The 42,168-nt window shown below is 61.2% G+C and carries 32 protein-coding genes and 4 pseudogenes (1 of these 36 only partly in view); 10 read left to right on the top strand and 26 right to left on the bottom strand.

Going from position 1 to position 42,168, the window contains the following annotated elements; all coding sequences use genetic code 11:
- Positions 1-230 (top strand): hypothetical protein (locus BM144_RS23295; protein WP_217644315.1); only part of this gene is annotated, 230 nt, incomplete at its 5' end.
- 185 nt (positions 231-415) lie between these two features.
- On the opposite strand, the pseudogene BM144_RS02645 reads toward BM144_RS23295, so the two are convergent.
- Positions 416-1,209 (bottom strand): annotated as a pseudogene (locus BM144_RS02645) (IS5 family transposase).
- Positions 1,210-1,408: 199 nt separating this feature from the next.
- Positions 1,409-2,309 (bottom strand): annotated as a pseudogene (locus BM144_RS23760) (IS110 family transposase).
- A gap of 212 nt (positions 2,310-2,521) precedes the next feature.
- Here BM144_RS23760 and BM144_RS23350 point away from each other — a divergent pair.
- Positions 2,522-3,012: pseudogene (locus BM144_RS23350) on the top strand (transposase); the annotation flags it as partial.
- A 625-nt stretch (positions 3,013-3,637) separates the two neighbouring features.
- On the opposite strand, the gene BM144_RS02630 reads toward BM144_RS23350, so the two are convergent.
- Genes BM144_RS02630 through BM144_RS02620 form a run of 3 tightly spaced genes read right to left on the bottom strand, consistent with a single transcriptional unit; the run spans position 3,638 to position 6,744 of the window.
- The gene (locus BM144_RS02630; protein ID WP_092949476.1) at positions 3,638-4,162 is read right to left on the bottom strand and encodes a phosphoribosyltransferase; all 525 of its coding nucleotides are present in this window, start codon (positions 4,160-4,162) and stop codon (positions 3,638-3,640) included.
- Between the two features lie 37 nt (positions 4,163-4,199).
- Complete coding sequence (locus tag BM144_RS02625) at positions 4,200-5,576, bottom strand: adenylosuccinate synthase (protein ID WP_092949474.1); 1,377 nt, start codon at positions 5,574-5,576, stop codon at positions 4,200-4,202.
- Positions 5,577-5,595: 19 nt separating this feature from the next.
- On the bottom strand, positions 5,596-6,744 hold the full coding sequence (locus BM144_RS02620) for an ATP phosphoribosyltransferase regulatory subunit (protein ID WP_092949472.1): 1,149 nt from the start codon (positions 6,742-6,744) through the stop codon (positions 5,596-5,598).
- 262 nt (positions 6,745-7,006) lie between these two features.
- Between BM144_RS02620 and BM144_RS02615 the strand changes: the two are divergent.
- Positions 7,007-7,854: pseudogene (locus tag BM144_RS02615) on the top strand (DDE-type integrase/transposase/recombinase).
- Positions 7,855-8,145: 291 nt separating this feature from the next.
- Here the strand turns inward: BM144_RS02615 and hflC are convergent.
- The 19 genes from hflC to surE form a co-directional block, all read right to left on the bottom strand.
- A complete protein-coding gene (hflC, locus tag BM144_RS02610) occupies positions 8,146-9,042 on the bottom strand; it encodes a protease modulator HflC (protein WP_092949470.1) in 897 nt (298 codons plus the stop codon).
- Between the two features lie 13 nt (positions 9,043-9,055).
- The gene (gene hflK, locus BM144_RS02605; RefSeq protein WP_092949468.1) at positions 9,056-10,408 is read right to left on the bottom strand and encodes an FtsH protease activity modulator HflK; all 1,353 of its coding nucleotides are present in this window, start codon (positions 10,406-10,408) and stop codon (positions 9,056-9,058) included.
- Between the two features lie 49 nt (positions 10,409-10,457).
- On the bottom strand, positions 10,458-11,639 hold the full coding sequence (gene hflX / locus BM144_RS02600) for a GTPase HflX (protein WP_139225618.1): 1,182 nt from the start codon (positions 11,637-11,639) through the stop codon (positions 10,458-10,460).
- 50 nt (positions 11,640-11,689) lie between these two features.
- Positions 11,690-11,941, bottom strand: a complete 252-nt coding sequence (hfq, locus tag BM144_RS02595; protein WP_092949578.1) for an RNA chaperone Hfq — start codon at positions 11,939-11,941, stop codon at positions 11,690-11,692.
- Positions 11,942-12,036: 95 nt separating this feature from the next.
- On the bottom strand, positions 12,037-13,377 hold the full coding sequence (der, locus tag BM144_RS02590; protein WP_092949466.1) for a ribosome biogenesis GTPase Der: 1,341 nt from the start codon (positions 13,375-13,377) through the stop codon (positions 12,037-12,039).
- 31 nt (positions 13,378-13,408) lie between these two features.
- Positions 13,409-14,527 (bottom strand): outer membrane protein assembly factor BamB, encoded by a 1,119-nt coding sequence (gene bamB, locus BM144_RS02585; RefSeq protein WP_092949464.1) that lies wholly within the window; start codon positions 14,525-14,527, stop codon positions 13,409-13,411.
- 50 nt (positions 14,528-14,577) lie between these two features.
- The gene (locus BM144_RS02580; RefSeq protein WP_092949462.1) at positions 14,578-15,243 is read right to left on the bottom strand and encodes a YfgM family protein; all 666 of its coding nucleotides are present in this window, start codon (positions 15,241-15,243) and stop codon (positions 14,578-14,580) included.
- Between the two features lie 18 nt (positions 15,244-15,261).
- Positions 15,262-16,605: a histidine--tRNA ligase gene (gene hisS / locus BM144_RS02575; protein WP_092949460.1), complete on the bottom strand. Its 1,344-nt coding sequence runs from the start codon at positions 16,603-16,605 to the stop codon at positions 15,262-15,264.
- 80 nt (positions 16,606-16,685) lie between these two features.
- Positions 16,686-17,930 (bottom strand): flavodoxin-dependent (E)-4-hydroxy-3-methylbut-2-enyl-diphosphate synthase, encoded by a 1,245-nt coding sequence (gene ispG, locus BM144_RS02570; RefSeq protein ID WP_175525926.1) that lies wholly within the window; start codon positions 17,928-17,930, stop codon positions 16,686-16,688.
- Between the two features lie 38 nt (positions 17,931-17,968).
- Positions 17,969-18,877 (bottom strand): helix-turn-helix domain-containing protein, encoded by a 909-nt coding sequence (locus BM144_RS02565; protein ID WP_245783490.1) that lies wholly within the window; start codon positions 18,875-18,877, stop codon positions 17,969-17,971.
- A 25-nt stretch (positions 18,878-18,902) separates the two neighbouring features.
- Positions 18,903-19,742, bottom strand: a complete 840-nt coding sequence (gene pilW / locus BM144_RS02560) for a type IV pilus biogenesis/stability protein PilW (protein ID WP_092949454.1) — start codon at positions 19,740-19,742, stop codon at positions 18,903-18,905.
- A 21-nt stretch (positions 19,743-19,763) separates the two neighbouring features.
- A complete protein-coding gene (gene rlmN, locus BM144_RS02555) occupies positions 19,764-20,885 on the bottom strand; it encodes a dual-specificity RNA methyltransferase RlmN (protein WP_092949452.1) in 1,122 nt (373 codons plus the stop codon).
- Between the two features lie 69 nt (positions 20,886-20,954).
- Positions 20,955-21,380, bottom strand: a complete 426-nt coding sequence (ndk, locus tag BM144_RS02550; protein WP_092949450.1) for a nucleoside-diphosphate kinase — start codon at positions 21,378-21,380, stop codon at positions 20,955-20,957.
- A gap of 93 nt (positions 21,381-21,473) precedes the next feature.
- Positions 21,474-22,910 carry a pseudouridine synthase gene (locus BM144_RS02545; RefSeq protein WP_092949448.1) on the bottom strand — a complete coding sequence of 479 codons (1,437 nt, stop codon included), beginning with the start codon at positions 22,908-22,910 and terminating at the stop codon, positions 21,474-21,476.
- A gap of 64 nt (positions 22,911-22,974) precedes the next feature.
- Positions 22,975-23,652: an SMC-Scp complex subunit ScpB gene (scpB, locus tag BM144_RS02540; protein ID WP_245783489.1), complete on the bottom strand. Its 678-nt coding sequence runs from the start codon at positions 23,650-23,652 to the stop codon at positions 22,975-22,977.
- A 154-nt stretch (positions 23,653-23,806) separates the two neighbouring features.
- Positions 23,807-24,781 (bottom strand): RluA family pseudouridine synthase, encoded by a 975-nt coding sequence (locus tag BM144_RS02535; protein WP_092949446.1) that lies wholly within the window; start codon positions 24,779-24,781, stop codon positions 23,807-23,809.
- Between the two features lie 65 nt (positions 24,782-24,846).
- A complete protein-coding gene (locus BM144_RS02530) occupies positions 24,847-25,758 on the bottom strand; it encodes a peptidoglycan DD-metalloendopeptidase family protein (protein WP_092949444.1) in 912 nt (303 codons plus the stop codon).
- Between the two features lie 12 nt (positions 25,759-25,770).
- A complete protein-coding gene (locus BM144_RS02525) occupies positions 25,771-26,550 on the bottom strand; it encodes a protein-L-isoaspartate(D-aspartate) O-methyltransferase (protein WP_092949442.1) in 780 nt (259 codons plus the stop codon).
- The gene (surE, locus tag BM144_RS02520; protein WP_092949440.1) at positions 26,550-27,362 is read right to left on the bottom strand and encodes a 5'/3'-nucleotidase SurE; all 813 of its coding nucleotides are present in this window, start codon (positions 27,360-27,362) and stop codon (positions 26,550-26,552) included. Before surE ends, BM144_RS02525 begins: the two co-directional genes overlap by 1 nt.
- A 141-nt stretch (positions 27,363-27,503) precedes the next feature.
- On the opposite strand from surE, the gene BM144_RS02515 reads away from it, so the two are divergent.
- The 5 genes from BM144_RS02515 (at position 27,504) to BM144_RS02495 (ending at position 35,419) form a co-directional block, all read left to right on the top strand.
- Positions 27,504-28,478 carry an NADPH:quinone oxidoreductase family protein gene (locus BM144_RS02515; RefSeq protein WP_092949438.1) on the top strand — a complete coding sequence of 325 codons (975 nt, stop codon included), beginning with the start codon at positions 27,504-27,506 and terminating at the stop codon, positions 28,476-28,478.
- A gap of 470 nt (positions 28,479-28,948) precedes the next feature.
- A complete protein-coding gene (locus tag BM144_RS02510; protein ID WP_092949436.1) occupies positions 28,949-30,493 on the top strand; it encodes a GGDEF domain-containing protein in 1,545 nt (514 codons plus the stop codon).
- Positions 30,494-30,538: 45 nt separating this feature from the next.
- Positions 30,539-32,116 carry an alkaline phosphatase D family protein gene (locus BM144_RS02505; protein WP_092949434.1) on the top strand — a complete coding sequence of 526 codons (1,578 nt, stop codon included), beginning with the start codon at positions 30,539-30,541 and terminating at the stop codon, positions 32,114-32,116.
- 250 nt (positions 32,117-32,366) lie between these two features.
- Positions 32,367-34,202: a gamma-glutamyltransferase family protein gene (locus BM144_RS02500; RefSeq protein WP_092949432.1), complete on the top strand. Its 1,836-nt coding sequence runs from the start codon at positions 32,367-32,369 to the stop codon at positions 34,200-34,202.
- Positions 34,203-34,438: 236 nt separating this feature from the next.
- Positions 34,439-35,419 carry a TRAP transporter substrate-binding protein gene (locus tag BM144_RS02495; RefSeq protein WP_092949430.1) on the top strand — a complete coding sequence of 327 codons (981 nt, stop codon included), beginning with the start codon at positions 34,439-34,441 and terminating at the stop codon, positions 35,417-35,419.
- A 52-nt stretch (positions 35,420-35,471) separates the two neighbouring features.
- On the opposite strand, the gene BM144_RS02490 is transcribed toward BM144_RS02495, so the two are convergent.
- Together BM144_RS02490 and BM144_RS02485 are read right to left on the bottom strand one after the other, a co-directional pair.
- On the bottom strand, positions 35,472-36,287 hold the full coding sequence (locus BM144_RS02490; RefSeq protein ID WP_092949428.1) for an EAL domain-containing protein: 816 nt from the start codon (positions 36,285-36,287) through the stop codon (positions 35,472-35,474).
- Between the two features lie 303 nt (positions 36,288-36,590).
- The gene (locus tag BM144_RS02485) at positions 36,591-39,035 is read right to left on the bottom strand and encodes an Lcl C-terminal domain-containing protein (RefSeq protein ID WP_092949426.1); all 2,445 of its coding nucleotides are present in this window, start codon (positions 39,033-39,035) and stop codon (positions 36,591-36,593) included.
- A 328-nt stretch (positions 39,036-39,363) separates the two neighbouring features.
- On the opposite strand from BM144_RS02485, the gene BM144_RS02480 reads away from it, so the two are divergent.
- Both BM144_RS02480 and dnaG read left to right on the top strand, forming a co-directional pair.
- A complete protein-coding gene (locus BM144_RS02480) occupies positions 39,364-40,404 on the top strand; it encodes a helix-turn-helix domain-containing protein (protein ID WP_175525916.1) in 1,041 nt (346 codons plus the stop codon).
- 57 nt (positions 40,405-40,461) lie between these two features.
- Positions 40,462-42,168, top strand: the 5' portion of a protein-coding gene (gene dnaG / locus BM144_RS02475; RefSeq protein WP_092949576.1) for a DNA primase. Its footprint extends 279 nt past the window's final position; 1,707 of the gene's 1,986 nt are visible here — the first part of the coding sequence; its start codon is at positions 40,462-40,464; its stop codon lies beyond the right edge, outside the window.

Here is a 42,168-nt window from a genome sequence, read left to right as displayed (position 1 = left end):
AAAGCACTAGTTCCGAAGAACTTGGCACTCGCCATCAAACGCCCACGCTTATCGGCTGTATATTTTTAAAGATCCCGAAGATCAGATTTCTCTTTTCTTCTTACTCCGCAGCGATCAGCAGAGCCTTGAATTCTAGCAGGCTTTTTAAAAACCTGTCAAACTTTGTGGTTATTCGCTTTTCTCAACCATCGCAACTTTCGTCGCAACCGCCTCAACCAGCGAAGCCTTGAATCATACACTAGTTTTTACCACCAGCGCAACTCTCAGCAATCTTTCTTCAACCACCCCCACCACAGAGAACCACCGCGCCTTCGTCTCCTCCAGCACTCTCAGCAATTCCTCGTAGCGAAGCCCGCTAGTATACACACGAACCCATGACTGTCAGGAAATTTCTAGTTCTTTCCACTAAGAGTGGCTAACACGACCATTCGAAGAAACACGAGCAGATGACGGCGGCAACCAGCGTGAGCAGCGCCCGATGAACGTCGAGCCCGCGCTCAAAGCGTATGCGCAGCCTGCCTAAGCCGGCAAACCACGCATGCGTTCTCTCCACCACCCAGCGATGCTTGGCCCAAGCGCTTGCTGCTTTCGATCCTTAGCTGCTGGTAATGCCATGGCTGCATAGATGCGCCCGGCATCTCGCGCAGTCGTAGCCGTTGTCGGCATGCAGCGTCGATGACCAGCGGCGCGGCTTGCCGCTCAGTCTCCTGACCGCCGGGAGTGCATCGCTGCACTTCTCGAACATGATGGAGTCGTGCCGATAGGCTCCACTCGCCAGCACCACCAAGGGAATGACTTGGGCGTCTACGACAATATGCTGCTTGCTCCCGAGCTTTCCGTAGTCCGTGGGGCTGGGACATGTTTCTTGACCCCCTTGGGCTTGGCACTGATGAGCCATCAATGCTGGCTCGGCTCCAATCAATCTGGTCGCGCTCGCGTAGACGCACCAGCATGGCCTGATGCAGTTTGTCCCACACACACCTGCAGCATTCCAGTCCCGCAAGCGTCGCCAGCAGGTCATGCCTCAACCCAGCGATCGAGGGAGGTCTTCCCAAGCAATGCCCGTGTGCAGCACGAACAAGATGCCGTTGAGGGCTGCTTTATCGCTGACCTTGAGGCTGCGTGGACCACCTTTGGAAGAAGGGCGAAGATCGGGATCAGTGGCTGGAGCTGTCTCCACAGCTCTTTGCCAGCAGGGCGTCTGGACATAAACCATCAAGCCTACCCAATGGAATGGACGCCCCTGCTTTACCGGAGCACAGTGGTCGCTCTGCCGCGAAGGTGGCTCAGCCCTCGTGAACTAGCCCCCCTGAATCTGCGGACACGCCCCATCGCTTATCTTCGAGATAGGCGTAGGACTGTGCATATGACTAGGCATACAGAGACGATTGAGCAACCGTCTTGGTTGTCAAGCGCTATGCAAAGTCGAATCCCATATCGAGCCATGTTTGGCTATGGCGTTGAGCATCGTCAGCAGCTTGCGCATTCAGGCGACGAGGGCGACCTTCTTGCGCTTGCCGGTAGCCAGCAGGCGCTCGTAGCAGGCCTCGAGCGCCGGGTTGTAGCGGTGGCCATGTACAAGGTCCTGCGCACGTCGGAGCACCCTCCCCAGATGCAGCGCTGTCCACGCATCTGGCCGGAGTCGCGATTCAAGGGAGCCACGCCCACCAGCGCGGCGATGCGGCGCCGATCAAGCTTGCCCAGTTCGGGCAATTCGGCCAGCAACACGGCCACGCTGGCAGCTCCTATGCCTGGAACGCTGGTCAGCGCCTGGGCCAACTGGGCGTGACGGCGCTGCACATGCGCGGCCACCTCGGCCTCGCTGTCTCCGAGTTCCTGCTTGAGGAATTCGATGACCCGTTCGATGTTCGGGCGTGCGGCCACATGTGCCAAGCGCAAGCGCTGGTGTTCGGCCGTCAGCATCTGCACCAGTTGGCGTCGGCGCAGCACCAGAGCCTGGAGTTTCTGCAGCTCGGCGTGGGCCAGCGGCTTGACGAAGCGTTCGCGCTCAGGGGTGCGGGTGCAGCACACGGGCCAAAGCCGCCAGCATGCGCGCATCCAGCGCGTCGGTCTTGGCCAGAGCGCCCATCGCACGGGCAAAGTCGCGCGCCGTGCGAGGGTTGACCACGGCCACTGCCAGGCCCGCGGCCTGCAGCGCACAGGCTGCCTCGAACTCATAGCCGCCGGTGGCTTTCAAGACCTCCAGCGCAGGCGCCAAAGCCGATGCCTGGCTGGCCAGTTGTTCGATGCCCCCCCGCGTCGTTGGCAAGCTGCCAGGTCTTGGCATGCGCGCTGCTGGCAACCTCCAGCGTCTGACTGGAGACGTCAAATCGCTAAAAACAGAGTCGAACCCGTCCTCTCACTCCCGTCCTTGTCTATACGAACTTCAAGTTCCTACAACCGTTCGGGCTGCAGAGAAGGACGGTTCGGCTCAGGCGCCCAGTGCTCAGTTGCGGGCTTCAAACATCACAGAGGCCGCTCGGGCTACCCGAGCCGGTCCGAGGCTTAAAGATACAAGGCCATCACCCTAGACCAGCGCAGGCTGCGCTGGTCGTTTGCCGAAAAGGCAGCCTTGGTTCGCAAGACGTATGAGCCGGGCATGAGCGTCTCGCTTGTGGGCCGCTAGGAGCGCGTGTCGGCGAGCTTGATATTCACTTGGCGGCGACTGGATTGCGAAGGCGCGGTAGTAGCCATGAGCGCTGGCGAAGCGGTTGTGCCGGCTTCGGAGTTGGCCGCCGCTCGCGCCGAGATCGCCAAGCTGCACTGCGGCGCCATATTGCCGAGCTGCCCAGCCATGGCTAGCGCCGCGCCGGCGCGCTGCTCAATCGAGAACGACGTTCGCAAGGTCAACAGGTGCTGAACCATAAGCGCATCTACCGGGCTATGGCGCAGCATCGATTGCTGTTGCCCAAGCGATGGCATTCGAGCCGCATCCACGATGATTAGGTCAGTATGCCGATGAACAACATGCGCTGGTGCTCTGACGGCTTTGAGATCAAGTGTCAGACCGGGGTCAGGACAGTCCGATTAAAGTGTAGTACTTGGAGTGCGCTTAACCGAGGGGACCTTGGCCAGCGAATTCCATCAGAGACCGTGAAGGGGTGCTGCTGCAAAAGTCCGGATATACGCGTGCAATTTTGATCTTTATGGCATCACGAACTAAAGGCTTGGCAAACCGGGGCGTCCACCTATGCTCCAACCATGTTCTTGGCAAGTCGTGTTAGGCACTTTAAGAGCCAAAACATAGACTGCAGCATGAGCAAGCGCAGTGAATACTGAGACAACGTGGCCATGGAGAACTCGACGCAGAAGACCGAGCCCTGCGCTCGCACGGCCTACTTTAAAAGGATCAGGCCAAGGCAGATGTCTTTGATTACATCAAGTAATTCTATAACCCGTTTGGGGAACGCTCACTGAACTACTTGCCCAGCTCAATTATAGGAAAGACATCATCTAAAGGGGCTACGCGAGCCTGAAGGACGCCCTTTTTAGCGCTTAGGCGCACGCTGCCTCGCCTTATACGAGGTACTACCTGAACCCCATCGTCCAAGCAGCCTTAGTGGAATTTACGGAAATAAATTTTCAAATAAGATCAGTGCAGTATTGTGGATGAATTTATATTCATATGCAACCAGCATTACACCGTCCATTTTTCAAGAAGTTTTTTTGGACTTGTATGATCGTAGCCTTCGAACGGCTGATGAATCCAAGGATTAGTTGGAAGAAACTCAACAAAATAATCAGGCGAGAAGGCAGAAATCGCCTTAACCCATAGAACTGCGCTGCGCAGCTCTGTTATTGGGGGGTAATTGTTTCTAAGCAATGAAATTACCGCCTTCAAAGTGTGGCCCGAATCAGCCAGATCATCAACGAGCAAGACCCGACCAGCAATTTCCCCTTTCGGTGTAGTAATAAACCGCGCAATATCCAAATGCCCTTGCACCGTTCCTGCTTCAGCTCTATAAGAACTGGTGGACATAATTGCCAATGGCTTTCCAAAAATTCTACTCAAAATATCGCCAGGCCTTAAGCCACCCCTAGCCAAGCAAAGAATCGTATCAAATTCCCAGCCAGATTGATAAATTTTCAGCGCCAATTTTTCAATCGCGCCATGATACTCATCATAACTTACATAAAGATGCGCACCATCTTCGGTCAACATTTTAATACCGCCATCAGTTGAATTATTTAATATATTATCAATGCGTACCGTACGGATCTTTTATCATAATTGTATGATCTCGATCGGGGCTGGTAGAAACCATTGCAATAGGTACGCCGGCAATTTCAGCAATACGCTCTAGGTATCGTCGCGCGTTGGCAGGCAACGCGGCATAATCCGTTACACCAACGGTGGATTCATGCCAGCCGGGCATCGCCTCATAAAGAGGTTTACAGCGGGAAATTTCTTCAGCCCCCAGAGGAAGCAAATCGATATATTCTCCATCAAGCTCATATGCAGTGCAAAGCTGAAGCTCCTCAATCCCATCTAAAACATCTAGCTTAGTGATACAAAGACCAGTCAATCCATTCACTTGAGCACTTCGCTTAAGTAATGCAGCATCAAACCAACCACATCGGCGACTTCTACCGGTCGTCACACCCTTTTCAGCCCCTACAGTACTCATATGGTATCCAGGCGTGCCGGGCACCTCCCAATCAAGCTCGGTGGGGAAGGGCCCGCCCCCAACACGGGTGCAATATGCCTTGGTTATCCCAAGAATATAATGAAGCAAGTTAGGCCCTACTCCCGCACCTGCGGAAGCATTACCTGCAACGCAATTGCTAGAAGTAACATATGGATAGGTGCCATGATCCACATCTAACAATGTACCTTGAGCGCCCTCAAAAAGCAGATTAGCACCAGCCCCATGGGCTGCGTTTAGTTCTTTTGAAACATCTGCAACCATTGGCCTCAATTTCTCTGCATGCAGCATTGCCTCTTGATACACCACATCGAATTGAATTTCTCCATTAGACATATATGGCGTCAGCACCTCACCAAAGTCAAGAGACTTAGAATTTAAGAAAGTTGTGAGATTGTGATTATGCAGCATCAACAACTCTTTGAGCTTTGCGGCAAAACGTTCTGGGTGGTTTAGATCTTGTACGCGGATGGCACGTCTAGCAATTTTGTCCTCATATGCCGGGCCTATACCCCTCCCAGTGGTTCCAATCTTTTCCCCCCCAGTGTGCTCACGGGCCATTTCCCGGGCCACATCCAAAGCAACATGAAAAGGCAAAATTAGGGGGCACGCCTCACTCACCCTCAATCGAGACTTCACCTCAATGCCAGCTTTTTCCAACCCTTCTATCTCTTGAAAAAGTTTTCCAACAGAAAGAACCACGCCATTGCCAATATAACATTTGACGCCTTCTCGCATAATTCCGCTGGGGATTAGGTGCAACGCTGTTTTTACCCCATTAATAACGAGCGTATGTCCAGCATTATGCCCCCCCTGAAAACGCACCACACCTTGAGCGCTTTCGGTCAACCAATCTACTAACTTACCCTTACCCTCATCTCCCCACTGAGTACCGACAACAACAACATTACGCCCTTTGATATTTTCCATATTTAACCTATTAATTACTTTAAAGAGCTTGAATAGCCCAGCCATCTTTTTCTCTGATCAGTGCACGATCAAAACAGAACTCCTGCACGTCGTCCTCATGACCAGGCAACAAGCACACAACATTTTCTCCAGCAGCGCGCAGCGAAGAGATCATTTCACGCAGTTTACTGCAACTATTCCAAGGAGCTTTTATAGCTGGTTTTGGAGCGCGACCAACATCAGAATTAACCAGTTGCTTTATATCCAAACTAAAACCAACCGCAGGTCGCACCCTCCCGAAAGCCGCCCCTACTTCATCGTATCGCCCACCACGCACCAACGCATCCGTCCACCCTTTAGCATACAAAGTGAATCTCGTACCGCTATAGTACGAATAGCCCCGCATATCTGAAAAATCAAAAGACACAGCATGTTCTTTCAATTGCGCCGCAATGGATCTTAAATTCTCCAGTACATCCATCGTCCCATCAAAAGGGATTAAAGCCTTCTGGATATCGTTAAAAACCAACTCGCCCCCATAAGAATGCAAGATTGCCAGCAATGCCTCTCTGACAGGGGCAGCCAACCCTGCAGATGCTGCGATTAACTCAGAGGCATTTTTTCTTGCCAATGCTCCATAAATATTATTATTAACTGATGGCTCTGCAGCCGCAGATTTGACAATCGACTGAACGATACGCACGTCTGTTAGATCAACACTGATATCCCCTATGCCTGCAGATTTTAGACAATCTAAAGCCAACATGAGAGATTCCAGATCCGCTTCTATTCCAGAGTGCCCATATATTTCCGCTCCAAATTGCAAGGGCTCTCTACTAGCACGGGGACGATCCGGGCGCGTATGAACTACAGGACCACAATAGCAAAGCCGAGTCACTCCCGATCGATTCAGTAAGTGAGCATCTATGCGTGCCACCTGTTGAGTTATATCTGCTCGAAGCCCCAAAGATCTACCAGACAGCTGATCAATCAATTTAAAGGTCTGAAGATCCAATGCTTCCCCTGTGCCGGACAAAAGCGACTCGAGGTGTTCTATCAGTGGAGGCATGACCAACTCGTAACCGTACCTCTCCGCCGTATCGATAAATCCTCTACGCAACTGTTCTATGTGCCGGGCCTCAGAAGGCAAGACATCAGCGATGTGATCCGGAAGAACCCAGGCAGACATAAGAAAGAAACCCGTGCTAAAAGCGTGATTCTACCGGCCTCGACACTCCAACAAGTGTTTGTCTTGGACTGCTTCCGTGCCGATGAGGTAGTGTTAGGCTGCGCCCCCTGGAACGGCGCTCTGAATCTGCGGACACAGTCACCCACCTAAGATAAAAGTTAGGCGTATGACTGTGTTGATGACTGAGACGAAGATGGAGAGCGCACTGGAGGCAGTCCGTCCCGAGCGGCGCCGACGCTGGTCGCTGCAGGACTAGCTGCAGATGGTGCGTGAGCTATGAGTTGGAACTCGGTGTCAATGGTGGCCCGGCGCCATGCGGTGAACCCGAACCAGCTGTTCCAGTGGCGCGAGCTGCACCAGGCAGGCACCCTGTCGGCCGTCTCCGCAGCCGAAGCCCTGGTACCCGCCTCCGAGCTGGCCAAGCGCTTCAGGAGATCAAGGCCCTGCATCGGGTGTTCGGCAAGAAGACGCTGGAGAAGGGGATCCTGAAGGAAGCGGTTGAATAGGCCAAACAAAGAACTGGATTGCGTGCTCTCCCTTGCTTCCGAAGGACGACAGATGAAGCCTATCTGTGACGTCCTCGGCAGAGCGCGCTCGACGCGAGCAATCGGCGCTGGTGTTCCGATGGCTTCGAGTTTCGATGCGAAAAAGCGAGCCGGTGCGTGCCACGTTCGCGCTGGACTGCTGTGATCGCGAGGCCATGACTTAGGCGGCAACTACCGGAGCGCAGACCGGCGACATCGTGCGTGACGTTATGCTGGCGGCGGTGGAGCACCGGTTTGGCATTCACTGCCCCGGAAGCCGATCGAATGGCCGACCGACAACGGTGCGCCCTACATCGCCTCCCACACGCATGCCTTCGCGTTGGATATCGGCCTGGAGCCACTGATGACGCCGGTATGCTGGCCTCAGCGCAACGGCATTGCCGAATCGTTCGTCACGACGATGAAGCGCGACTATATCGCTTCATGCTCAAGCTGGATGCGCGCACAGCCGTGCACAGCCTCGGACTCGCCTTCGAACACTACAACGGGCACCATCCGCGTAGCGTCCTGAGTACCGCTCCCGCGTGAGTTCCGGCAGCAAAGAGATTCTATAAGCCAAGGGTGATTCGGTGTCTGCAGATACGGAGTGCAGTCCATCGACAAAGCGCAAGGCGGATCAGCAGCTTGAGAGTCTTTCAAATAGCCTAAGTAACACTCCAAAACCTCAGGCCCAGCAACTCAACAATAGCACGGTAAAGGCGCAGGCCACTTTCATCAAGGATTGTTGCGATCGATGTGGAATGGTGGGCTTGATCAAGTATTTGACTAGCCAGTCAGTGCCCCGAAATGCTCATCGCAACCGTAAAGCGCCGCTCGGCAATGTAAAAGCAATCAGGCACGCCATGCACCCCAGCATTCAATTCCTTGCAGGGCTCGAAGCTGCCCCACGAAAGTTTTTAAAAAAATCAGTCGCCGATGGATCAACAATCACGACGTCACTCTTCTTACTCATGCTGGATTTATACGCCTCCAAACTTCGATAAAACTGAGCAAACTGAGGATCCCTTCCAAATGCTTCCGCATAAACACGTGCTGCTTCCGCATCACCCTCACCCTTAATCTTTTGTGCATCCCGGTACGCGTTGGCAATGGTTATTTCTCTTTGGCGATCGGCATCGGCACGGATTTTTTCACCTTCTGCCGCACCAGTCGAGCGCAACTCATTCGCTACGCGTTTACGCTCAGCCTCCATTCGCCTGTACACCGACTCAGTGATGGCTTCAACGTAATCAACCCGTGTGATGCGAACATCTACCACGTCCACGCCCCACGGCTTTGAACCTTTAACTACTTCAAGCACTTCTCGCTTAACGTCAGACATCAATGCATCACGTTTTAGAGAGAGGAGTTCTTTTACAGTCCTACGATTCACCTCTTCTTGAAAAGCGTTTCGCACAACGCGATTTAACTGCAAGGCACCAGAATTCTCATCCAATCCGACATTTCTAATATATTCAGACGGATCCGAAATTCTCCAGCGAACATACCAATCAATAACAACACGTTGCTTCTCAGCCGTCAGCATAGATTCAGTATCCGTGCTGTCAAGCGTAAGCAAACGCTTATCGATATATCTCACATTTTGAAATGGTGGAGGCAACTTAAAGTTCAAACCAGGCTCAGTAATAACCTCCTTGATCTGACCCAACTGATAAACAACACCGAACTGACGCTGATCTACAACGAACAATACCGAGCTCAGCAATGCAAGAACAATCAGCAGGGAAGATAAAATAAATCCAACTTTATTCATAAACTTCCCTCTCTTATCGAACTTCGCGATCTCGAGTACGACTCGTGTCGCGTGCTCGTGGGTCTACCGAAAATGGTTGCGCAACGCCGGAAGAGGCGGATGCAGGGGCCGTAGGAACAACCTCTGGTGCAGCAGCAATGCCGCCTTGAGCTACATTCTGCATAATCTTATCCAACGGAAGGTACAGCAAGTTTGAACCTTGCCGAGAATCGATCAAGACCTTAGTGACGTTCGAATAGATTTGCTGCATGGCCTCAATATACATACGATCACGTGTAACCTGAGGTGCTTTTTGATACTCAGAAAGTACCGAAGCAAAACGCTGCGCATCCCCTTGCGCTTGCGCCACAATCCGAGCCTTATACGCAGCGGCCTCCTCAGTCAATCTGGAGGCGGAGCCAACTGCGCGCGGCACTACATCATTGGCATAGGCTTGAGCCTCGTTTTTTGCCCGCTCTCGCTCTTGCCCTGCTTTTAAAACATCGTCAAAAGCAGCTTGAACTTGCTCGGGTGGTCTTACCCCGCCCTGCTGCAAATTAATTCCCACGACTTCTACACCCACTTTGTAGCGATCAAGTATCGTTTGCATCAGGGCGCGCACACGCGGCGCGATTTGATCACGCTCTTCTGCAAGAGCGGTGTCCATTCGCATCTTTCCCACAATTTCTCTAACAGCTGTTTCTGCAGCCTGAACCACTGCGTCAGCGGGATTGCGGCTTTCAAAAAGCCAAGCCCGCGCATCGCTCAACCGGTATTGCACAGCGAACTTGATTTCTACTATGTTCTCATCCTCGGTAAGCATGGCTGATTCACGTAGGCCCGTGCTTTTGATAACACTATCCCTACCAACGTCAGCTGAGCGTATCTGAGTTACGAATACGAGTTCATGACGTTGAATAGGATAAGGAAGTCGCCAATTAAACCCAGCATTGACGGTGCTTTTGTATCTACCGAACTGAGTAATAACGGCCTGCTGCCCCTCCTGCACTATAAAAAAACCAGAACCGAGCCAAATCAATAACGCCACGGCGGCAATCAACCCCACGCCTATTCCTGTGTTTTTCATGTCTGGTTGAAAACCTCCAGGAGTTCCATTTGATGGCCCCTTTCCTCCTCCATTACGCCCCCCGAAGAGCCCTGCCAGCTTCCGATTGAGATCTCGCCACAGCTCATCAAGATCTGGGGGCTGACTTTGGGACTCATTTCCCCGCCCGCCAGAGGGCTTAGCGGACTGATCAGGATCAGGGCGACTAGTACCGTCTGCCTTATCGTCACCACGACCCCAACGCGGATCATTCAAGTTGAATACTCCCTGCAAACGTTCAGGCAAAAACGCCCAACGCCGGGCTTTGAAAGGATGATTCATGCGATAGATCTCTTTTTCGCGAAAAAATGGACTCCCGACATTGTGCCTACTAGGTCCTAATATCGTGGGAATTCAAGTTCAGCACTAAGGGGTTTTCCAAAGCTTTCCTAGCATACGTCGCGGCGAGTGCCAATTGCTCTCGCAGGCCAGACAATCCGGTGCCATTACGTGCGCTGACTGATAATCGCACCCATTGCTGCCCATCCCGTTCATAGGTTTCCCGTAAGCTATTTGGATATTGGTCAATAGGTACGAGGTCCAGCTTATTGAAGACCAGGATCTGATCTATATGGTCAGCCCCGATTTCTTTTAAGACCTTTTCTACCTCAGCCATCTGCTCCGGAAAGGTTGGATTAGACGCATCTACCACATGCAGAAGCAGATCTGCATCAACTGCCTCTTGTAAAGTTGCCTGGAACGCATCCACCAATCCATGGGGGATGTCCCGGATAAAACCTACGGTGTCGGAGAGGGAGGCCATTCCTCCGGATTCACCTAAATAGAGTTGGCGCGTTGTAGTATCCAGCGTGGCAAACAGCTGATCGGCCGCATAAGTCCTAGCTTTAACCAAAGCATTAAACAACGTGGACTTGCCCGAGTTCGTGTATCCCACCAGCGAAATGTTGAAGGTATGCTTGCGTTCGCGTTGGCGCCGCTGAGTTAAGCGTTGACGTTTGACTTTTTGAAGTCGTTCTTTAGTTCGCTTGATGGAATCGCTAATCATCCGGCGATCCAACTCGATCTGGGTTTCGCCCGGCCCCCCTCGAGTTCCAATTCCTCCTCGTTGACGCTCCAAGTGAGACCAACGGCGAACTAATCGGGTACTGAGGTATTGCAAGCGCGCCAGATCAACTTGCAATTTTCCCTCGTGACTCCGAGCTCGTTGCGCAAATATTTCCAATATGAGCAACGTTCGGTCATTTACCGGCAACTGAAGATGGCGCTCAAGATTCCGTTGTTGCGCGGGACTAAGCGATTGGTCAAAGAGAACCTCTGCCGCACCATGCAACTGAGCAAGGGTGAGAATTTCATCGGCTTTTCCGCTGCCTACAAAAAGTGCCGCGTCGGGCGCCTTTCTTTTACAAGTCAGCCGAGCAACCGGGGACAGGCCAGCGGTTTCCGCAAGCAATCCAAGCTCATCCAGAGCCGCATCAAAATTTGGAAGGCCAAAATCCACCCCCACCAAAATGACGGGAGTGGAACGTTTGTCGAAATCTTCGAAAGAACTCAAGGCCGCGTCAGGCACAGCGTTGGTGCCACCCGGATGAATCTACACAAGTCTTAATTGCCAAGATCAGCGTCCGTTGATTCAACTGTTGAAAAATTAACAGCTCGCCCTGGAACTATGGTAGAGATAGCATGTTTATAGACCATCTGCGTCACAGTGTTTCGCAACAGAACTACGTACTGATCGAAAGATTCGATCTGTCCTTGCAGCTTGATGCCATTCACAAGGTAGATGGATACAGGCACATGCTCACGGCGCAGTGCGTTGAGGAAGGGATCTTGAAGAAGTTGGCCTTTGTTGCTCACGATATTCTCCGTGTTCAGGAATATTGTTGTAAAGCTGCACCTTACCACAGCCTTTAGTCAAGTTCGACAATGCAGGGAATTCATGAGGCATTGACCTACGGCTCAGCACCATCGGCAAAGGGGTTGCGCGAGGTCTTCATTTCAATACGTAAGGGAGTTCCGACAAGGTCGAACTCCTTGCGGAACCGGCCCTCGAGGAAACGTTTGTATGCATCCGTGACGTGCTCCAATGAATTGCCGTGCACAACAATCACAGGAGGATTCATCCCTCCTTGGTGGGCATATCTCATCTTCGGCCGAAACATTCCTGCACGTTTAGGCGCCTGGAACTGAACCGCCTCCAAAAGTAGGCGGGTAAGCACAGGAGTCGGCATCTTGCACGTTGCGGCCTTGTGAGCTTGAACTATGGAGGTCCATAGAGGACCAAGTCCTTGCCTCTTTTTAGCTGAAATGAAATGCAAAGATGCGAATTTGAGGAAAGACAGGCGTGTCTCTATAGACCGTTCAAGCAGTTGTCGTCCGTACTCATCTATGGCATCCCACTTGTTCACCGCGAGCACCACAGCTCGCCCGCTCTCAAGAATGTATCCAGCAATATGCGCGTCCTGGTCCGTCACGCCTTGAGTCGCGTCAAGCAGGAGCAGTACCACGTTAGCGGACTCGATAGCCTGGAGAGTTTTCACCACCGAGAACTTCTCAATGGCTTCAAACACCTTCCCCTTGCGGCGTAAGCCTGCCGTATCTATGAGTTCAAACCGCTGACCATTCCGCTCAAACGGAACAGAGATAGCGTCACGAGTGGTGCCCGGCATGTCAAAAGCGACCAACCGCTCTTCACCCAACCATGTGTTGATCAAGGTGGACTTGCCGACATTGGGCCTGCCAGCGACAGCCAACCTCACTGACTTGTCAGCCTGTACCGATTCATCTTCGGGTTCGGGCAGTTGCAGGCACTCGAGAGCCGCTTCTAGCAGACCCCGTATGCCTTGACCGTGAGCGGCCGACACAGGATAGATTTCACCCAGACCCAATTCGTAAAATTCCGCGAGTTGAGCCCCCTCCTGCATGCCTTCGGCCTTGTTCCCAACGAGAAGGCATGGCTTGCCCAACCGCCTCAAATAATTAGCTATGTCATGGTCTTGCGCAGACAGGCCCGCACGGGCATCAACCACGAAGATGACCACATCGGATTCCGCGACTGCCTGTTGAGTCTGCTTGGCCATCTCGCGATAAATGCCGGACGAAGCGTCAGGCTCGAAGCCACCAGTGTCGATGACGATGTATTCGTGCTTCCCAAGCCTGCCGTTACCGTAATGTCGATCTCTGGTAAGTCCTGCGAAATCGGCAACGATCGCATCGCGTGACTTCGTAAGTCGATTGAACAAGGTGGACTTCCCCACATTCGGGCGTCCTACCAAAGCGATGACTGGCTTCATGCCCAAACTTCCCTGCTTGACTTACTGCTGCTCATTCAGGCCGAAATCCGTAAATTCCGCCGTTGCGAGTCACTACCACCAACGTGTCTCCCACTGCTACGGGTGCAGTGGCCACACCCGAACTATCGGTCATCAACCTGTTAAGAAACGAGCCGTCATCACGCGACAGCAGGTGGACGAGCCCTGAGTCATCACCCACAACGACTGACCGCCCCAACAGCAACGGCGCCGTAAGCTTGCGATACCGCAACTTGTCGACTGTCCACACCTGCGCGCCATCGGCACGATTCCAGGCAATGACCGTACCGTTGCTTTCTGTGCCGAACAGCAGCGACCCATCCCCGTGGATGCCTTCAACTCCATTGGCTGGATGCGTCCACGCCACAGCCCCACGCGCTGTATTAACGCAGCCGACCGTAGCCAGGTAAGCACGAGCACAGATGCTGTCGCCGTCACGACTGGCGCGCCCCAGCAATTCAACCAAGCGTTCTACGTCATTGGTCCCCCGAGGACTCGCCAACGGGGCTTCCCAGCGCACAGTTCCGTTGTCGGGATTAAATCCAACCATCCTTCCCGACATACCGGCTATCAGCGTATCTCCCGCAGTGGTAAGCAATCCCTGCTGCCTCAACACGAGCGGCTCTCCAGGACGCTGCTGATTCCAAAGACGCATTCCATTCGCAGCGTCATACGCGGAAAGAGATCGATCGGCGGCCAGCACAAATATTCGATTACCGGCAACAAGAGGAGCTGTGTAAGCTTGTGCAGACAAGGGCTTCCGCCATATCTCGCGACCACCGGCATACACAGCCAAATGATTGGACTGCGTCACGACGGCCGTCCACTTGCCATCGCTTCCCACGCCGGCTGACAACGGTTCTCCGACCGTGGAACGCCAGATATCGCCACCTGTACGGGCATCAATCGCGGCAATTGCTCCAGCACCGGACGCCAGAGTCACCACGTTGCCGTTCACATGGACATCCAAAGGAAGGCGATCAATCTCACCAATCTTCGAGGCCCACGCCTGCCGTACACCGATCACTGGAACCACGGCGCCCAACTCCGCAGGCTTGGGTTTTGCTGGTCCACCCCAGAGCGAACAACCGCCAAGCAATACGGCAGTAGCAACCAACACCGTGACGCGCATTCGGCAACCAAAGAAAAAACGCCCATCCCCAGATGAAAAAATCTGCGACTTCACTTTACGGTCTCCGTGCCGGCATTCGACAAAACGCCCAGACTACCAAGTTTCACCTCGACCAGACGCCTGTATTCAGTTCCATCTTCAAGCCGTTGATAGGCCTTCTGATATTCGTTCACCGCTTCTGCCTTTTTCCCCTGCAAAACCAGAACGTCCCCCTTGCGGTCTGCGACCATGGCATCGAATTGCGCGGGGAACTTACCGGAAAGGCGAGACAATGCCTCGTCGTAGGCTTTCTGATCAATCAGTACGCCAGCGAGGCGAAGGGCTGCAACCGCCTTGTACCCATCATCCGAAGCATTGTCTGCCAGCCACTGCAAAACCGGCTTGGCCGCCTCCGCATTTCCGGAGTCCATCATTGCTTTCGCGGTCAGCAGCCCGGCTTGTGCGGCCTGCACGGTGCCGCCATACCGAGACTTGAGGTCATCAAAAACCTGCGTGGCGCGCGAGGGGTCGGACCCTAGCGCAGCAGCTTGCACCGCATCCGTCAATGCGGCAGCTTGCCCTGCCTGTCGGTTTTGCCAGTACTGGTAGCCATTCCATGCAGCGATGCCACCGAAAATTATGACCAATACTCCACTGATCAATGTTCCCCAGGCATTCCAGAAATGCTTGAGTTGGTCTATCTGCTCTTGTTCTTCGAGGTCGAGGTGTTTTGCCATGGATGGTTCGGGACGGAATTAGCGGGAGGATTGTAGGGTGGGGGCCCAAACAGAAATTTCGTCGAGGCGATGCTCCACTTGCGCCGCCCCCGCGTCTCGCAGTGGCTTCAAGGTGACTGCTCCCTTCGCCAGTTCATCGGACCCGAAGATCAACGCATAGGTAGCGCCACTGGAATCTGCACGCTTGAATTGAGACTTGAAGCTGCCTTGGCCATCTGAGCCTGCAGCGTGCATCTGGACGCGCACACCCATTTCGCGCAACAGCAGCAAAGTACGCAACACGACAGGAGCAGCTGCGGCGTCAGGCACCACGGCATAAACGTCCGGTACGTTTTCAGGAATAGGTACACCTTGTTCCTTCAACAATTCCAGAATACGCTCTACACCGATGGCCCACCCTACAGCAGGAGCAGGCTTTCCTCCCACCTGAGCGATCAGGTGATCGTATCGACCACCAGCGCACACAGTCCCTTGCGCTCCCAGCCGATCAGTGACGAATTCAAATACGGATAGGTTGTAGTAATCAAGACCGCGTACGAGCCGATGATTGATCGTGTACTCGACTCCATTGGCATCCAAGATAGCCTGAAGTCCGCGAAAATGCGCCAGTGATTCCTCTCCCAGGAAGCTCATCAACTGTGGAGCTGACTCCACCACCGCTTTCATCGCAGGATTTTTCGTATCCAGAATGCGGAGCGGGTTGGTGTAGAGGCGGCGCTTGGCGTCTTCGTCTAGAGCATCTAGGTGTTGCTCGAAGTGTGCAATCAGTTCTTGCCGATGTTTAGCGCGCTCAGAGGGTTGCCCAAGGCTATTGATCTCAAGACGAACGCCTGTCAATCCTATGGATTTCCAAAGGGCATTGGCCATCAGGATCAACTCTGCGTCCACATCAGGGCCTGCGAATCCCAAAGCCTCTGCACCTATCTGATGAAACTGCCGGAAGCGCCCTCTTTGTGGTTTCTCCCTGCGAAACATGGGCCCGATGTACCAAAGGCGCTTTGGGCCGTCATACAGCATGTTGTGCTCAATGGCAGCACGCACCACGCCCGCAGTATTTTCTGGCCGCAAGGCCAGATGGTCGTTGTCTCCATATTTGTCCGAACGGTCTTGGAAGGAATACATTTCCTTTTCCACGATGTCGGTCACCTCGCCAATGCCCCGCACGAATAACGCAGAATGTTCAAGGATGGGAGTACGCATATTTCGATATGCGTATTCGCCCATCAATGTCCGCACTTTGTGCTCCAGCCATTCCCAACGGGCTGAATCGGGCGGCATGATGTCATTCATGCCTTTGACCGCGGTCAGTTTGACAGGCTTGGAGGGGAGCTGCGGGCTGGCAGAAGAAGTACTTGCAGGCATAAGACTGAAGGGGCGATAAAAGCCCCAAATACGGCACGATCGACATCCGATAGGGATGCCATGTCAATACACAAAAAGAATCAGACTGCTTCGACAGAGTTGCCGAAGCGACGTGAAATATATTCTTCAACCACCTGCTGGAAATCGCGGGCAATGTCCTCCCCTCGCAAGGTCATTGCCTTCTCGCCGTCGATGAAAACCGGCGCGGATGGCGCTTCACCAGTTCCTGGAAGGCTGATTCCGATATCCGCATGCTTGCTCTCGCCGGGGCCATTCACGATACAGCCCATCACGGCTACCTTAATCTTCTCCACGCCGGGATAGCGAATTCGCCAAACCGGCATCTGCGAGCGAAGAAAATCGTCGATCTGCTTGGCAAGTTCTTGGAACGTGGTGCTGGTTGTCCGCCCACAGCCCGGGCACGCTGTGACACTAGGCACGAAGGTTCTCAGACCCAAAGCTTGCAGTATTTCTGAAGCCACGACCACTTCCTGGGTCCGTGCCTCACCGGGCTGCGGGGTCAGCGAGACACGGATCGTGTCACCAATCCCCTCCTGTAGCAGCACTGACAATGCGGCCGCGGAAGCCACCGTGCCCTTCGTGCCCATACCGGCTTCCGTAAGGCCTAGATGCAACGCGTAGTCACAACGCTGTGCCAGCGCACGGTACACAGAGATGAGGTCCTGCACGCCACTGACTTTGCAGGACAAAATAATCTGATTGCCATCGAGACCCATCGCTTCGGCACGCTGAGCCGATTCGATCGCAGACGTGATCAGAGCCTCATACATGACTTGGCGGGCATCCCATGGCACTGAACGGCGACTGTTGACATCCATCAGGCTTGCCAGCAATTCTTGGTCAAGGCTACCCCAATTCACACCGATGCGGACTGCCTTGTCCCAACGGGCGGCCGCTTCAATCATCTGACCAAACTGCCGATCCCGCTTATCCCCTTTGCCTACATTTCCTGGGTTGATACGGTATTTCGACAGGGCTTGGGCACAGTCAGGAAATTCAGTCAGCAGGCGGTGGCCGTTGTAGTGGAAATCACCCACCAGAGGAACTGTTTCCCCCATGCGGTCGAGTTGCTCTCGTATGTATGGGACCGCTGCTGCTGCCTCAGGAGTATTGACAGTTATCCGCACAAATTCGGACCCCGCCTGCGCCAACTCTTTGACTTGGATAGCAGTTGCGATTGCGTCAACGGTATCCGTATTCGTCATGGACTGCACACGCACCGGCGCATCGCCTCCGACGGTCACCACCCTATCACCCCACACCACGCGCGCCTGGCGTGACCGCCGCGGCTGCGCAAAAGCCATGGCAACAGGATTATCCGCTTCGATAGAGGTATGCAACACTATTTCACCTCGAACCGCGCAACGTTCTCGCGCGCTATGGCTTTGAGATCCATCGGTTTGCCCCGCACTGATACTTCAGTCGCATCCGCCTTACCGATGACCACAGTCCACGGAGGAGTTCCCGGAACGGTGACTGTCTCCCCGTTTGTCAGAACCCGCTGGAATACGGTGCCCGACGTAGAACTGCGGACCTGAACCCAGGACTCACCCCGCGCTCGAATCACCAGGGGATTGTGATCCACTGCAACAGCCTCGGATCCCGCCACCGCAGCCGGCGAAGCAATGGAAGCTGCCGCAGCCAATGCCGGAGCTATCGAAGGAACTGACCGAGCGCTACTGATTGCCTCCAAAGGCAATGCCGAGGCAGGTTCAGAGGCTGCGACAGCCGCGGTACCAGCGACGTCTGTTGAAATACTGGCTTGTGAACGCTCTGGAACAGGCTCACTGATCACCGTATTCGATGAAGGATTCGAAAGCCGCTCCAGCCAGTCTCTCGGAACAAAAATAAGAGCAACCGCAGCAACCAGCAGCACCAACACCGTTGCGACAACCTTGCGAGATCCTGAGGTGGAGGACGACGAGGCAAGCTTCGTTGCTCCAGGCTTGAATGATGCGTTGATACCGTCGTGCGAAGACAGGCGCGGCGTAGGGTTTTGCGGGAGCAATGCAAGAACCTGGGTCGGATCGATCTTGAGCGTGCGGCATACGCTGGATGCCAGGGCACGCACAAATACCGCATCCGGAAATACTTCAAGGTGCCCAGATTCGAGCGACTCCAGCTTGTGCACGGGCACTTTGAGGGCAACCGCCAATGCGGCAACATGCATGCCTGCCTGCTCTCGGCCCTGGCGCAGGATTTCGCCTGCCCTAACAGCATCGGCTAACGCCCGGTCCATCTCTGCGCTCATAGGTTGCGATTCTTGCGCCACCGGCTCACTCATTGAATGCCCCTCGGTCGAATGCGAGTACCTCTTTGGAATCGGGGAAACGCTTGTGCAGTTGCTCGCCCAATTGCCGCATTCCTGCAGCATTGCCCAAAGCTCGCTCTATCTTGATACCGAGCCAGAGCGACTCTGCGTTCGCCAATTCACTGTTGTTGAGGCGCCGACTGTAGAACTGGGCGCGTTGGGCATCTCCCCGACGAAATGCCATCGATGCGAGGTTGTAGCCCACGACAGGATTGCCGGCATCCAATTCATATGCCTTGGCCAGTGTCTTCTCTGCGTCGGCCACTTGGCCCGCCCGCTCTTGGCACAACCCCTGTGTCATGAGCGTTTTAGCTCGGGCTGTGTAAGCCGGAACAGCCAAAGCGCGTTCGAAATATTGGTTGGCTTCAGCATAGTTTTGCTGTTGGCATCGCAGCCAGCCAAAGTTGTGCAGCAAATACGGCTCGGAGGGGCTACTGGTCAACGCACGCCGAAAATTCTCATCCGCAGCAGCCAAGTCCCCCAGCCTCATGTGTACGAGACCACGCAAGTTGTAGGCGTCGCCAAACGAAGGATCGGTTGCAATGGCCTGTCTGACTTCATCAAGCGCAACGGAAGTCTGCCCCATCTCTAGATAGTTGGCGGCCAACTCCAAGCGGATACGCGCTCGACGCCGCAGATCGGCAGCTTCGGATGATGGATCGGCCTCGGGGTTCACAGCTGAAGTGCCTGCACCCGACCCAGGTGAGGTCGCGCATCCACCCAGAATCACGGCCAAACACAATGCACCGCCTGCCATGAAAGCACAGCGACTGGCGTACCACCAAAGCGAGCGAGGTTCCGTCATCTAAGCCTCCAGAGGGGCGGCCTAAGCCACCGGTTTGAGCACGATGGTGCGCTGCCTGGCCATGCGCTCGACAGCCCTCGTTCGGTCTTTGACATCGCCCGCCAGCTGTCCACATGCCGCATCAATGTCATCGCCGCGTGTTTTTCGCACCGTCGTAACGATACCCGCATCACTGAGCAATTTTGCGAAAACCGTGACCTGCTGGGCACTGGACCTGTGCAATCCGGAGGCTGGAAACGGATTGAAAGGAATAAGGTTGAACTTGCAACGGACACCCCCGGCTCCCGAGGGCTGCACAAGCTCGATGAGTTGCCTGGCATGCTCCGGCTGGTCGTTGACTCCGTCAAGCATGCAGTACTCAAACGTGATGAAGTCCCGCGGGGCATGCTCGAGATAACGAGCACATGCACCGATCAATTCGCTCAGGGGATATTTACGATTGAGCGGGACAAGTTGATCTCGCAAAGCGTCGTTGGGAGCATGCAGGGACACCGCCAAAGCGACGGCACAATCCTGCGACAGCCGGTCCATCATTGGAACGACACCTGAGGTGGATACCGTCAACCGCCTGCGCGAGAGGCCGTACCCATGGTCGTCAAGCATGGTGCGCAGGGCAGGCACCAGTGCAGAGTAGTTCTGCAGCGGTTCACCCATGCCCATCATGACCACGTTGGAAATCACCCGGTCCTGGCGTCCCAAACGAACACGCAGCGTGTGCTCAGCAAACCATAGCTGGGCGACGATCTCGCCACTGGTGAGATTGCGGCTGAAACCCTGATGCCCCGTAGAACAAAAACGGCACCCCACCGCACAACCGGCCTGGGATGAAATGCACAGCGTGCCGCGGTCATCTTCAGGAATGAACACGGATTCCACCGCATTGCCATCCCCTACATCAAAAAGCCACTTGATCGTGCCATCGGACGAAACATGCTCGCTGATGACTGGAAGGGCCGCCACATGGGCACAGCCTCCCAGCTTTTCGCGCAGCGACTTTGCCAAATCGCTCATTTGGGCAAAGTCGCTGGCGCCTCGCTGATGGATCCAGCGAAACAGCTGAGTCGCACGAAAGCGCTTCTCCCCGAGTTGCTCGCAAAACGCAGCAAGCCCGTCCAGATCGAAGTCGAGGAGATTGGTGGTCATGGGGGCGAAGATGCTTGTGCCGAGGCAGGCAAGCGACGAAAGAGCTCCAGCACCGCTTGCAGCAAAGGCTTAGCGAGCGTAGATATTCAGGCCAGCGAAGAAGAAAGAAACTTCGCCCTGGGCCGTTTCAGGGGCATCCGAGCCGTGCACGGCATTGGCATCGATGCTATCGGCGAAGTCAGCGCGAATGGTGCCAGGAGCAGCCTTCTTAGGGTCCGTAGCGCCCATCAGTTCACGGTTCTTCAGGATGGCGTTTTCGCCTTCGAGCACCTGGATCATCACGGGACCGGAGATCATGAAATCCACCAGGTCCTTGAAGAAGGGGCGCTCTTTGTGGACTGCGTAGAACTGTTCGGCTTCCTGGCGCGAAAGGTGGGCCATGCGAGCTGCAACGACCTTCAGACCGGCGGCTTCAAAGCGGGCGTAGATCTGGCCGATCACGTTCTTGGCCACTGCGTCAGGCTTGATGATGGAAAGAGTGCGTTCGATAGCCATGGTGTTTTCCTTAATGATGAGAAAGATTTTTGCCAGATAGACAAAGCCCTCGATTCTAATCGGCGGCCTTATCCACAATGTGGCAAGGCAGTGTCATCGGCTTCCACGCCGATTGGCGCCATTGCGTTTCTGTTTTTGCTTCTGCTCTTGCCGGTGGCGCGAAAGGCTGTCGCCGCCGATGTAGCCCACCGATGTCTTCATTGGGTCCGGCTGACCAGAGGGCGCAGGTCGCTGGCCTCGGCCGACCGGAGCCGATGCACCGAACTCCTTGCCGCCACGTTGTGGCGTGCCCCCAGGAGAACGCCTACCCTGGCCAGAGCCCTGATTTCCACGCGCGTTACCTCCTCTGCGGTCTGCTGCAGGCACAGCGGCGGCTGGGCGCGGCATGTCAGCACCTGCTGCCTGCACCAATGCGCGGATATCTCGCTCGTCCAGTTCCAACCAAGCGCCACGCTTGAGCCCGCGCGGCAACATCATGGAACCATAACGAATGCGAATGAGACGGCTGACGGCGTGCCCTACCGCCTCGAACATGCGCCGGACTTCGCGATTTCGCCCTTCCGAGATGGTGATGCGATACCAGCAATTAGAACCCTCACCGCCACCATCCTCGATGGAACCGAACGCCGCCATTCCATCGTCGAGCTGGACGCCATCCAGAAGTCGCTGCTTTTCTTCCTTGTTCAATGCACCCAGAACCCGCACAGCATATTCCCGCTCCAAGCCGAATCGGGGATGCATGAGGTTGTTCGCCAATTCACCGGCACTGGTGAAAAGCAGCAGCCCTTCCGTATTCAGGTCAAGCCGCCCCACCGACTGCCATTTTCCATGCATGAGGCGAGGCAGTTTCCTGAACACTGTGGGCCTGTTCTGCGGATCGTCGTGTGTGACGACCTCCCCCACAGGCTTGTGGTAAGCGATGACACGCGCCGGCGGCGGATCAATCCGGTAGCGGATCGGACGGCCATTGACCTTGACCTGATCCCCGAATTGCACGCGCTGGCCGATGTGGGCTGGTTCGTTATTGACGGAGATGCGCCCCTCCAGGATGAGCTGCTCCATTTCCAGCCGAGACCCAAGGCCTGCTTGCGCCAGAACCTTGTGCAATTTCGGCATCTCCACCTGCGGAGGCAATACCCGCTTGGCAGGGGCAACATCGGCACGTTCTTCGTCAGCGTCCAACTGCCCGGAAATCACATCATCGAAACGATAGCCGTCGCCTGCACCGAGGGATTGCGGCGCCTTGGGTTTGCCCGATCTGGAAGAAGCAGGGTTTTGGGGCGCAGCCGGCGCATCGACTGCCATCGGGCCGCTTCCTCCGGCACTATTTTCTTGAGCAGACGCAGCGCCTTGCTCCTGAACCGGCCTGGCTGAGCCCGACGAGCGGGCAGGCGACGTCACCGGCTCATTGCCACCTGCCGCACTTTTACGGGCAGGGCGCCGCGCCGACTTTTTCTCCGGAAGAGAGTCTCCGGTTTCAGCGGCGGAGTCGGGCAGAATGTTGGCGTTGTCTGGCGAGGATGCGTTCATGGCGTGCTTTCGGGAGGGTCCGACGGTTCGGAGCGAAGATGCCCAGACTCGCCATCGGCATTCGTCAAATGGTTTCTGGAGGCATCGAGCGCCTCCTCGATTGCGGGGGGGCGGCAGCCTGCCCTTCCCCCGCTGATGTTTCTTCGGCTGGGCTCTCCGCTCCTGCAGCCTGGAGATTGTTTTCTTGCACCGTCACTTTTTCCAGGGCTTCGAGTACCCCCGCCTGCATGGCAGGGCTCTCGAGCAAAGGCAGCTCATCAAGAGACTTCAGTCCTAGATCGTCCAGGAACTGACGCGTCGTAGCAAACAAGGCAGGACGACCGACGGTTTCCCGATGTCCGATTACCTCCACCCAGCCACGGTCCTCAAGTTGCTTGAGGATCAGGCTGTTGACGGTGACCCCACGGATCTCTTCAATGTCCCCGCGGGTGACAGGTTGCCGATACGCGATGATCGCCAGCGTTTCAAGCGTTGCCCGGGTGTAGCGCGGGGGCTTCTCGGGGTGGAGCCGATCCAGATATTCGCGCATTTCAGGCCTGCTCTGGAAACGCCATCCCGAAGCCACCTGGACAAGCTCCACGCCCCGCGATGCCCATTCCTGCTGCAAGTCGAGCAGCAATTGCTTGACCGTGTCAGACCCCAACGCGTCGTTGAAGAGCGTCCGCAATTCCCGCAGAGTCGCAGGTTGCGGCGCACAAATCAGCGCAGTTTCGAGGACCCGTTTGGCATCCACCGTGTTCATGGTTCAACGATTGAGGAGATGGGTCGGCGTCGCCGAGCGGCGGCAGACACGTGGGAGCAAGGCATGAAGCATGCGGCCGGAAGCGGCGAGGCGCTGATCAGGGATGCGCTACATACAGAGGGACCAGAGATGGTCAACGGCCGGCAGGCCGAATTCAGCGCGGATTGTAGCGTAGCCCCCAAATATCGAGGGCTCCGGCCATATCCTCCGGCAGGGGGGAATGGAAGACCATGTCCTGTGCAGTAACCGGATGCCTGAATGCCAACCGGCACGCGTGCAGTGCTTGCCGAGACATTCCTGCAGCGGGCTCTCCTCCATAGAGGACATCCGCGACGAGCGGATGTCGCAGCCATGCCATGTGCACCCGGATCTGGTGCGTGCGACCGGTATGCAAAGTGCAATGGACCAGGCTACCTCCATCGCAGGCATCCAGCACCGCAATGTCCGTGCGTGCCGGCTTGCCAGCCTGGTGTGACAGATCCACCGCCGCCATGCGCAGGCGGTTGCGCGGATCGCGGCCGATGGCTTCGGTCACGACCCGGTGGGCCGCCCCTTCCCAGCGGCGCAAAGCCAGGGCCAGATACTGCCGGCTGACTTCACGCGCCGCAATCATCCGGACCAGGGCATCCATCACCGCACGCTCGCGTGCCACGACCATCAGGCCACTGGTGTCCTTGTCGAGTCGATGGACAATGCCCGCGCGGGGAACGGCAGACGCTCGCGGATCCCGAGCCAGGAGCCCGTTGAGCAATGTGCCGCTCCAGTTGCCAGGTGCAGGATGGACCACCAGCCCGGCGGGCTTGTTGACGACCAGCAAATGGTCATCCTCATGCACGATGTCGAGCGCCATGTCCTCAGGCCGGAATGCCTGGCTCTGAGGGGTCGGCTTGAGTTCGACGGCCAGTGCATCACCGATGTGCACGCGCGCTGCAGGCTTGGTCGCCACGCGCCCGTTGACGAGCACCCCGCCTTCACCCAAAAGCTGCTGGAGATAGCTCCGGGAGAACTCGGGCACCAGCTCGGCCAGCGCCTTGTCCAGCCGGATGCCGTGCTGTGCGCGAGCTACCTCGACCGACCGCGTCTCTGCATGGTCCAGCCCCTCGACCTCGGCAGCATCCTCCGCAGCCATGGCATCGGATGCGGCTGCGGCTGTGGCATCTGCCCCGGCTTCGACGGAACGAGGATCTTGCGCGCTCAACGGGCAGGCAGGTAGCGGGCCGGATCCACGGGCTTGCCCTGGCGGCGAATTTCGAAGTGCAGCTTCACGCGGTCGGTATCGGAGCTGCCCATCTCGGCGATTTTCTGGCCGCGGCGCACGGACTGGTCCTCCTTGACCAGCAGCGTCTGGTTATGGGCATACGCCGTCAGGTAAGTGTTGTTGTGCTTCAGGATCACCAGATTCCCGTAGCCGCGCAGGCCGGCGCCCGCATAAACGACACGACCATCAGCGGCCGCCAGCACCGGGTCGCCGGACTTGCCAGAAATGTCGTACCCCTTGTTGCGGGATTCGTCGAAACCGGCGATCAGGGAGCCCGACGACGGCCAGATGAACGCCATGTCGTCATCTCCCCCCGAAGTGGCAGGCGCAGGCGCAGGAGCCGGGGCCGGTGCAGGGGCAGCCGCGACGGACGCCGCCGACATACCGCTGCGCGGCGCGCTCGCGGCGCCTGCAGGCGCCGGGGTCAGCGTGGTGGAAGTCACGGGGCGCGTGACGACGCCGGTGTCGGAAGCCACCTGCGCCGGCGGGGTACTGCCGGGAGGAGCCACACGCAGTACCTGGCCAACCTCGATCAGGTTGGGGTTGTCCAGGTTGTTCCAGCGGGCCAGGTCTTTCCAGCTCTGGCCGGACTCCAGCCCGATCCGGATCAGGGTGTCCCCAGGCTTCACGCTGTAATAACCAGGTTTGCCGGCATTTTCTGCCCCGGGCAGGGGCTTTACGGGAGCGCCGACGACCACTCCGGCCTGCGGGGACGTCGGAGAGGACGACGAGGCGGCAGTGCCGCGATCCTCCACCGGAGCCCTGTTGACCCGGGTTCCGCAGCCGGCCAGTACCAGGACCGCCAGCGCCACCGAACTCCAAGCCACAAGACCACGCGATACCAACATAAGCAATTTCCTTCAGGCAATCCCCGATTTTAGAGGGACAAAATGTACGGGCTCCAGCGCACTCTGCTGGAGCCCCTGCGGGGTCCGGTCGATGACGACCAGTACCTGCCGGCCGCCCGCGGCGGCCATGGGGGCGACAAGGCGCCCCCCCACGGCAAGCTGCTGCACCCAGGCATCGGGGATGGCGTCCCCGCCCGCGGCAGCGATGATGGCGGCGTAGGGTGCGCCCTTGGCATACCCGGCCATGCCGTCACCGAGGATCAGGTGCACGTTCGCCAACCGCCAGGGGCGCAGATTGTCGCGGGCCTTTTCGTGCAACGCACGCAGGCGCTCGATGGTGTACACCTCGCGGGCGACGCGGGCGAGTACCGCTGCCTGATAACCGCAGCCGGTGCCGATTTCCAGCACGCGGCCCAGTCCCGCGGTCCGGGCGCCCTCGGCGCCCAGCAGCAGCTCGGTCATGCGCGCCACGATACTGGGTTTGGAAATGGTCTGCCCCAGCCCGATGGGCAGACTCGTGTCTTCATAGGCCTGGTTGACCAGCGCGGTATCCACGAAACGATGCCGCTCCACCGCGCCCATCGCCTGGAGCACCGCCGGCGAAACGACGCCCCCCGTGGCGATGCGCTGCACCATGCGGGCGCGCACGGCTGCGGAATCCAGGCCCAGCCCGTGCGGTACCGGCGCCGGAGATCCGGCTCCCGGAACCCGGGCCGGCCCGCCCGCAGCGCGCGGTGCACCGGAGGCCGGCGGCAGGTCGAGTCGCGCAGGAAAACCGGGGCGGCGCTGCATCAGAGCGCTCCGGCAGCCTCGGGGCGGCTCTCGGCAGTGCCCGCGGATTCCGGTGCCAGCCGGCTGGCGGTGTCCGCCCAGTACGGCAATCCTTCGTGATCGGTCAGATCCACCTTGAGCGGCGTAAGGGCCACGTGCCCCAGTGCCGTGGCGTGGAAGTCCGTTCCTTCGGTGTCGTCCTTCGCCGCACCGGCCCCTCCGATCCAGTACATGCGTTCGCCGCGGGGGCTCTCCTGCTCGATCACGCGCTCGGCGGCGTGCCGGCGGCCCAGGCGGCACACCTTCACCGGCCGGAGCTGCGCGAAAGGCAGATTGGGAATATTCACGTTGAGCAGCCATGGAACCTCGCCCACGAGGTGCTGAGACTGCATCTGCTCGACCATCTCGCGCGCCTTGCGCGCGGCGGATTCGATCTCTCCCCAGCCTTTGTCCACCTGAGAAAACGCGATGGCGGGCACGCCGAAAAGGTATCCCTCCATGGCGGCGCCCACGGTTCCGGAGTAGATGGTGTCGTCGCCCATGTTCGCGCCATTGTTGATGCCCGACACCACCAGATCGGGCCGATAGCCCAGCAATCCGGTCAGGGCGATATGGACGCAATCGGCCGGGGTGCCGTTCACATACCGGAATCCGTTGGGGCTCTGGTGGACATACAGCGGCGAATGCAGCGTCAGCGCGTTGGACTTGGCGCTGTTGTTGTGCTCGGGCGCCACCACATCGACATCGACGCCGGGAATGCCCCGCAGCGCCTCGTGTAGCGCCACGATACCGGGCGCCTGGTAGCCGTCATCATTGGAAAGGAGGATCTTCATGGGTCCCTGAGGGCGGAGTGCGACGGATTGTAGGCCGCGTCCCACAGCCCGCCGGCGGCCGGGTCCGTCGCTCCTGGGACATCGGTGCTCCGGGGCCGGCGCCTATGATGCCCCGCGGAACTGACCGACAGGAGACCCCTCATGCATGCATGGCTTTGCACCCAGCCCACGGGCGTGGACAACCTCGCCTGGACCGAGCTGCCGACGCCCGCACCGAAGCGCGGCGAAGTGCTGATCGAGATCCGCGCCGCGAGCCTGAACTTTCCCGATCTGCTCATCGTGCAGAACAAGTACCAGATGAAGCCCGAACTGCCGTTCGTGCCCGGCTCCGAATATGCCGGAGTGGTGCAGGCGGTGGGCGAAGGGGTCGAGCATCTGCGCCCGGGCCAGAACGTGGCGTGCCTCACCGGGACCGGCGGCTTCGGCACCCATGCCATCGCGCCCGCTGCGCTCTGCATGCCGCTGCCGGAGGGGTTCTCGCACGTGGACGCGGCTGCATTCATCATGATCTACGCCACGTCGCACCACGCGCTGGTGGACCGCGCCCAACTGCGCGCGGGCGAGACGGTCCTGGTCCTCGGGGCGGCAGGGGGAGTGGGCACCGCGGCCATCCAGATCGCGAAGAAGGTCGGCGCACGCGTGATCGCAGCAGCGTCTTCCGAAGAAAAATGCGCCCTCTGCCTTTCGACGGGCGCCGATGCCGTGATCGACTACAGCGCCCAGAACCTGCGAGAAGCCATCAAGGGGCTGACCGACGGCAAGGGCCCCGACGTCATCTACGACCCTGTCGGCGGCGATTACACCGAGCAGGCGTTCCGCTCCATCGCCTGGCGCGGCCGCTACCTCGTGGTGGGCTTCGCCGCCGGCCCGATCCCGGCCCTTCCGCTGAACCTGGCCCTGCTCAAGGGCGCGTCGATCGTGGGTGTGTTCTGGGGCGAGTTTTCCCGTCGCGAACCGAAGGCCAACGCCGCCATGATGGCCGAGCTGGCCGGCTGGTACGCCGAAGGCGCGGTCAAGCCGGTGATCGACCGCACCATGCCGATGGCGCAGATCCATGCGGCCTACGAACGCATGGCATCGCGCGGGGTGATGGGCAAGCTGGTGCTCGTCAACTGACCCGGGCTCCGCGCCTCGGACGCCGGGCCGATCAGACGCAGCGCCTCCTGCGTCTACAGCGGCTCTGGCATCGGGGTTGCTGCGGGTACGCCGGTCAGCGCGCCATCGGAAAGACCGGCCAGGTGGCGGTGATACGGCCGCTCTCCGACACCGCGGGATCGCCGGATTGCTGCCCGGAACTCCAGACCAGTAAACCACGGCAGCCTGGCGAAAAAATAGTATTGACTATCAACCCCATGCCCATCGGCAAGGGCAATCCCAAATACTGCGAAACCGGTGCGGCGAGGCGAGGCGAGGGGGCACGATCCCGGCCATCAGGGGGCTCGTAGGCCCAGCGTGGGCTCACAAGGCTTCAGTGCGGCTGAAAGCGCCCGCGCGATGCGCGCTTTCCGCGCCGAGCTTCGTACTGTCCTGTTCAAGCCCCGCGCCGTCTGTCACACTCGGCCACCCTTATCCGCCGTGCATGCCCGATGGCCGACCGCCCCCCTTCAGAGATCGCGCGAGAAACCCTCAAACAACTGGCGGCCCGCCGCCTCGTGCCCACGCCTGACAACTACCAGGCGCTGTACGAGGAGATCGCCGGTGCGCGCACCGTGCCCGCCTTCCCCGACGGGCCGTTGCGCCACATCCTGCGCGTGCTGCCGGGCCAGACGCCCGGGCAGAAGCGCCTGCTGGGGCTGTTCGAGGCGGCGATCGACCAGGCCGACTGGGCGCAGTTGCAGAGCGTGTTCGTGGGCTACGCCAATCTGGGCCTGCACGCCGCTCCCGCCGAAAGCGCCGCGGCACCGGTGCCCGTGGCCACCGCCTCCGCGAGCCCGGCGCTGATCCCGAACGACGTGGCGGAACAGCTGGTCCGGCTGGTGGACAACACCCTGCCGGCGCTGGGCGAGGACGATGCCCGGGTGCACGAGCTGGCCGCGCAGCTCACGCAGTTCCTGCGCCAGCCGTCGCCGCCCGCCTCGACGCTGGCGCTGATGCTCAACAACTTCAGCTACCGCCTGTCCTTCGCCACGGAAGACCAGGCGGCGATCCGCACGGGGCTGCTCACGCTGCTGCACATGGTGTTCGAGAACATCGCCGTGCTGAGCCAGGACGACCAGTGGCTGCAGGGCCAGGCCGAGGCGCTCAAGGCCGCTTCCACGCCGCCGCTCACCCTGCGGCGGCTCGACGACGTGCAGCGCCGCCTGAAGGACGTGATCTTCAAGCAGACCGAGGCCAAGGAGCGCTCGGTCCAGGCGCAGCAGCAGATGATGGAGCTGCTGGCGATGTTCATCGAGCGGCTGGCGCAGATCACGGCCTCCAGCAGCACCTACCACGAGAAGATGGAGCGCTGCGCCGAGCAGATCGGGCAGGCCACGAGCCTGCAGGAGGTCGCGCCGCTGCTCGAAGAGGTGATGGGCGCGACACGCGCCATGGCCCTGGACACGCGCCTCACGCGCGACGAACTGCAGGAACTGCGCGAGCGCTCCGAGGCGCGCCATGCCGAGATCACCAAGCTGCAGGAGGAACTGGACCGCGCGAGCGCCCAGGCCCGGCACGATCCGCTCACGGGCTCGCTGAACCGCAAGGGCCTGGACGAGGCGCTGGAGCGCGAGCTGGCCCGCGCCGTGCGCAACGATGCGCCGCTGTGCGTGGCGCTGCTGGACCTCGACAACTTCAAGGCCATCAACGACCGCCTGGGGCACACCGGCGGCGACGAGGCGCTCAAGCACCTGGCCTCCGTGACGCGCGAGGTCATGCGCCCGCAGGACCAGCTCGCGCGCTACGGTGGCGAGGAGTTCGTCATCATCCTGCCCGACACGGCCCTGCCCCAGGGCGTGGACGCCATGGCCCGTCTGCAGCGCGAACTCACCACGCGCTACTTCCTCAAGGACCAGGAAAAGGTGCTCATCACCTTCAGCGCGGGCGTGGCGCAGCTCGCCCCCCAGGAAACCACCGCCGAGGCGATCCGCCGCGCGGACCAGGGCATGTACCTTGCCAAACGCTCGGGCAAGAACCGGGTGATGGCGGCCTGACCGACCGCTGCCCGCAGGCCGCGGCCCGCACTCCGTCCCCACAAGATGCTCGATCGCCGCGAACTGCTGCTCCGCGCCGCGGCCGTGGCCACGGCGGGCGCCCTGCCCCGCTGGGCCTGGGCCACGGCGGGATGGCGGCACGACCCGTTCACGCTCGGCGTGGCCAGCGGCGACCCGGCGCCCGACGGCGTGGTGCTCTGGACGCGGCTGCTGCCGCCCGGCCCCGGCGAGGCGGCCGGCCCCGTCTCCGTGCGCTGGGAAGTGGCGCACGACGAAGCGTTCCGCCGCATCGTGCAGCACGGCACCGCGACCGCCCTGCCCGAGCTTGCGCACAGCGTGCACGTCGAACTGCGCGGGCTGGAGGCGGGCCGCTGGTACTTCTACCGCTTCCTCCACGGCGACGCCATGAGCACCACCGGCCGCACGCGCACCGCCCCCGCCGCCACGGCGCTGGAATCCCGCCTGCGGATCGCCTTCGCCTCCTGCCAGCGATGGGAGCACGGCCACTACGCCGCCTGGGCCGACGTCTGCCGCCACTCGCCCGACCTGGTGCTCTTTCTGGGCGACTACATCTACGAGTACCCGAGCCCTGCCGACGCCGCCGGGCTCGCCCGGGTCCATGCACTGCGCCACGCCCGCACGCTGGCGGATTTCCGGGACCGCTATGCCCTGCACCGCAGCGACCCGGCCCTGCAGGCCGCCCACGCGGCCGCGCCCTGGGCCGTGACCTGGGACGACCATGAAGTGCAGAACGACTACGCCGGCCTGTCGGGGCGCGGCACCGACGCGCAGGAGTTCGCCGCCCTGCGTTCGGCGGGATACCAGGCGTTCTACGAACACATGCCGCTGCGCTCGGGCGTGCTGGCCGCGGGCGGCGGATTCGCCGGGTTGCAGCTGCACCGCCGGCTGGCTTGGGGACGGCTTGCGCGCATCCACCTGCTGGATGCACGCCAGTTCCGCAGCCGGCAGGCCTGCCGCAAGGACGGCGCCAGCGGCGCCGGCGCCGTGCAGCCGGGCCAATGCGCCGAGCTGGCCGACCCGTCGCGCAGCTTCCTCGGCACGGCCCAGGAGCGCTGGCTCGATGCGGGCCTCGCAGAGGATGCCCTGCCCCGCCGCGGCGACCCGGCGGGGATGCGCTGGAGCGTGATCGCGCAGCAGACGCTCTTCTCGCCGCGGCACTACCCCTCGGGGCTGCAATCGACCGACACCTGGGACGGCTACCCCGCGGCGCGGGACCGCCTGCTGGCCTCCATCGCCGGCCATGCCCCGCGCAACACGGTGCTGCTGGGCGGCGACATCCACCAGAACTACGTGTGCCAGGTGCGGGCCCCTGCGGCCAACGGAGCCCCCGGGGGCGCCATCGCGGCCAGCGAGTTCTGCGGCACCTCGATCAGCTCGCGCGCGGGGACCACCCAGGACCGGGTGGACGCGATCGCGCGGGTCAACCCCGACGTGCTCCTGGCGCGCTGCGACCTGCGCGGCTGGGGCCTGGCCGACATCACCCCCTCCCGCTGGACCACCGTGCTGCGCACCGTGGACGATCCGCTCAAGGCCGACAGCCCTTCCTCCACGCTCGCGCGCTTCGTGGTGGAGGACGGGCGGCCCGGCCCGGTGCGCGACTGATCGCCCGGCCCCGGCAGGGAAATGCATATTTGCTATATTTTTTATAGCAATATATTCAATGAATCCGGCGGCATGGAGGCAAAAACACCCAAACCCACCACCATGCACCGCGCCACCCGCCCATGCCGTCCGCTTGGTAGCTGCGTGTAACAAACCCGCCCCGCCCACGGCGCTGCCCGATAGGATGCGCGGCACTCCCGGGAACCATCCCGCCATCCCCACCACGACGAACGAAGCAGGAGTTCTCCGCATGATCGCCCTACCCGCCCGCCGCACCGCGCTGGCCCTGGCCGCCGCTGCCACCGCCCTGCTGGCCGCCTGCTCCACCGCCCCCCGCCTGGCCTACACCGTGCCGCAGCAGCCCGAGGGCTCTTCCGGCTACACCGAGAAACCCGGCTGGGCCACCACGAAATTCGCTGTCGCCGCCGCCAACCCGCTCGCCACCGATGCGGGCTATCAGGTGCTGAAGGCCGGCGGATCGGCGATCGACGCGGCCATCGCGGTGCAGATGGTGCTTTCGCTGGTGGAACCCCAATCGAGCGGCATCGGCGGCGGGGCCTTCCTGCTGCACGCCACGGGCAGCAAGGTCGAGGCCTACGACGGGCGCGAGACCGCGCCGGCCGCCGCCAACGAGAACCTCTTCCTCGGCGCCGACGGCAAGCCCGTGCCGTTCTACGACGGCGTGGTCGGCGGCCGCTCGGTGGGCGTGCCGGGCGCCGTGCGCATGCTGGAGCTGGCCCACAAGGAACACGGCGTGCTGCCGTGGGCGCAGCTTTTCGAGCCCGCCATCCGCCTGGCCGACAACGGTTTCAAGGTGAGCGCGCGCCTCCACACGCTGCTCGCCAACGAGAAGTACCTCGCCCAGGACCCTGCGGCGCGCGCCTACTTCTTCGACGCCTCCGGCAAGCCCTGGCCCGTGGGCCACGTCCTGCGCAACCCCGAGCTGGCCGGCGTGCTGCGCGCCATCGCGAAGGACGGCTCGAAGGCGCTGCTCGAAGGCGAAGTGGCGCAGGCCATCGTCGCCAAGGTGCAGGGCCATCCGACCAACCCGGGCCAGCTGGCCCTGGCCGACCTCGCGGGCTACCAGCCCAGGAAGCGCGAAGCGCTGTGCAGCGACTACACGGCGGCCGCGTCCAAGGCCTTCCGCCTGTGCGGCTTCCCGCCGCCGAGTTCCGGCGCGATCGCCGTGGGGCAGATCCTCGGGATCCTGCAGAACACACCCGCCGCCGCCCTGCCGCTGCAGGCCGGCCCGAAGGGCGCGCAGGACCTGCAACCCGGTGCCGACTGGCTCTACTACTACAACGAGGCGTCGCGCCTCGCCTTCGCCGACCGGGGGCTCTACGTGGCCGACCCCGACTTCGTGCAGCCGCCCGCCGGCAGCTGGTCGAGCCTGCTCGACCCCGCCTACCTCGCGCAGCGCGCGCGCCTCATCGGCCCGCAGAGCCTGAAGGTGGCCCAGCCCGGCACGCCCGGCGCCGTAAAGACCGGCTACGCGCCCATGCCCGACCAGATCGAGCACGGCACCAGCCACATCAGCATCGTGGACGCCAGGGGCAATGCCATCGCCATGACCACGACCATCGAGGACCAGTTCGGCTCGCGCCAGATGGTCAAGGGTTTCCTGCTGAACAACGAGCTGACCGACTTCAGCTTCGCCCCGAAGGACGCGAACGGCCAGCCCATCGCCAACCGCGTGGAGCCCGGCAAGCGCCCCCGCTCGTCGATGGCGCCCACGCTGGTGTTCGACAAGGCCACGAACCAGCTCGTGATGAGCGGCGGCAGCCCCGGCGGCGCACTCATCATCCACTACACGGCCAAGACACTCCACGGCATCTTCCACTGGGGCCTCACTCCGCAACAGGCCATCAACCTGCCCAATTTCGGCTCGCTGAACGGCCCCACCATGCTCGAAGAAAAGCGCTTCGCACCCGCCACCGTCGAACAACTGCGCACGCGTGGCGCCGAGGTGCGCGAGATGGACATGACCAGCGGCCTGCAGGCCATCACCCGCGCCAACGTCCATGGCCAGCCGATGTGGCTGGGCGGTGCCGACCCGCGCCGCGAGGGCGTGGTGATGGGGGACTGAACCCCACCCCAGCCGGCCTGCGCCGGCCCGACAAACCACCCACTGCCGCGCTATCACAGACGGCGGGGCCCGCCAAGCCCGGTGGCGACGCTGTGGTTTCGCCGTCTCCGGCTGCCGCGGAAATCGCTTGCCCGCCGAGGAAGCGCGCCCGGAGAATGCTCGACCATAGCCACGCGGCGTGCGCCTGTTGCACCCGTGTGCCGGCACCGAGAATTTTTCCAACAAACGGAGTACACATGCGCAAGCGTTTCTGGGCCGCGTTCGCGTCCGCACTGGTGGTGATGGCGGCGCCTGCCGCGGCACAGACGGCGCCGCCCTTGCGGGCTTGGAACACCCATCCGGATGGCTACCCGGTCACCGAGGCGATGAAGAGCTTCATCGCCGAAGTGGAGAGCGGGACCCAGGGCCGTTACACGATCAAGCTGTTCTCCGATGCGGTCCTCGGCGACCAGTCCAAGGCCGTGCAGATGCTCAAGGCCGGCGAGATCGACGTGGCCGAATTCAACCTGGGCCCGCTCGCCGAGGCGGTGCCGGCGCTGCAGGCCTTCAACCTGCCCTTCCTGTTCGGCGATGCCTCCCACATGTTCCGCTACCTGGACGGCGCGATGGGAGAGAGGCTCGCAGAGAAGCTCAAGGCCTCCGGCTACGTGGTGCTCGGCTGGTACAACGGCGGCTCACGCTCGTTCTACTGCGCCAACAAGCCCATCGCCCGGCGCGAAGACCTGGCCGGCCAGCGCATCCGCGTGCAGCAGGTCGATTCGCACATCGAGATGGTGAAGCTGCTGGGCGCCACGCCCGTGGTCGTGCCCTACCGCGAGGTGCTGGACGGGTTCCGCAACGGCACCATCGACTGTGCCGAGGGCAACCTGGTGTCCTATGAATCCACCGGCCATTACAAGGTGGCGAAATACATGCTGCTGGACCAGCACATGATCTCGCCCGAAGCCCTGGTGGTGTCCACCAAGCTCTGGGACAAGCTGAAGGCCGAAGACCGCCAGGTCTTCATGAACGCCGGCAAGAACTCTGCCGTGCTGATGCGCGGGCTGTGGGAAAAGCGCGTGCTCGCGGCCCGCACCGCGCTGGGCAAGGAAGGCGTGCAATTCGCGCCGGTGTCCGACTTCTCGCCCTACGTGCGGCGCATGGCTCCGCTCTACAAGAAGTACACCGACAACCCCGAGGTGCGCGGCGATCTGCTCACCATCATCTCCAACCAGTGAGCGCCGGCGGGGCGTCTTCCGGGCCGCCCCTGCCTGACGGTATCGCCCGCCATCAGGGCGCTGCACCGACGGCCTGCGCCGCCGGCCCCGGAGCATCCGGTCCCGTGCCTGCGGGCCACCGCACGGGCGGCAGGGCCTCCACCGCCGGGCGGGCGAACAGATAGCCCTGGAACAGGTGCACGCCCATGGCGCGCAGGGGCGTCAGTTCGTCTTCCGTCTCCACGCCCTCGGCAATCACCGCGATGCCGAGCGCGTCGCCCAGCGCCACCACGCTGCGCACGATCGCCTGCCGCACCGGGTCCGCGCCGATGCCGCGCACCAGCGCCATGTCGACCTTGAGCAGATCGGGCTGGAAATCGGCCAGCAGCCCCAGTCCGGCATAGCCCGCCCCGAAATCGTCGATGGCCGTGCAGAAGCCCTGGCGCCGGTAGGCACGCAGGATGCGGTTGAGGTGCTCGCGGTCGTGCGGGTTCTCGTGTTCCACCACTTCGAAGATGATGCGTTCGACCGGAAAACCACAGCGCCGCGCTGCCGCCAGAGTGGCCCGGATGCAGGCTTCGGGCTGGTAGACGGCATTGGGCAGGAAGTTGATGCTGAGCCGGCACTCCATGCCCAGCCGCGCCGCCAGCTCTACGGCGCGCACGCGGCAGGCCTGGTCGAAGGCGTAGCGGTTGGTGTCGTTCACCCGCCCCAACACCGACGCAGCCGAGGCGCCGTCCACGCCGCGCACCAGCGCCTCGTAGGCGAAGACGCGGCCTCCATGGCGCAGGTCCACGATGGGCTGAAAAGCCATGGTGAACTCGAAATCCAGCGCCTGGCCATCGCGGCAGGCGGAACAGGCGGGCGGCGTGGAGGATGGCGGGATCATGGCAGCGGCGGCTACCGCACGGGCGGCAAGAAGGACGATCGGCACAGCTTACGCCCATCGAAAGACCTTGCATGCCGGCACGCGGCACGCTCCTACGCCACGGCCGAGCGACGACGCCGGGGCCCGGCACACCGCACCGGGCCCCTCGCCGCGCTCTTCTTCTCCCTCTCTCCCTCTCTCTCCCTCTTGGTTCGTCGGCCGCAGGGGTCGCGGGAGTCCGCCGCGTCCTGCGGGCCAGGGGCCCTTCATCGCCAGGCAGGGGCAATGGCCAACGGCCGGCAGCAGTGCTCAGGACGGCCTGGTTCAGGTCTTGTCAGGCAGCAGCACGAGGTAGGCAGACCCTTCCGCACCGCCGATCCTGGCAGTGATGCGGACAGCCGTCGTCGATGCCGGAGACCTGGTCACCGTCACCATTCCCGCGCCGCTGATCTCCACACCTGCCTCGGCTGGCACGCACGACCACGCTGCCGTTTCCTGATCGACCACCGCGCCCGAATTCATCACCCCGCGGATATGCAGGCTGTAGGAGAACGGGTATTTCTTGGTGTCCTTCGTGGCGGGGGAGAGCAGCAGGCGCTTGAGCACGGGCAGCGGCGCGTCCTGGTTGCCGTAGAGCACCGCCGTGGCTTCGAGTTGTCCCGACTGGCCGGGCCGGTCAGACAGGTACCAGGGAAACTCTGCCTTGATGGTGTAGGCCCGCGGCTTGCGCTCCTTGCTGCGCAGCTGCACCAGGCCACTGGTCCCGTCGCCGTTGGACACGTGCACGTCCAACAGGTTGTCGCCCACCACGCTCCAGATGACGTCCTGGGTCACGTCTTTCCAATGGGTGCTGTCGGAGTAACGGACCCAGGCCCACCCCTGCGCGGTGTCCGCCGTGGGTTTGAAACCCTCGTAGAACTCCACCTTGAACTCCGCGGGAACCGCGGGACTGCGGACATAAAGCACCGGCATGGTCCACGGCTGGGGCGGCTGATTCACGCCGTACTGGGTCGTGCACCGGCCGTCGCCACGGCAGAACTTGATGCGGATGCTTTCCTGGTCGTTGTTGTAGAGGTTCATCACCAGCGTACGCAGCTCGTAGTCGTGCATACCCCAGTTGCGGTCCCGGCGCTTGTAGGCGTTGGAGCTGACGATGTAGCCCGGCCCGAGTATCTTGTAGGGCCTGGATCCGGCCGGCCCCAGGTCCGCAAAATGGCGGTATTGCTTCGTGCCCTTGTCCTGGACGGCCACCGGGCTGAAACCGAAGTGCCGCATGATCGCCGGCGGCGGAGACGATGACTCGGAGGACGGCAGCCGCGCGGTCACGGAGGCGGGCGGCTTCAGGCTCTGCAATTCTTCGATGGTGGGCAGGCGCCAGGGATTGCCGGCGCTGGCGGGATCGGCCATCAACCGCTCCAGGCCGTCGTATTCGAACATGTCCGACCTCCACAGCAGACCCGTGTCGCGGTCCAGGATGCTGCCATCGGCAAACGGCTTGAGCCCGTTGGGATACATCAGCCGCTGGCGCTTGATCTGGACGTGGTATTGGTCCAGGTACCGCTCCGCTGCGTCGATCTGCGGTGGATTGCTCGCATGGGCGGCTTCGATCTTCAGGTTGAGCGCCTGTGCCTGCAGTGCGCTCGCCTGGTTGAATGCGTTGAACAGGATGCTGTCGTACGCCGTGTCGGCATGTCCGGAATAGAACTTGTGGTGGTCGTCCAGCAGCAGGCGGATGAGCCCCTTCGCATCGGCACCGGAGCCCACCTGGTTGTTGTGGAGTTCGGTCAGCATGAGGCTGTCGTTCACCGGTTTCACGAACTCCTCGTAGAGCTGCTTCGCCGACAGAGGCGCATCTCCTGCGGCATCCTGCAGCGTCTCGGTTTTGGCCTTGACGGCGGCTCTCAAGGTCTCCAGGGCCGTCAGCCGTGCGAGGTAGGCCTGGGAGCGCGGCAAGGACTTGATCGCCTCGCTCAACCGCTGGATCTCGGCCGTCAGGGCCTCCAACTGCTTGGCCGTGGTGTTCTCGCCCTCGCTCAGGCCGAGTTCGCTCATGAAACCGTTGATTCCGCTGAGATTGATCAGCCAGCCCTTGATCTTGCCTCCCGCCCAGCCCTGGAAGTTGCCGGCCAACCCATCCACCAGCTCCTTGATGGCCGCCTCGGTGCTCTTGCCAGCGCCCGGCAGACTGGCCGTGCCCAAAACGCCGTCCTTGGCACGCGCTCCGGGGACCGCTTCCGCCATCTGGCGGGCCAGCGAGTCCACGCCACCGGCAACGTCCACCGCCTGGTAGAAGCGCTCGGTATCGAAGAGGTTGCGGTCCACGCTGCAGCCCAGTGTTCCGACCGGCAGGTCCGGCGGCAATGCCAGCGATTCCAGTACCTGGGCCTGCGCTTGCGCGAGGCCGATACCCGGATGGTTGGCGGCGTAGGCGTCCACCAGCGTGGAGAGCGGGGACAACACCACCGCCGTGCCCGAGCGGTAGTCCGCCACGCGGGCTGCCAGGCACCGGCCGCCCTCCATCTCCAGCACCAGCCGCAGATCGTTCTCCGCCGCATGGACCGAAACCGTGATGCTGCGGTCGAAGGCGGTCTGGGCCAGCGTCTCGCCGCTGGCACTGAAGACCGTGAGCATGCCCTGGCCAGGGCCGGCGGCATCGGCATGGACCGACACCTCCAGCCCGTGGGGCGCGGGGCCGAGGCCGCCTTCACCACAGCTTCGCACCAGATCGAGGTGCACGACGGGATCGATGGGGCTGTCCACAGGTTCCATGGGAGGTGGGCCGGCATGGCCGGTTCGTTGAGAAATGACGGGGGGTTCTTGCGTTGCCGGGGCGGCAGACCGCGCCGGCACCTGCGCATCGTGGCCTCCCGCCTCGGCTGCGGCAACCCATCCGTACGGCGGTTTTCAGCGGCTCCCCGGCCGCCCGGGCTTGCCGGGGCGGCGGCTGAGACGCGGCGCCTTGGCGATGCCTCCGGCATGAGACGGAGGGTCAAATGGCGCCAGCACGATCGCCTCGGTTTTTTTTCGCGGCATGTCGCGCGTGCACTACATTTCGCATGGAAACACACAGAAAGCAACAGACCACTTAGGGGTATTCATGGCAGACGAGGTCAGCCCGGATCCGGAAACCCACCCCCATCGCCCCCGCCATGCGGCGCTGGCCAGTGCGCATGCGCCGGGCACCCTGCTGGAGGTGGGCACGGACTCCATCCCATCCCGCGAGCGGCTCGACTTTTGGCGCGAGTCCGTGCTGAGCCGCATGCGCCCCGTGCCCGGCGCCCCGGGCGGGGCCGCCTTCGGAGGGCGCCTGCGGCGCATCGTCGGCCAGGGTGCCGATCTGGTCGAGCATGCGAGCGAGGCCGTGCACGCCGTGCGCACCGAGGCCATGTGCCGCCGGGACGGCGCGGACGACATCAGCCTTTCGCTGATGGCCGAATGCCAATGGGCCACGCACGAGAACCACGGGACGCAGCAGATCGCGGCCGGCACGCTCTATCTGGTGGACTACGCCCGGCCCGTGGAGGTGCGGCGCTCCCGCCACCGCGACCTGTCCATCTTCCTGTCGCGAAAGAAGATCCACGACGCGCTGGGCCCCGGCTTTGTAATGCCCACCGAATTGCCCCAGGCCCCAGGGCTGGGCAGCGTGCTGCAGACCCTGGTGGCCGCCACCTGGCGCGAGGCGCCGCGCATGGCGGCGGGCGAGCGCGCGGTGGTGCTGCAGGCCTGCACGGACATGGCCCTGGCGCTGCTGCAGACCTCGCAAAAGGCCGGGCTGGAGCCCGATTCCCGCCGCTTCGACGACAGCCTGTACCGCGCCGCCTGGGGCCTGGTACGCCGCCACTGCGGCGATCCGGCCTTCTGCGCGGAACGGCTGGCCGCTCTGCTGGAATGTTCCCGGGCATCGCTGTACCGGCTCTTCGCGCGCCATGGCGAAGGCGTGGCGGCGGCGATCTGGACCACACGGCTGGAGGCCGCATGGCAACAGGTCATCGGGGATGCCGGCGCCGATCCGGCCCGGCGGCCCAGCCTGTCGGAGGTCGCGCAGCGGTGCGGCTTCTCCGACCCGTCCACTTTCCAGCGGATGTTCAAGCGCCGCTTCGGCGTCACCCCGCGCGAGGCAAGGATGCAGGGACACTGACCCCCGGGCTTCCGGCCCGCGGCGGCCGGCCCGGGCGCGTTGGGGGACAATCGCCGGGTGTCCATCCCCCAGTCGTTCATCCAGGAATTGCTCGCCCGCGTCGATGTGGTCGACATCGTCGGCCGCTACGTGCAGCTCAAGAAAGGCGGTGCGAACTTCATGGGGCTGTGCCCCTTCCACGGGGAAAAATCGCCCTCCTTCAGCGTCAGCCCCTCCAAGCAGTTCTATCACTGCTTCGGCTGCGGCAAGAACGGCAACGCCATCAGCTTCCTGATGGAACACGCCGGCATGGGGTTCGTGGAGGCCGTCCAGGACCTGGCCCAGCAGGTGGGCCTGCAGGTGCCGGATGACGATGTCTCCCCGCAGGAGCGCGAGCGGGCCGCCGCCCAGCGGCAGAAGCAGGCCACGCTCACCGACGTGCTGGAAAAGGCCGGCGAGGCCTACCGCAAGCATCTGCGCGAATCGCCGCGGGCGGTGGCGTATTTCAAGGGGCGCGGGGTTTCCGGGGCCATCGCCAAGCGCTACGGACTGGGCTATGCGCCCGAAGGCTGGCGCTCGCTGGCGAGCGTCTTCCCCGAATACGACAGCCCCTTGCTGCACGAATCCGGCCTGGTGATCGTGAACGAAGAAGACGCCAAGCGCTACGACCGCTTCCGCGACCGGGTGATGTTCCCCATCCGCAACGTGAAGGGCGAATGCATCGGCTTCGGCGGCCGGGTGCTGGGCGACGACAAACCCAAGTACCTGAACTCGCCAGAGACCCCCGTCTTCCACAAGGGCCGTGAACTCTACGGCCTGTTCGAGGCGCGCACCGCGCTGCGCGAGCAGGGCTACGTGCTGGTCACCGAGGGCTACATGGACGTGGTGGCGCTCGCCCAGTTGGGCTTCCCCAACGCGGTCGCCACGCTGGGCACGGCCTGCACGCCCGAGCACGTACACAAGCTCTTCCGCTTCACCGACACGGTGGTGTTCAGCTTCGACGGCGATGCCGCGGGCCGGCGCGCGGCGCGCAAGGCGCTGGACGGCGCCCTGCCCTACGCCACGGACACGCGCAGCGTGAAGTTCCTCTTCCTGCCGGCCGAGCACGACCCCGACAGCTTCATCCGCGCGCACGGCACCGACGCCTTCGCGCGCCACGTGCGCGACGCCTTGCCCCTCAGCCGCTTCCTGGTGGAGGCCGCGAGCGACGGCTGCGATCTGGGCCAGACCGAGGGGCGCGCCCGCATGGCGGCCAATGCCCGCCCGCTCTGGAGCGCATTGCCCGACGGCGCGCTCAAGCGCCAGCTGCTGGGCGAACTGGCCGAGCTGGCCCAATTGGGCGCCAGCGACCTGTCGGACCTCTGGAGCCATGCCGCCGGCCAGGAACCGGGCCGCCCTGCGGGCCGGCCGGCGGCGCCACCGCCTTCCGCGCAGCCCGGCGGCCCTGCTGCCGACGAGCCGCCCTGGGGCGACCCGCAGGGCGGCGACTGGGCACCCGCGCGGGACGAGGGCTTCAGCCACGGCACAGGTGGCGGCGCCAAGCCCTGGCGCAAAGGAGGGGACTGGAAGGGCCGCTGGCGCGACCGCGACGAGCGCCCACCCCAGCCCCGCCTGCCCTCCACGCCGGCTGCGGGACGGGGCGACCATGCCGCCCGGCTGCTGCTCTCGCACATGGAATTCCTGGAAGAGCTCTCGCACGAGGACCACGCCACCCTGTGCGCGCAGCCGGCACCGCACGGGCCGCTCTTCACCTGGCTGGAGGGCCAGTGGCACGAGCGGGGCCCG

The sequence above is a fragment of the Paracidovorax konjaci genome, assembly GCF_900112675.1.
GTDB classification, from domain to species: Bacteria; Pseudomonadota; Gammaproteobacteria; order Burkholderiales; family Burkholderiaceae_C; genus Paracidovorax; species Paracidovorax konjaci.
The sequence above is the reverse complement of the archived record's forward strand: the minus strand, read 5'-3'. Positions and strand labels throughout refer to the sequence as shown.

Bases quoted from the DNA above. Each gene is read 5' to 3' on its own strand.
- BM144_RS02630 (WP_092949476.1), bottom strand. From the start codon at position 4,162: ATGTTGACCGAAGATGGTGCGCATCTTTATGTAAGTTATGATGAGTAT.
- BM144_RS02625 (WP_092949474.1), bottom strand. From the start codon at position 5,576: ATGGAAAATATCAAAGGGCGTAATGTTGTTGTTGTCGGTACTCAGTGG.
- BM144_RS02620 (WP_092949472.1), bottom strand. From the start codon at position 6,744: ATGTCTGCCTGGGTTCTTCCGGATCACATCGCTGATGTCTTGCCTTCT.
- hflC (WP_092949470.1), bottom strand. From the start codon at position 9,042: ATGAATAAAGTTGGATTTATTTTATCTTCCCTGCTGATTGTTCTTGCA.
- hflK (WP_092949468.1), bottom strand. From the start codon at position 10,408: ATGAATCATCCTTTCAAAGCCCGGCGTTGGGCGTTTTTGCCTGAACGT.
- der (WP_092949466.1), bottom strand. From the start codon at position 13,377: ATGAAGCCAGTCATCGCTTTGGTAGGACGCCCGAATGTGGGGAAGTCC.
- bamB (WP_092949464.1), bottom strand. From the start codon at position 14,527: ATGCGCGTCACGGTGTTGGTTGCTACTGCCGTATTGCTTGGCGGTTGT.
- BM144_RS02580 (WP_092949462.1), bottom strand. From the start codon at position 15,243: ATGGCAAAACACCTCGACCTCGAAGAACAAGAGCAGATAGACCAACTC.
- hisS (WP_092949460.1), bottom strand. From the start codon at position 16,605: ATGCCTGCAAGTACTTCTTCTGCCAGCCCGCAGCTCCCCTCCAAGCCT.
- ispG (WP_175525926.1), bottom strand. From the start codon at position 17,930: ATGGCTTTTGCGCAGCCGCGGCGGTCACGCCAGGCGCGCGTGGTGTGG.
- BM144_RS02565 (WP_245783490.1), bottom strand. From the start codon at position 18,877: ATGAGCGCAGAGATGGACCGGGCGTTAGCCGATGCTGTTAGGGCAGGC.
- pilW (WP_092949454.1), bottom strand. From the start codon at position 19,742: ATGACGGAACCTCGCTCGCTTTGGTGGTACGCCAGTCGCTGTGCTTTC.
- rlmN (WP_092949452.1), bottom strand. From the start codon at position 20,885: ATGACCACCAATCTCCTCGACTTCGATCTGGACGGGCTTGCTGCGTTT.
- ndk (WP_092949450.1), bottom strand. From the start codon at position 21,380: ATGGCTATCGAACGCACTCTTTCCATCATCAAGCCTGACGCAGTGGCC.
- BM144_RS02545 (WP_092949448.1), bottom strand. From the start codon at position 22,910: ATGAACGCATCCTCGCCAGACAACGCCAACATTCTGCCCGACTCCGCC.
- scpB (WP_245783489.1), bottom strand. From the start codon at position 23,652: ATGAACACGGTGGATGCCAAACGGGTCCTCGAAACTGCGCTGATTTGT.
- BM144_RS02535 (WP_092949446.1), bottom strand. From the start codon at position 24,781: ATGGCTGCGGAGGATGCTGCCGAGGTCGAGGGGCTGGACCATGCAGAG.
- BM144_RS02530 (WP_092949444.1), bottom strand. From the start codon at position 25,758: ATGTTGGTATCGCGTGGTCTTGTGGCTTGGAGTTCGGTGGCGCTGGCG.
- BM144_RS02525 (WP_092949442.1), bottom strand. From the start codon at position 26,550: ATGCAGCGCCGCCCCGGTTTTCCTGCGCGACTCGACCTGCCGCCGGCC.
- surE (WP_092949440.1), bottom strand. From the start codon at position 27,362: ATGAAGATCCTCCTTTCCAATGATGACGGCTACCAGGCGCCCGGTATC.
- BM144_RS02515 (WP_092949438.1), top strand. From the start codon at position 27,504: ATGCATGCATGGCTTTGCACCCAGCCCACGGGCGTGGACAACCTCGCC.
- BM144_RS02510 (WP_092949436.1), top strand. From the start codon at position 28,949: ATGGCCGACCGCCCCCCTTCAGAGATCGCGCGAGAAACCCTCAAACAA.
- BM144_RS02505 (WP_092949434.1), top strand. From the start codon at position 30,539: ATGCTCGATCGCCGCGAACTGCTGCTCCGCGCCGCGGCCGTGGCCACG.
- BM144_RS02500 (WP_092949432.1), top strand. From the start codon at position 32,367: ATGATCGCCCTACCCGCCCGCCGCACCGCGCTGGCCCTGGCCGCCGCT.
- BM144_RS02495 (WP_092949430.1), top strand. From the start codon at position 34,439: ATGCGCAAGCGTTTCTGGGCCGCGTTCGCGTCCGCACTGGTGGTGATG.
- BM144_RS02490 (WP_092949428.1), bottom strand. From the start codon at position 36,287: ATGATCCCGCCATCCTCCACGCCGCCCGCCTGTTCCGCCTGCCGCGAT.
- BM144_RS02485 (WP_092949426.1), bottom strand. From the start codon at position 39,035: ATGGAACCTGTGGACAGCCCCATCGATCCCGTCGTGCACCTCGATCTG.
- BM144_RS02480 (WP_175525916.1), top strand. From the start codon at position 39,364: ATGGCAGACGAGGTCAGCCCGGATCCGGAAACCCACCCCCATCGCCCC.